The following is a 57,671-nucleotide window of genomic DNA, read 5'->3' as shown; positions in this document are numbered from 1 at the left end:
CGCGCGGGGTCAGCTCGGGCCACCAGGCGTTCAGGAAGTCGATGAACGCGTCCTCGGTGGAGATGTCCTCGTCGAACGCGGAGCGCAGCTCGGCCGCCAGCTCCGGATCGCTGTGCCGGCCGGCCCCGCCGGATCTCGAGTACAGGGCGTCGAGGAGCAGCTTGCGGGCGCGCGGGCGCAGCAGGTTCACGGGCGCGGTGCCGCTGAGCACGTTCTGCCGGATCCGGTTCAGCTCGTCGGCCTCCAGCTCCTGGCGCCGCCCGAAGGCCACGACCCGCAGCCGCTCGGGGGCGTCGCCGAGTTCCAGTGCGCCCCGTACGGCCTTGTGGAGCACCTTGCGCATGCGCGAGGAGCCCTTGACGCGGGCCACGGCCGGTTCGTCGTACGTGGTCGCCTCGGCTCCGTCGACCAGTGAGCCGAGCGCCCGGATGGCGACCTGGCCCTCCTCGCCGAGGGAGGGCAGCACGCCCTCGGTGTACGCGACGAGCAGCGGGGTGGGCGAGACGATCAGGATGCCGCCGGAGTAGCGGCGCCGGTCCTGGTAGAGCAGGTAGGCGGCGCGGTGCAGGGCGACGGCGGTCTTGCCGGTGCCCGGCCCGCCCGCGACCTCGGCGACCGAGGCGGCGGGGGCCCGGATGACCATGTCCTGTTCGGCCTGGATGGAGGAGACGATGTCCCGCATCGAGTGCGTACGGGCCCTCCCGAGCGCGGCCATGAGGGCGCCGTCGCCGATGGCGGGCAGCTCCCGGCCGTCGAGCGAGGCGGTGATCTCGGGGCGCATCAGGTCGTCCTCGACGCCGAGCACCTTGCGGCCCTTGGAGCGGATGACGCGGCGCCGGATGACGCGGCCCGGGTCCTTGGGCGTGGAGCGGTAGAACGGCGCGGCGGCCGGTGCGCGCCAGTCGATGACCAGCGGCGCGTAGTCGGCGTCGAGCACGCCGATGCGCCCGATGTGGAGCGTTTCGGCGATGTCGGCGGTGAGGTCCGCGCGGATCGCGTCGTCCGCCGGCTCGACGGAGGTGTACGCGCCGTCGGGGCCGCGCTCCCCGTCCTTGCCGAGGACCAGGTCGATCCGGCCGAAGAGGAAGTCCTCGAACTCGTTGTTCAGCCGGTTCAGGTGGATTCCCGCCCGGAAGACCTGCGCGTCGCGTTCGGCGAGCGCGCCGGGCGTGCCGACCTGACCGCGTTTGGCCGCGTCGTTCATCAGGAACTCGGCCTCGTCGATCTTCTCTTCGAGGCGGCGGTACACCTGGTCCAGATGCGTCTGCTCGACCGCGATCTCCCGATCGCGGACGGAATCCGCCGTGCTGTCGACAGCGGCATTCTGCGCGGCCACCAAGGCCCCCTTCTGACGTGCATGGGCGACCGTCAACCGTACGCGAACCGGAGCCCTGTCCGCACGCCCGTTCCGGTGACCGGGCGAAGATCACTGCCCGTCCGCCGTCCGGCGGCCCCCCGATCGCTACCCGGGGCGGGCCGCGAGAACCCTGCGGCGGTGCCGGGCGACCCGTTCGCGGTTGCCGCACAGCTCGCTGGAGCACCAGCGCCGCCGGTGCCCGCGCGAAGTGTCCAGGTAGACCCGGGTGCAGCCGTCCCCCTCGCAGGAGCGCAGCAGGTCCCGCTCGCCGGGGTCGGTGAGCAGTTCGACGGCGTCGCGGGCCACGGCGGCGAGCAGCGCGGGGCATTCCACGCCGCCGCACAACTCCCTCACGAGGTGCCCTTCTTGGTCCTGTACGGCACACAGTCCCGGAGGTGAACCGGCGGCCAGCGCGTTGACCCGGGCCAGCGCGCCCTCGTCGGGACCGGCCCCGGCGAGCTCGGCCCGTACGAGGCTCCCCACGTCGCGGCGCAGCGCCCGGAAGGCCTCCACCCAGTCGGGGCCGACCCGGGCGATCGGCGTCCGGTCGGGCACGAGCCCGGCTCCGGTGAGCCACAGGCGCAGCTCGTCGCCGTCTCGGATCTCCTCGGCACCCGCGGGGGCGGCGAAGGTGGCCACCAGGTCCAGGGACACCCGCCCGGATTCGAACCACATGCCCGTCACCGCCTTTGCGTAGGGGGTGTCGCCGGACACCCCCGAGGGGTGCGCGTGCCTCTCAGAGTGCCGCGCCCCGCTGCGATGCGGAACCCCCCGTACGGGGGCCGGATCCGCTCAGAGGGGCGCGTCGTCGTGGAGGATGCGCTGGAAGAGGACGTGGTCGCGCCAGGCGCCGTTGATGTGCAGGTAGCGCGGCGCGAGCCCGTACCGCTCGAACCCGGCCTTGGCCAGGACCCGCTGCGAGGCGAGGTTGTCGACGAGGGTCCCGGCCTCGACGCGGTGCAGCCCGAGCTCGTCGCGGGCGACCCGGCAGACCTCTCCGACGGCGGCGGTGGCCAGGCCGCGGCCGTGCCAGGCGCGGTCGACCCAGTAGCCGACGCCGCCGCTGCGCAAGGGCCCGAGGGCGATGCTGCCCAGGTTGATCATGCCGACGGGAGTGCCGGAGCCGGCCTCGACGAACACGTACGAGGCCTGGCGCCCCGCGGCGCATTCGGCGAGCAGCGCCTCGATGCGGGCGGCCTGTCCCGCCTCGGTGTAGAACACCTCGGACCGCCACGGCTCGACGTGCGCCATGAAGGCCCGGTTCCGTGCCAGCGTGTCGGCCAGCCCGGCGGCGTCCCCGACCTCGACGCCCCTCATCTCCACCCCGTCAATGATCACCAGGGCACGCTAGCCAACCCAGGCCGCCACAGCCAGCCCCGGGCGGCGTCCGGCCGATCGGACCGGGCCGGACCGGGCTCCGCGAGAGGCCGTTCAGTCCGCCTGCGCGCACTCACCGGCGTCCAGGGCCAGCCGGTATCCCCTCTTCACCACCGTCTGGATCACGTTCGGCGCCCCCAGCGCCCCCCGCAGCCGCGCCATCGCCGTCTCCACGGCGTGCTCGTCGCGCCCCGCGCCCGGCAGCGCCCGCAGCAGCTCCGCCCGCCCCACCACCCACCCCGGCCGGCGCGCCAGCGCCCGCAGCAGTGCCATCCCCGCCGGCGGCACCGGCCGCAGCTCCGCGTCGACCAGCACCGCGTGCCCCCGGATCTCCAGCCGGCGCCCCGCCACCGGCAGCACCCGCGCCCGCCCCGGCAGCTCCTGGCACAGCAGCTGCACCAGCGGCCCGAGCCGGAACCGCTCCGGCTGCACGGTGTCCACCCCGCGCGCCTGCAACGGCAGCGCCGTCACCGGCCCCACGCACGCCGACAGCACGTCCCCGCGCAGCCCCGCGAGCACCGCCTCCGTCATCCCCCGCTCCTCGGCCCGCGAGAGCAGCGACGCCGCCGCCGGGGCCGAGGTGAAGCTGACCGCGTCGATCGCCCCGACGCCGGCCGCCACAGCGTCCAGCAGCCGGTCCATCGGCGCGAGGTCCTCCGGGGCCATCCACCGGTACACGGGGACCACGACCACGTCGGCCCCGCCGGCCCGCAGCGCCTCGACGAACCCGGGCAGCGGCTCACCGTGCAGCTGGAGGGCGATGCGCCGTCCGGCGACACCGCCGGCCAGCATCCGGTCGAGGACCTCGGCCAGCGACTCCGACTGCGGGGACCAGGTCTCCACCAGCCCCGCGGCCCGTACGGCCCCCTTCACCTTCGGTCCGCGCGCCAGCAGTTCGGTGGCCCGCAGCCGCGTCAGCAGCTCCTCGCCGATCCCCCATCCGTCGGCGGCCTCGATCCACCCGCGGAAGCCGATCGCGGTGGTGGCGACCACCGTGTCGGGCGCGCAGCCGATCAATTCCTTCGTGGCGGCGAGCAGTTCGCTGTCGTCGGCCAGCGGCACGATCCGCAGGGCCGGGGCGTGGACGACGGTGGCCCCGCGCCGGCGCAGCAGGGCGATCAGCTCGTCGGCCCGCCGGGCCGCGGTGACCCCCACGGTGAATCCCGCGAGGGGGCCCGCCGTCGCGGCTGCGGCGACGGTGCGCGTGTCGTCCATGGTGACCTGCCTTGCCCAGTGGGTCGGTATCACATCGCGCGACACGTGTCGCGAGAACGGGACCGAGCCTGTCAAGTCGCCGTGTCAGGCTCGGTTCCGCCGTATTTCGTGCCCGTAAACCGCCGTTACACCGACGTGAGCTGCGGCTTCGTCTCGGCCCCGGCCGCAGGGAGCACCGCGGGGGCCGGCCGGCGAAGGTATACCGCCCAGGTCACCGCGCAGCAGGCCGCGTAGAAGCCGAGGAAGGTGACGAAGGCCGCCGTCCCGGACCCGGAGGTCGAGAACGCCTCCCTGAAGGCCAGGTTGATGCCGAGTCCGCCGAGGGCGCCGACCGCCCCGATGAGCCCCATGGCGGCGCCGGACAGCCTGCGCCCGTACGCGGCCGCCGCCTCCCCGTCCATGCCCCGCGCCAGCGCCTTGGCCTGGAAGATGCCGGGGATCATCTTGTACGTGGAGCCGTTGCCGAGCCCGCTGAGCACGAACAGCGCCACGAATCCGACGAGGAAGACGGGCAGTGACGCGCGGCCCGAGGCGTAGACGACGACCCCGGTGGCCGCCGCCATCGCCACGAAGGTCGCGAGGGTGATCCGGGCGCCGCCGAACCGGTCCGCGAGGGCGCCGCCGACGGGCCGGATCAGCGATCCGAGCAGCGGCCCGACGAAGGTGAGCGAGGCGGCCTGGAGCGGGGTGCGGCCGAACTGCGTCTGGAGGACGAGCCCGAAGGCGAAGCTGTAGCCGATGAAGGACCCGAAGGTGCCGGTGTAGAGGAACGCCATGATCCAGGTGTGGGCGTCGCGGACCGCCTCGCGCACCGCGCCCGTGTCGTTGCGTACGGGCGCCAGGTTGTCCATCCGCAGCAGGGCCAGCGCGGCCGCGGCCACGATCAGCGGCAGGTAGGAGGCGAGCAGCAGCCGGGGGTGCCCGGCCCCGGCGGTCCCGATGACCAGCAGCGCCACGAGCTGCACCACGGGCACGCCGATGTTGCCGCCGCCGGCGTTCAGGCCGAGCGCCCAGCCCTTCTTGCGCAGCGGGAAGAAGGCGTTGATGTTGGTCATGGAGGAGGCGAAGTTCCCGCCGCCCACGCCCGTCAGCGCGGCCACGGCCAGGAAGGTCCCGTACGAGGTCCCCGGCTCCATGACGACGAGCGCGGCGACGGTGGGCGCGAGCAGGAGCAGGGCGCTGAACACGGTCCAGTTGCGGCCGCCGAAGCGGGCGACGGCGAAGGTGTAGGGCACGCGGACGAAGGCTCCCACGAAGGTGGCCGTGCCGATGAGGAAGAACTTCCCGGCCGGGTCGATCCCGTACGCGGGGCCCATGAAGAGCACCATCACCGACCACAGGGTCCAGATGGAGAACCCGATGTGCTCGGAGAGCACGGAGTAGAGCAGGTTCCGGCGGGCGATGCGCTCCCCGGACTCCTTCCAGAAGGCCTCGTCCTCGGGTTCCCACCGCTCGATCCAGCGGCCCCCCTTGCGTGCCCCGCGCGGTGCGGTCGTACCGGTCATCACACGCCTCCACAGCTGTCGCGTCCGTGGTGACGACCGTAGGAACGGCGCGTTTCGGCCCCGGTCCCCGCCGGATGACCGGTGGGAAACCTTGCACTCACCCGTCGCCGGTGCCGCCTGTGAGCGCCGCGGGCCGCCAGCTCTCCGGGGGCACGTCCAGCCAGCCGTGTTCGGCGCCGAGGGCGGTCGCGGCCCGGTGCAGCGCGTCGAGCCCGGGGTGGTGGAAACCCTTGCGCCACACCATCGACAGCGGGGACAGCGGCACCGGGGCGACGAGCGGCCGCTTCACGCTGCCGGGCAGATCGACGAAGTCCACCGTCACCAGGACCGGATTGCGGGTCTTGGCCATGACCCGGCGGAACTCGTCCTTGCCCACGGCCACGGGTGCGGGCGGCGCCAGCGCGATCCCGCGGCCCGCCAGCAGCTCGCGGGCGAGTCCGGTCCACTCCAGGGTCCGCGGGTTTCCGGCCCCGGCGTACACGGCCTCCCCGGCCAGCGCGTCCAGCGGTACGTCGGCCCGCGCGGCCAGCGGGTGCCCCTCGGGCAGCAGCACCGCGAGCGGCTCGTACCGGACGGGCCGGTGCGCGAGGCGGGCCCGCAGCGCCCGGTCCAGCCCGTCGGCGTACCCGAAGGACACGTCGAGGCGCCCTGCGGCGACCTCGGCGGCGGCGTACGTCAGCCCGCTCTCGAAGCGGGCCATCAGCTCGCAGTCCGGGGCGAGTTCGCGGGCCCGCTCCAGGACGGTGCGGGCGGTGCTCGGCCCGTCGGTGTTCAGGTCGACGAGCAGCGGGCGGGGGCCGGCGAAGGCCGCGGCCAGCTCCTCGTGCGCGGCCAGCACCCGCCGGGCGAGGGGCAGCAGCCGTTCCCCGTCGCCGGTCAGCTCGACGGCCCGGGTGGTCCGTACGAACAGCGCGGCGCCCAGGGCGGTTTCCAGCCGCCGCACGTCGCGGCTCAGCGCCTGCTGGGCGACGTACAGGCGGGCGGCGGCGCGGGTGAAGTGCAGCTCCTCGGCCACGGCGACGAACCCGCGCAGCAGCCGGGGTTCCACATCACGGGATATCACCCGGGGAGACTAACAACGGAAACGGGTCAATGGCGCCGGAACAGGTGTTGGACGCCCGGGGCCCCCGCGCCGGAGCCTTGGATCATGCCGCAGCTGATGACCGTGACGGGCTCGACGCTCGTGATAGCCCCCGCCCCGCACCCCCGCCGGCCCCGCGTCCGGGGCCCGTACGCCCGCCTCTTCTCACTTCCCGGGGCCCGCGCCTTCACGGCCGGAAACCTGCTGGCCCGCCTCCCGATGGGCATGTTCGGCATCAGCGCGGTCATGATGATCGCCGGCCAGCGCGGCTCGTACGCCCTCGCCGGCGCGGTCACGGCCACCGGGCTGGCCGCCACGGCGCTGGTCGCGCCGTGGACCGCCCGCCTGGTCGACCGGTACGGCCAGGCCCGGATCGCCGTCCCCGCGACGCTGATCGCGGTGCTGGGATCGGTGGGGCTCGTCCTGTGCGTCCGCGCGCACGCCCCCGCCTGGACCCTGTTCGCCTCGTACGCCGCCACCGCGACCACCCCCAACATCGGCGGCATGTCCCGGGCCCGCTGGACCCACCTGCTGCACGACTCCCCCGCCGCGCACCACACGGCGATGTCGTTCGAGCAGGCCGCCGACGAGCTGTGCTTCATGCTGGGCCCGGTGGCGGCGGCGCTCCTCTGCTCGGCCGCCTTCCCGGAGGCGGGCACGCTCACGGCGGCCGCCCTCCTCCTGACGGGCATGCTCGTGTTCACCTCCCAGCGCCGGACGGAGCCCCCGGCGTCGGCACACCGCGCCGGAAGGTCCCCCGCGCGGACGCTGCTGCCGGTCCTGGCCCTCTTCGTTCCCCTGGGCGTGCTGTTCGGCTCGATGGAGGTGACCTCGATCGCGCACCTCGAAGCCCGGGGCCTCGGCGCCGCCACGGGTCTGGTCCTGGCCCTCCAGGCGGCGGGCTCCTGCGTGGCCGGCCTCCTCTACGGCGCACTGCCCCCGCGCACCCTGCGGACCTGCCTGATCGCCCTGGCGGCGGCCCTGGCCCTCCCGTGGGCGGCGGCCGCCACCGGCTCCCTCCCCCTGCTGGCCGCGGCCCTCCTCCTGGCCGGCATGGCCACGGCCCCGACGATGGTCACGGCGATGTCCCGCGTCCACGTCCTCGCCCCCGAGGGGCGCCTCAACGAGTCGATGACCCTGGCGGTGACGGCCATCCTGACGGGCATAGCCCTGGGCGCGGCCGCGGCGGGCACCCTGGTGGACCACCTGGGCCCCACCACCCCGTACGCCCTCCCGGCGGCGGCGGCCGTCACGGCTCTCGCCGCGGGCACGATGGCCACTCCCGCCAAGTGACGGATACGCAGGCTCGGGTCATGTACATCCAGTACATTGATTACATGAGCGAGCCCGTGATCGAATCGATGGCCGAGGTACGTGCGCACCTCGCCGATGTGCTCGACCGTGCCCGGCGGGAAGACACGCCCACCATCGTGACCCGGCGGGGCAAGGAGGAGGGCATCGTCCTCGACATCGACGAATACAGACGCCTCAAGGCGATCGAGGAATCGGCCGAGGAGGCGTGGCTGTCCAAGCTGGTCGACGCCGCCCGCGACGAGGACGACGGCACTTCCCTCGGCCTGGAAGAGATGACGGCCGAGATCCTGCGGGGTGGTGCGTGACCGAGCGTCGGCACCTGACCCGGTTCAGGGCCGCCGCCCGCCGAGAGCTCGGCAAGATCCCCCAGTCGGATGCGATCCGGATCCTGCGTCGACTGGCCGAACTGCAGCAGGCCCTGGACGCCGGCGACACGGACGCCTTCGACATCAAGGCGCTCCAAGGCCACACCGCGCATTGGCGGCTCAGGATCGGCGACTACCGCGCCGTGTACACCCTTGAGGAGGGACCGGAAGGCGAGCTCGTCGTCACGGTATGGGTCGTGGCGGTCGGCCACCGTCGCGAGATATACCGTTCGCTGTAGCCCCTCGGACATGACGAAGGCCCCGCAGCCTGGCGGCCGCGGGGCCTTCGCCCACATGGGGTGCTCCCCCGGTGCGACACGTCCGCCGGCACCAGCCGCCCGCCGGCGCCCGGAGGGCCCGACTGCCGAGCGACTGCGTTGACTGCAAAGTGACTGCATCGACGATAAAATGCAGTCATGACTGCATTCACGATCCGGGAAGTCCCCGACGACATCGCCCGCCGCATAAAGGTCCGGGCCGCCGAGGCCGGACAGTCCCTCCAGAGCTATCTGCTCGGCCTCGTCACCCGAGACGCCACCCAGCCCACGCTCGCCGAAATGGCCGACCGGGCCGAGCGCTACGCCACGGAGGACATCGACATCCAGGACGTCCTCGACGCCATCGACGCGGGCAGGGCGGGCCGTTGATCGTCGTGGACTCCTCCGCCCTGGTCCTGTTCCTCACGGACAGGGGCTCCCGGGGCGTCGCTGCCCGCCGGCGCATCGGCGAGGAAGATCTTCTCGGCGCTCCCCACCTGCTGGACACGGAGATCGCCTCCGCCCTTCTGGGCATGGCACGCGGCTCCAAAATCACCCCCGCGAGCCTCGACGAGCACTTCAAGACCTACCAGGGGCTGCGCGTACAGCGGCACGAGACGGGCCCCCTGCTCCCCCGGATCCGAAAGCTGTACGCCAACCTCTCCGCCTACGACGCCACGTACGTCGCCCTCGCCGAGGCACTGGGCGTCCCCCTGCTGACGGCGGACGTGCGCATCAAACGAGGCGTTCAGAAGCCGCGTTGCCAAATCGAGGTCATCACGGCCAACAGCGATCAGCCTCCGCACCCAGGCACCTGACACACCACCGCATCCGCCACGCTCCCTGAAGGGTGGTGCTCCCGCCGTGCTCCCACATGACGAAGGCCCCGCCCCCCGGAAACCGGGTGGCGGGGCCTTCGCCCACATGGGATGAGTGGAGATGGCGGGAATCGAACCCGCGTCCAACGGTGCAGAAGCAGGGCTTCTCCGAGCGCAGTCCGCTGCGCTTTTCTCGGCCCCGGAGATCACACGGACAAGTCTCCGACGGGCTCAGTCACTGTTTGGTTTCCCTCCAACCCCCGTGACCGGGGCTAGAGGTTTAGATCCCTAATTGACGCCAGGATCCGGACCGGGACCACTTCCGGGCTGACGCTCCTCACAGAGGCTTCAGCTCACTGTTATTAGGCAGCGAGGGTGAAGCGGGAGTTATCGCTCTTGGAGTTGGCGATTATTTTTTGCGACATGTGGTTAGCGAGATCATTGCCGCTTCCTCGGCTCGCTTCCCCTGCATCGACATCCGCTGTCGAAACCGATCATCCCCATGTTGATTTTTCAAGATGCTCCACCCCGGGGGGCGGTGCTGACGCCATGGTACGCGAAGTGGACCACGGCATGCCAGGAGATTACAGCTGACCGCGCTCCTTGCGCTTCACGGCCGAGATCACCCGGTTCGTCTCGCGCGTGTCCTGCTTCTCGCGCAGGGCCTGGCGCTTGTCGTACTCCTTCTTGCCCTTCGCCAGCGCGATCTCGACCTTCGCCCGGCCGTCCTTGAAGTACAGCGAGAGCGGCACGATCGTGTTGCCCGTCTCGCCGGTCTTCGAGTCCAGCTTGTCGATCTCCTCGCGGTGCAGGAGGAGCTTGCGCTTGCGGCGGGCGCTGTGGTTGGTCCAGGTGCCCTGGCTGTACTCCGGCACGTGCACGTTGTAGAGCCAGGCCTCGCCGCTCTCCACCGACACGAAGCCGTCCACCAGCGAGGCACGGCCCTGGCGCAGGGACTTGACCTCGGTACCCGTGAGCACGAGGCCGCACTCGTAGGTGTCGATGATCGTGTAGTCGTGCCGCGCCTTCTTGTTCTGGGCGATCAGCTTGCGCCCTTGTTCCTTAGCCATAGTGCGGTCATTTTCGCACTACGGACCCACCCCGAGGCCACCCAATACCGTGCGGGCCCGTTCCTCGACCCCGTCGCCCGCCGCCAGGTCCGGGGTGATGCCGCTGCCGTCGAGGCTGCGGCCCCCCGGGGTGCGGTACGTGCCCACCGTCAGCTCGGCCACCGAGCCGTCCGGCAGCGGCGTCGGCATCTGGACCGAGCCCTTGCCGAATGTCCTCGTGCCCACCGCCACCGCCCGGCCGCGGTCCTGGAGGGCGCCCGTGACCAGCTCCGCCGCGCTCATCGTGCCGCCGTCGACCAGCGCCACCAGGGGCCTGTCGGTGTCCCCGCCCGGGCGCGCGTACAGGGCGCGCTGGTCGCCCCGTACGTCGTACGTGGCCACCAGCCCGCCGTCCAGGAAGGCCGAGGCGGCCGTCACGGCCTCGGTGACCAGGCCGCCGGGGTTGCCGCGCAGGTCGAGCATGAAGCCGGAGCCGGCCGGGGCCGCGCGGACGGCGGCGCGGACCTGTTCGCCGGATCCGCGGCTGAAGGAGGCGACCTTGATGACGGTGATCGGGCCCGGGAGCTCCCGTACGGTCACGGGCTCGGTGTGCAGCTGCTCGCGGCGCAGGGTCTCGGTGAGGTCGGCGCCGTCCCGGGTGAGGCGCAGGACGACCGGGGTGCCGGCGCCGCCGCGCAGCAGGGCGACCACGTCGCAGACGCGCAGTCCGGTGACGGAGTGGCCGTCGACGCTGAGGAGCCGGTCCCCGGCGCGCAGGCCGGCGCGGGCGGCGGGGCTGCCGGGCTGGACCTTCTCGACGGCGATGCGGTCGCCCTGGCGGCTCTCGATCCAGAGCCCGACGCCGGTCCAGCGGCCGTCCAGGTCGTCGGTGAAGGCGGCGTACTCGCCCTGGTCGTAGACCATGCCCCAGCGGTCGCCGCTTCGGCTGACCACCTCCTGGGCGGCCTTCTTGCCGGACTTCCCCTCGGCGACGGCCTCGGCCGCGGCCCGGGCGACGGCCTCGCGGTCGGCCGTCGCGGCTTCGTCCTCCGCGGGGGCCCCGGAGCCGGCGGTCGCGGGGGGACGCGTACCGGCGGCGGCGGTTAACCCGCCTCCCGCGGCGCCGGCGGCGTCCGCGCGGTCCCAGCAGCCGGTGCCCGCCGCGGTGCCCACGGCGGCGATGAAGGCCAACGTCAAAGCGGCCCCGCGACGCAGGTCGCGGGGCCGGAGACAGAAGGCGGGCAGTCCCGGCATGGCGCCGAGTCTAGGACAAGCCCCGTGGAGGCACGGCGGGTTGGACGGACCTCACACGGGGCGCTTGTCACACCTTCAGGTACTTGCGCAATGCGATGAAGGCGGCCAGCGAGGGCATCAGCACCCCGATGACCAGCACCAACGGCAGCTTCGTCAACACGGAGTCCCAGCCGATGAAGTTGATCAGCTCCATCTTCGCGCGCAGCGAGGCTCCGTGGTCGATGACGAAGTACTGGCCGGCGCCGAGCATCACGCAGGCGAACACGCCGCCGACGAGGCCCGCGAAGGCGGCCTCCATGATGAACGGGACCTGGATGTAGAAGCTGGAGGCGCCCACGAGCCGCATGATCCCCGTCTCACGCCTGCGGCTGAAGGCCGAGACGCGCACGGTGTTGACGATCAGCAGCAGGGCCACGATCAGCATGATGAGCATGATGCCGAGGGCCGCCAGGTTGAGGTAGCCGAGCATCGTGAACAGATTGTCCAGCTCCTGGTGCTGGTCCTCCACCGACTGGACGCCGTCGCGGCCGGCGAAGGCGGTCGTGATGACCTGGTACTTCTCGGGCTGCTTGAGCTTCACCCGGAAGGATTCGGGCATCTGGTCCGGGGTGACCACGGAGGCGAGCGCGGTGTGCCCGAAGCGCTCCTTGTAGTGCTTGTAGGCCTCGTCGGAGGACTCGTAGTGGACGGTCTCGACGAGCTCCATCTTCTTCAGGTCGGTCTCGATCTGCTGCTTCTGATCGGGAGTGACCGCGCCCTTGGCGCAGGCCTTGCTCCCGCTCTCGCCGGTGTCCTCCGCGTCGCTCTTGTTGCAGAGGTAGATCGAGACGTTGACCTTGTCGTACCAGTAGCCCTTCATCTTGCTCACCTGGTCGCGCATGAGCAGGGAGCCGCCGAACAGGGCCAGCGACAGGGCCACGGAGATGATGACCGCGAAGGTCATGGTGAGATTGCGGCGGAGGCCGACGCCGATCTCCGACATGACGAACTGGGCGCGCATGACGTCTCAAGGGCCTTTCAGTGCTGGTAGCCGTAGACGCCGCGCGACTGGTCGCGCACGAGTCGGCCCTGTTCGAGTTCGATGACGCGCTTGCGCATCTGGTCCACGATCTGCTGGTCGTGCGTGGCCATGATCACGGTGGTGCCGGTCCGGTTGATCCGGTCCAGCAGCTTCATGATGCCGACCGAGGTCTGCGGGTCGAGGTTGCCGGTGGGCTCGTCCGCGATGAGGAGGGCCGGCCGGTTGACGAAGGCGCGGGCGATGGCCACGCGCTGCTGCTCACCGCCGGAGAGCTCGCCGGGCATGCGGTCCTCTTTGCCGCCGAGACCCACGAGCTCCAGGACCTGCGGGACGGCCTTGCGGATCTCGCCCCTGGGCTTGCCGATGACCTCCTGGGCGAAGGCGACGTTCTCGGCCACCGTCTTGTTGGGGAGCAGGCGGAAGTCCTGGAACACGGTCCCCAGCTGGCGCCGCATCTGCGGGACCTTCCAGTTGGAGAGCTTGGCGAGGTCCTTGCCCAGGACGTGGACCTGGCCGTGGCTCGCCCGCTCCTCGCGCAGCACCAGCCGCAGGAAGGTGGACTTGCCGGAGCCGGAGGAGCCGACCAGGAAGACGAACTCGCCCTTCGCGATCTCCAGGGAGACATCTCTGAGTGCGGGGCGGTTCTGCTTCGGGTAGGACTTGGAGACGTTGTCGAATCGGATCACGGGTGCACCACGGTCGCCGGGAGTAGGTGTGCGGAGTCGGTGTGCGTGACCATACGCGAACGGGCGGGGGGTGGGGGCCCGGCGTCCGGAGTTGCCCGATATATCCCCTGGTCCGGTAGGGGATCGTCCCGGGATGGTCCGTGATTGCCCGGACGGGCCGCGCCGAATGTCGCCGGAGCTGGCACAGTGGTAGGGGAACGCAGTCGTTCCTTCGCGCGTTGTTCAAGGTGTTCGTTGTTCAAAGGGGACGAGAGGAGGAGAGCGCATGACCTATGACCGGCTCGTGTGCGCGAACTGTGCCGCGCCCGTCAGCCAGGGCCGCTGCCCGGTGTGCCGGGCGAACCGGGAGCGCCTCCAGCAGCAGGAAGGCCCCTTCGGCGGCCTGAACCCCCTGGCGCTCATCGTGCTCATGGTGGTCCTCGTGGCGGCTCTGGCCCTCTTGGCCCAGCAGACGGCGTAGCCCCCTCACCGCGTCCCGATCATCGACGCCGGCAGACATCAGAGATGGCGAAGGGCCCGGACACCCAAGGTGTCCGGGCCCTTCGCCGTGCGCGGTGCGCGTCGCCGTGCGCGGTGCCTACCAGCGCTTACGCGGTCTGCTCCTGCTGCTTGCGCCAGCGGATGCCGGCCTCCAGGAAGCCGTCGATCTCGCCGTCGAGCACAGCCTGCGGGTTGCCGACCTCGAACTCCGTCCGCAGGTCCTTGACCATCTGGTACGGGTGCAGGACGTAGGACCGCATCTGGTTGCCCCAGGAGCTGCCGCCGTCCTTGAGGGCGTCCATCTTGTCCTTCTCCTCCTGGCGGCGCCGCTCCAGCAGCTTGGCCTGGAGGACGTTCATGGCGCTGGCCTTGTTCTGGATCTGCGAGCGCTCGTTCTGGCAGGAGACGACGATGCCGGTCGGGATGTGCGTGATGCGCACCGCCGAGTCGGTCGTGTTGACGCCCTGGCCGCCGGGGCCGGAGGCGCGGTACACGTCGACGCGCAGCTCGGCCTCGTCGATCTCGACGTGGTCGCTGGTCTCGACGACCGGCAGCACCTCGACGCCCGCGAAGGACGTCTGGCGGCGGCCCTGGTTGTCGAAGGGCGAGATGCGCACGAGGCGGTGGGTGCCCTGCTCGACCGAGAGGGTGCCGTAGGCGTACGGGGCCTTGACGACGAAGGTGGTCGACTTGATGCCGGCCTCTTCCGCGTACGAGGTCTCGTAGATCTCGGTGGGGTAGCCGTGGCGCTCGGCCCAGCGCAGGTACATGCGCTGCAGGCGCTCGGCGAAGTCGGAGGCGTCGACGCCGCCGGCCTCGGCGCGGATGTTGACCAGCGCCTCGCGCTCGGCGTACTCGCCGGAGAGCAGGGTGCGGACCTCCATCTCGTCCAGCGCCTTGCGTACGGACACCAGCTCGGTCTCCGCCTCCGCGAGGGTGTCCGCGTCGTCCATCTCCTGGGCGAGGTCGAACAGCACCGCGAGGTCGTCGATGCGACCGCGCAGGGTCTCGGTCTTGCGGACCTCGGCCTGGAGGTGCGACAGCTTGCTCGTGATCTTCTGAGCGGCCTCCGGGTCGTCCCACAGGGACGGCGCGGCGGCCTGCTCCTCAAGCACGGCGATTTCTGCCCTCAGCTTGTCGAGGTCCAGGACGGCCTCGATCGACCCCATGGTCGAGGAGAGGGACTTCAGCTCTTCGGAAACATCGACGACTGCCACGGGTCCAGCGTAGCCGGTCCGCGGGCGGCCCCGTCCGGGCAGGCCGGTTCACCCGTTCTGATGAACGCGGGAACGGGCGTACGCTCACGGTATGAATCTGCTCCTCGTCAAGCGCCGCCATGTGGACCACATGCGTGTCACGACGACGAGCTGTCTGCCGCCGGACCATCCCCAAGCCTGATCCACCCCGATCCGACTTGGTCCTGTACGCGGCCCAAGCGGCTCCGGCGCCATCCCTGCCGGCGGCCCTCCCCATCCGCTGCCCCGACACCTCTGGGGAACAGGACCCCGTGACATCCGAAACGGAGCCGTCATGCCGTCCGCGCACACCGATCTTTCCGCCGATTCCGCAGTTCCGGCGCTTCCCGTCATCGACCTTTCCCAGGCCGACGACCCGGCCCAGCGGGCCGAGTTCCTGAAGAAGCTGCACGCCGTGGCCCGGGACACCGGCTTCCTGTACCTCACCGGGCACGGGATCACCGAGGCCGAGACCACCCGCATCCTGGAGCTGACCAGGGCTTTCTTCGCCCTGCCGGAGGCCGACCGGCTCGCGGTGAGCAATCTGAACTCGCCGCACTTCCGCGGGTACACCCGCATCGGCCACGAGCTGACCGGCGGCGCCTCCGACTGGCGCGACCAGCTGGACGTCGGCGCCGAGCGGCCGGCGCCGGCCCTGGGGCCGGAAGACCCGGCGTTCCTGTGGCTGGAGGGCCCGAACCAGTGGCCGCAGGCCCTGCCGGAGCTGCGGCCCGTGGTGCTGGAGTGGCAGGCGCGGCTGGCGGCGGTGGCGCACCGGCTGCTGCGGGAGCTGCTGATCTCGATCGGGGCTCCGTCCGACTTCTTCGACGCGGCGTTCGCCGACCGGCCGCACCTGCACACGAAGCTGATCCGCTACCCCGGATCCGCCCCGTCCGGGGCCGGCCAGGGGGTCGGGGCGCACAAGGACTACGGGTTCCTGACGCTGCTGCTGCAGGACGGGGTGGGCGGGCTGCAGGTCGTGCGGGACGGCGGCTTCGTGGACATCCCGCCGATGCCGGGGGCGTTCGTGGTCAACCTGGGCGAACTGCTGGAGATCGCGACGGAGGGGTACCTGGTGGCCACGGACCACCGGGTGGTCAGCCCGCCGGGGGCGGTGGAGCGGTACTCCGTTCCCTTCTTCTACAACCCGCGGCTGGACGCCGTGATCGAAACGGTGCCCGGCGAGTACCTGCGGTCGGCGCCGGGTGTCGCGCACGACTCCTCGAACCCGCTGCACGCGGAGTACGGCCGCAACGAGCTCAAGGGCTGGACCCGGGCCCACCCGGCGGTGGCCCGCCGCTGGCACCCGGAGCTCGTGGAGGCGTAGCCCGGCCGGGACACGGGGTGCGGGGGCCCGCCCCCGCGCCCGGCCACGGCCCCGGGCGCGGGGAGCGCTACGGCCTGGCCGGGGTGGAGTGCTTGGTGTCCTGCGGCGGGGACTCGTCGCCCGAGGCGGCCAGCCACGTGCCCACGCCGAGCGCCGCGGCCAGCGCCACGGCCCCCGCCGTCAGCGCGAGGCGCCGCTTGCGGGCCGTCTCCGCGCGGTGGCGGGCCGAGCCCGGACGGTGGCCGCCCGCGGGGCGCGGGACCCGGGCCGTGCCCAGCGCGCCCCCGGCCAGCTCGTCCGGCCCCGGCACCCGCATCGAGGTGTGGGTGTCCCGGTTCGAGTCCGTCGCGGAGCCGGGCACCAGCGGGACCACCCCCCGCCGACGGGGGGACTCGGCCTCCGGGGCGGGCTCCGCCGACGACTGCTCCGGCTCCGGTTCGTCCGGCTCGTCCACGTCCAGCGGCGGCATCCCGGCCAGGAGCGGCAGCAGGTCCCGCAGGCGGAGCGAGAGTTCCGAGGCCCGCAGCCGGGAGGCCGGCGCCTTCGCCAGGCACTGCACGATCAGCTGCCACAGCTCGTCGGGGATGCCGGGGAGCGGAACCACCGTCTCCGTCACATGCCGGCGCAGGACCGCTCCCGGGTGCCCCCCGCCGAAGGGGGTGAACCCCGCCAGCAGCTCGTACAGCACCGTCGCCAGCGCGTATATGTCCACCGCGGCCCGCGGTGGCAGTCCCTCCACGATCTCCGGAGCCAGATAGTCCGGCGTGCCGATGATCCGCGTCGTCGTCGCCGAGGCCCGCGCGCCCGGCACCCCGGACGGCGCCCGCCGCGGCGAATCGATCAGCTTGGCCACGCCGAAGTCGGTCAGCAGCGCCGGGTGCGAGCCGCCGGGCCCCAGCGGCCCCTGCATGTCCAGCAGGACGTTCTCGGGCTTCACGTCCCGGTGCACCACCCCCGCCGCGTGCGCCGCCGCCAGCGCGTCCGCGACGTCCGCCACGATCGCCACGGCCGCCTCGGGGGCCAGCCGGCGCTCCCGGTCGAGGCGCGTGCGCAGGTCCGTACCGCGTACGAGGTCCATGACCAGGGCCAGGTCGTTGCCGTCCACGACGAGATCGCGGACGGACACGACGTGCGGATGGTCCAGGCCGAGCAGCGCGCTGCGCTCCTGGACGAAGCGTCCGACGAGCTCCTGGTCGGACGCGAGGTCCTCGCGCAGCAGTTTGACGGCGACGGGCCCGTCCGGCCCCTCGCCCAGCCACACCGTGCCCGCGCTGCCGCGCCCCAGGATCTGGTGCGCGGTGTACCGGCTGCCGATCTTCCGTGCCACGACTGCTCCCTCAGCGGCTGGCGTACGCACCAAAGCTACGCGGCCGGATGGGGGTTGAACGCCCCGGAACACGGCGACCTTCACTTCTGGGGGCGAAATCACGTCCCAGAAGTCGACAAATCAACAACCCAGCGCCACGGGCGCCCGGTTCAGGGCGTGCCGCCGCCGGAGCCGCCGCCCGTGGAGTCGCCGATGGCGGTGACCCAGTCGACGATGTCGGAGCCCCAGGTCCACAGCTGGTCGAACCAGCCCTTGCCGGTGCCGACCCACTCCTGGAGCGGGGTGAGCTCCCAGACCAGCCAGCCCGCGACCACGAACAGCAGGATCATGACCAGGCAGCCCTTGAGGCAGCCCAGGCCCGGGATCTTGATCGGGTTGGCGCTGCGCGGGCGCGGCTCGCGCGGCTCCCGGCGCTGCGGCGGCGGGGCCTGCGGGGGCTGCTGCTGCGGGGGCTGCTGCCGCTGGGGGGCCTGCCGCTGCGGGGCCTGCCGCTGCGGCGGCTGCTGGTACGGAGGCTGCTGCGGCTGCTGGTACTGCTGAGGCGGCGGCTGCTGCTGGTAGTACGGCTGCTGCGGAGGCTGCTGATACTGCGGCTGCTGCTGGTACTGCTGGGGCGGCGGGCCCTGGCGGTACTGCGGAGGCTGCAGGGGCTGCTGGGGTCGCTGCTGCGGCGGCGGGGGCGCCTGCCGCTGCGGGCGCCGGCGCAGCGGGTCCTCGCTCGGGTCGAGGTACTGCATCTGCGTCTGCTCGTTGCGGTCGCGCACGGCCCGCATCTGCGACTGCCACGGGTGCGGCGCGTCCGGCTGCTGCACCGGGGGCATGACCGAGGTCGGGTCCGCGCCCGGGCCGCCGGGGCCGCCCGTGGCGGGCAGCACCGAGGTGGCGTCGGCCGCACCGACCGGCGGGAGCACGCTGGTCATGCCGTTCGGGTCGTACGCGCCCATCGGCGAAGCGGCGGCGGCGCGGCTCGGCAGCACCTGGGTCGGGTCGGCGGCGCCGCCGGCACCCGGGGTCTCGGGGACCGGAGCCGGCGAGGGGTCGGGCGCGAGCAGCGCGCCGACGCCGAGGGCGGCCTCCACCTCGGCGGGGGCGCTGTGGACGCCGATGCCGGAGGCGACCACGCGCAGGCCGCGGGCCAGGTTCTCGGCGCTGGGGCGCTCGGTCGGCTCCTTGCGCAGGCAGCGCTCGATGACGATCCAGAGCGGCTCGGGCACGTTCGGCGGCCGCTGCGGGTCCTCGCTGAGGTGGCGGTGGAGGACTTCGAGGGCGGTGCCGCCGGCGAACGGCGGGCGTCCGGTGACCAGTTCGTAGAGCAGGATGCCGGCGCCGTAGATGTCGACGGCGGAGGTCTGCGGACGGCCCTCGGCGGACTCGGGGGCGACGTACGCGGGCGTGCCGACGAACTCGTGGGTGCGCGTCAGGCCCGGGGAGTCGGCGAGGCGGGCGATGCCGAAGTCGGTCAGCATCGGCTTCATCTGGCCGCCGCGCTCGTCGAGCAGGACGTTGGCGGGCTTCAGGTCGCGGTGGACCACGCCGTCGGCGTGGCTGGCGGCGAGCGCGTCCGCGATCTGGGCGGTCAGCAGGCTCGCGGCGACCGGCGTGAAGGGGCCGTTCTGCCGGATGTACCTGTGCAGGTCCGGACCGTCGATCAGGTCCATGACCAGGGCGAGCAGGTCGCCCTCGACGACGAGGTCGCGGGTGCGCACGATGTTGGGGTGCGTCAGGCGCAGCAGGACCGAGCGCTCGCGCAGGAAGCGCATGACGATGTCCGCGTCCTGGGCCAGCTCCTCCTTGAGGACCTTGATGGCCACGGTCTCGCCGGGCTGCCCGGCGACGGCGGCCTCCGCGCCGGCCGTCTCCCGCTGGCTGGCACGCCAGACGGTGCCCGTGGCGCCGCGTCCGAGCGGCTCTACGAGCAGGTACTTGCTGCCGACTGGCCGCACGTCTCGCGCTCCCTGCTGTCGTCCTGCTGTGGTTCGTTTCGTGGTTCGTTTTGTGGTTCGTTTTTCCGGCCCACTCTAGGGGGTGTCGCCGGGGAAGACGCGGGGTGCCGGAGGTTGGTTGCCGCACATTTGTACGAAGGGTGAGGTTTGAGGGGTATGCCAGGGGCGATTTTCCCCGGCCGGTCTCCGCTTTTCGGCCAGGCCCCACGCGCGGGCGTGTACGCGACACGCGCAGAGGTGTGATCATTCAAGATCATTTATTGCCGGGCGCCGGGCGTGTTGTCGGCGACAGGTGCGAGGATGCACCCGTACGGAACGGCCGGGACGGGAGCCCGCGTTCCGGGCAGACCTGACCGGACGACGCGCCGTGCCGGGTGGGGGGTTGATCGGGGCGGCCATGCCCCGTCGTACCCCTGCCGGGCGCACGCACCGCGCACCGCGCAGAAGGGACCGCTGACGGCGATGCAGATCCGGCTGACCGTCCTTGGGTCGCGCAGCGGCCACCAGACCGCGCCCGCCGGCTGTGACGTGCTCGTCACCGCGCCCGTGGGCACCCCGCTCGCCGCCGTGGCCTCCGGGCTCGCGGCGACCGTCGGTGGGCCCGACACCGGCGGCACGGTCGTGCTGTACGCCGGTACGGAGCGGCTCGACCTCCAGCGGCGGGTGCTCGGGGAGCCGCCGCTCGTGGACGGGGCGGTGCTGGGGCTGCACGCGCCGGTGCCGGGCGTCCTGCCGGACGGGGACGTCCTGCCCGCCGGGGCGGACGGCGCGCAGCTGCACGTGGTGGCGGGGCCGGACGCGGGCGGGGTGCACCTGCTGCATCCCGGGGCGATCCGGATCGGGCGCTCGGCGGACGCCGACGTCCCACTGGACGATCCGGACGTGTCACGGCTGCACTGCGCGGTGACGGTGATGCCGGACGGCCGGGTGGCCGTGGCCGACCTGAACTCCACGAACGGTACGACGGTGGACGGCGCCCCGGTGGGCCCGCAGCCGGTGGCGCTGGCCCCGGGGGCGCTGCTGCGCATCGGCGAATCGACGCTCCGCCTGGCCCCCGACACCCCGGCCCCCCTCCCCCTGGTCCCGGACCTGGAAGGCCACCTGTCCCTCCCCGCGGGCCGGGGCGCCCCGGCGGCGGGAACGTCCGGCTCCGCCGGCGGCCGTCACGGCGAGCCCGGCGCGGCCGCCGACCCGCAGGGCCCCTCCCCCCGCCCCGCCCCTTCCCGGAACGGGGGCCCCGTCCACGGCCCCGACGAGCAGCGCCCCGACTCCGACACCAACGGGTCCGGGTGGCACGGCGCGGCCTCCGGGGTCGGGTCGGGCGCCAGCCTGCACATCGGCGCGCCCGGTACGGGCCGGGCCGCAGCGGAGTACGGCGCCCCCGGCTCCCGCGAGGGCGTCGACGGCGCCGGGCAGCGGCCGCGGAAGCGCGGGCTCGGGGCCTGGGCCCGCAAGTGGGTCCGGGGGGAAGAGGACCCGGGGTACCAGGGCTCCGCCGCCGAAGCCGTCACGGCCGCCGCGCCCGATGCCGACGATCCCGCCGCGCTGCTGCTCGCCGCGCTGGGGCCCACCCGGCGGCTGTGGTCCCGGGGCCGGGGACGGCTCGACGTGGGGCTCGGCGCCGGGAGCCGCATCGCCTTCCAGGAGGTCGGCGCACTAGGCATCGCCGGGCCCCGCGCCCGGCTGACCGGCGTGGCCCGCTCCGTGATCGCCCAGCTCGCCGCCCTGCACGGGCCCGGCGAGCTGGAGATCGTGCTCCTCGCCGCCGACCGCGCCCGCGCCCTGCCCGAGCGGCGCGCCGACTGGGGCTGGCTCGGCTGGCTGCCGCACGTACGGCCCGCGCACGGCCAGGACTGCCGCCTGCTCCTCGCGTACGACCGCGACCAGGCCGGCGCCCGCACCGCCGAGCTGACCCGCCGCCTCGACGAGAGTCCCCTCGGCGGGAGCCCCCTCGGCGGGAGTTCCCCCGGCGAGGCCCACCACGGCCCGTACACGCTCCTCGTCGTCGACGGCGATCCCGGAGCCGCCGCGCTGCGCGACATCACCGGCCGGCTCGCCGCGCACGGCCCGGCCGCCGGGATCCATCTCCTCGTGCTCGCCGAGACCCCGGCCGCCACGCCCGCCTCCCCGCTCGCCGAGACGTACGAGGCCGCCTGCGCGAGCGGCCCCGCCTTCCGGACCTGTGGCGCGGCCGCCCTGCTCAGCGGCGATGTGGCCACCACCGTGAGGACGTTCGCGGTGACCGGCGGCAAGCCGTCCCCGCCCGGGACCACCGCCACCGCCGACGCCGTCTCCGCCGCCTGGGCCGAGCGCTTCGCCCGGTCCCTGGCCCCGCTGCGCGCCGAGCCCTCCCCCTCGGGGCCCCGCCAGGCCGTGGCCGCCGCGCTCCCGAACACCGCCCGCCTGCTGGACGAGCTGGGGCTGGCGCGGGCCACCCCGGCCTCCCTGATGGCCCGTTGGGCCGCCGCGACCGACCAGGGACAGGGCGTCGGCGGCCGTGCCGAGCTCGTGCTCGGCAGCGGGCGGCGCGGCCCGGTCGGCGCCGAGCTGGTCCAGGACGGCCCGCACCTGCTCATCGAGGGGCCCGCCGGCAGCGGCCGTACGGAGCTCCTGCGTTCGGTGGCCGCCTCCCTCTCCGCTGCAGCCCGCCCCGACCGGCTCGGGCTGCTGCTCCTCGACGGGGCGGGCGGCGAGCGCGGCGACGGGCTCCAGCCCTGCACCGAGCTCCCGCACGTCTGCGCACACCTCGTGGCCTCCGACCCCCTCCGCATGCGGGAGTTCGCCCAGGCCCTCGGGGCCGAGCTGAAACGGCGGGCCGAGCTCCTGGACGGTGTCCCGTTCGCCGAGTGGCACGCCCGGAGGGAGGTGTCCGACCGGATGGTCGCGCCCCGCCAGCCCAGCCCCGGCGAGCTGCTCGGCGACCTGGAACCCCAGCGCACCGGCACGCTCCGGCTGCGCGCCTCCGCCGTGCGCAGCGACCCGGCCGGCCCGAGCCCCCTGCCCAGGCTGGTGGTGCTGGTGGACGACTTCGACGCGCTGGTCGCGCCGGGGCTCGGCAGCACGGGCCGCCCCGCCGCCGGGTCCGTCGTACGGGCGCTGGACGCGGTGGCCCGCGACGGCGCCCGGCTCGGGGTGCACCTGGTGGCCACCAGTGCCCGCCCCGACCGTACGGCCGACACCGAGCTGGCCCGTACGAACCCGCTGCGGATCGATCTGGACGCCCCCGACCAGCCGGGCCCCGGCCGCGGCCGGCTGCGCTGCCCCGACGGGCGGACGGTCCCGTTCCAGGGCGGCCGGGTGACCGGCCGGATCCCGCGGACGGCGACGCAGCGGCCGACGGTGGTCCCGGTGGAGTGGGAGCGGATGGGTGATCCCCCGGCCCGCCGGCCCGTGCGCGAGCTGGGCAACGGCCCCACCGACCTGGCACTGCTGGCGAGCGCCCTGGACCGGGCCTCGCACCTGGTCTCGGCGATACCCGTGCTGTTCCCGCCCGCGCCCTGAGCCCGCCCGCGGGCCCGCGGCGCGGTTCGACGCGGTATTGCGGGGGTACGCGGCTCGGCGTAGACCTTGTGGGACGAGTCACACGACGGGCCACACCACGGGCACACCACGGGCATCGGGGGCAGAGCCATGCGCAGGCAGGGAACGAGCCGGACGAAGGACCGTAGCCGCAGCCGCAGCGGCGGCCGGAGAAGGAGCCGCACGGTCGCCTGGACGGCCCTCGCGGCCGTGGGCGCGCTCGCGCTCGGCGCGTGCGGGGACGGGGACGGGAAGTCCGACCCGCCGCAGGGCGCGGAGTCGTCCCCGCAGGCGAGGCCGCCGGTCGCGTTACCGAGGCTGGACGGGGAGAAGCTGGAGGTCGCGGCGGTCTGGACGGGTCCGGAGCAGGCGAACTTCACGAAGGTCCTCAAGGAGTTCGAGAAGCGGACCGGTGCCACGGTCACCTTCGTCCCGGCCCAGGACCCCATCGTCACCTTCCTCGGTACGAAGATCGCGGGCGGCCAGCCGCCGGACGTGGCGCTGCTCCCGCAGGTCGGCGCCCTGACGGCGGCGGTGAAGAACAAGTGGGTCCAGCCGGTCGGCCCGGAGGCCAAGGCGCAGCTCGACGCGAACTACGCGGACGGGTGGAAGAAACTGGGCGCGGTCGACGGCACCCAGTACGGCGTGTACTACAAGGCCGCCAACAAGTCGCTGATCTGGTACAACGCGAAGGCCTTCAAGGCGGCGGGCGTGGAGCCCCCCAAGACGTGGAAGGAACTGGTGCAGGCGGCCGACACGCTCTCCGCCTCCGGCACCCCGGCCGTCTCGGTGGCCGGCGCGGACGGCTGGACGCTCACCGACTGGTTCGAGAACGTCTACCTCTCCCAGGCGGGTCCGCAGAAGTACGACCAGCTGGCCAAGCACGAGATCAAGTGGACGGACGACAGCGTCAAGCAGGCGCTGACCACGCTCGGCGAGCTGTTCGGGCGCAAGGACTTCCTGGCGGGCGGGGCGAGCGGGGCACTGGCCACCGAGTTCCCGAAGTCGGTGACGCAGACCTTCACCGGGGGCGACCGTCCGGCCGGCGCGATGGTGTTCGAGGGCGACTTCGTGGCGGTGAACATCGCGCAGACGGAGGCGAAGGTCGGCCAGGACGCCCTCGTCTTCGACTTCCCGGCGGTCGGCGCCAAGCCGCCCGTGATCTCGGGCGGTGACGTGGCGGTCGCGCTGAAGCCGTCGAAGGGCGCACAGGCGCTGCTGACCTTCCTGGCCTCCCCTGACGCGGCGGAGATCCAGGCACGCGAGGGCGGCTTCGTCTCCCCGAACAAGTCGGTGGACCCGAAGGCCTATCCGAACGACATCCAGCGGAACATCGCCAAGGCCCTCCTCGCGGCGGGCGACGACTTCCGCTTCGACATGTCGGACCAGGCCCCGGCGGCGTTCGGCGGGACCCCGGGGGCCGGCGAGTGGAAGGCGCTCCAGGACTTCCTGGCGAACCCGTCGGACGTGGCGGGCACGCAGGCCAGACTGGAGGCGGACGCGGCCAAGGCCTACGGGAACTGATCCGGTGCCCGCCAAGTCCTCCAAGGCCGGCAAGGCCGCCACGCCCACCGGGGCCATACCGGCAACGCCCGCGCGGTCCGCGGAGACCCGGCGCCGCCGCCTCGTCGCGGCGGCGTTCCTCCTGCCCGCCCTGGTGCTGCTCGGCGCGCTCGTCGTGCACCCGATCGGCTACTCCCTCTACCGCAGCTTCTTCGACCGCTCCGGCGACACCTTCGTGGGCGGCGCCAACTACGGCGAGATCCTGCACGACGACACGATCCGCACGGCCCTGAAGAACACGGCGCTGTGGGTGGTGCTGGCCCCGACCACCGCGACCGCCCTCGGCCTGATCTTCGCGGTGCTGACCGAACGCGTGCGCTGGGGAACGGCCTTCAAGCTGCTCGTGTTCATGCCGATGGCCATCTCGATGCTGGCGGCCGGCATCATCTTCCGGCTCGTGTACGACCACGACCCCGACCGGGGCGTCGCCAACGCGGTCTGGGTCGGGGTGCACGACACCTTCGCGCAGTCCTCGGCCTTCCCGAAGGCCCGCCCGGGCCGCGACTCCCCGCTGGTCCCGGCGGCGGGGGCCGACGCGGGCGGGTTCACGACCCGTGATCCCGTACGGGCGGGGGTGCCGGTGCTGCTCCCGCTGGTCGGCGTGGCCCCCGAGGACCTGCCCGGGGGCACCCGTACGGCCGCGGCCGCGCCCGCCGAGCCCGGCAAGGTCACCGGGACGGTCTGGCAGGACTTCACCCGGGGCGGGGGCGGCCGTACGAACGCGGTCGACCCCACCGAATCGGGGCTGGCCGGGATCCGGGTCGAGGCGGTCAGGGACGGCCGGGTGGTCGACTCGGCGACGGCCCGCGCCGACGGCACGTTCACCCTGTCCGCGAAGGCGGACGGGGCGGTGCTGCGGCTGCCCGCGTCGAACTTCCGCGAGGCGTACGCGGGGGTGGAGTGGCTCGGCCCGACGCTGGTGACCCCGGCGGTGATCGGGGCGTACGTGTGGATGTGGGCCGGGTTCGCGATGGTGCTGATCGGGGCCGGGCTGGCCGCCGTACCGCGGGAGCTGCTGGAGGCGGCGCGGGTGGACGGGGCGAACGAGTGGCAGGTGTTCCGCCGGGTCACCGTGCCGATGCTGGCGCCGCTGCTGGTGGTGGTCCTCGTCACCCTCGTCATCAACGTGATGAAGATCTTCGACCTGGTCTTCGTGATCGCGCCGGGCTCGGTGCAGGACGACGCGAACGTCCTGGCCCTCCAGCTGTACCGGACCTCCTTCGGCACCGACGCCGATCCGGGGCTGGGCAGCGCCATCGCGGTGCTGCTGCTGGTGCTGGTCCTGCCGGTCATGCTCTACAACATCCGCAGGCTGCGGAAGGAGGGGGCCCGATGAGCGCCGCCGCGCAGGCCCGCCGCCCGGAGGCACGTGCCGGAGCCCGTCGCGCTCCGCGTGCCGGGGCCCGGGCCGGCAAGCTGGCCGCGGGGGCGGCGGCCGGGGCCGTCCGCGTGTTCCTGGTCCTGGCCGCGCTGTTCTGGCTGATGCCCACGCTCGGGCTGCTGATCTCCTCGTTCCTCTCCCCCACCGATCTGAACAAGGGCGGCTGGTGGCAGGCGCTGAGCGCCCCGGCCCGGCTGACGGCCGACAACTACGAGCGGCTGCTGGCCAACGACACCATCACCCATGCGCTGCTCAGCACCGCGGCCATCGCGGTGCCGGCGACCCTGCTCGTGGTCGCGCTGGGCTCGCTCGCCGGATACGCCTTCGCCTGGCTGGAGTTCCCCGGACGGGACTGGCTGTTCCTGGTCGTGGTCGGGCTGCTCGTCGTCCCCGTGCAGGTGGCGCTGATCCCGGTCTCCGAACTCTTCGGCGCCATCGGGTTGTTCGAGACCACGGCGGGGGTGGTCCTGTTCCACACCGCGTTCGGCCTGCCGTTCGCCGTCTTCCTGCTGCGCAACTTCTTCGCGGAGATCCCGCGCGAGCTGCTGGAGGCGGCCCGCCTCGACGGGGCGGGCGAACTGCGGCTGTTCACCCGGGTGGTGCTGCCGCTGGGCGGGCCGGCGATCGCCTCGCTCGGCATCTTCCAGTTCCTGTGGGTGTGGAACGACATGCTGGTCGCGCTGGTGTTCGCGGACTCGGCGAACCCGCCGATCACGGTCGCGCTCCAGCAGCAGGTACGGCAGTTCGGCAACAACATCGACGTGCTGGCACCCGGCGCGTTCCTGTCGATGATCGTCCCGCTCGTCGTCTTCTTCGCCTTCCAGCGGCAGTTCGTCACGGGGGTGATGGCGGGAGCGGTCAAGTAGCGCACAGCGACCGGCTCAAGGCGGTTGACGTGCGGCGTTGACGCCGGGTAACCCGAATGCCACACGCTGCGTAACCCGATCGCCAGGCGGGGGTTGCTCGGGGAGCCATATGCCCGCGCCGACCCCTGGATGTGCCGTGCCCCGGTTCAGCGTCATCGTGCCCGCGTACAAGGTTCAGGCGTACCTCCGGGAAAGTCTGGACTCGGTCCTGTCCCAGTCGTTCCCTGATCTGGAACTGATCGCGGTCGACGACGCCTCCCCGGACTCCTGCGGTTCGATCATCGACGAGTACGCGGCCCGGGACCCCCGGGTGACCGCCGTGCACCTGGCGGACAACCTCGGTCTGGGCCCGGCCCGCAACGCGGGTCTGGCCCGGGCCACCGGCGACTACCTGGTCTTCCTCGACGGCGACGACACCCTCGCCCCCGGCGCCCTCCAGGCCGTCACCGACCGGCTCAAGGACACCGGCTCCCCCGACGTCCTCGTCTACGACTACGCGCGCACCTTCTGGACCGGGGAGCTCGTGCGCAACCGCCTCGCGCACCGGCTGTCCGAGGAGGGCCCCGCCAGCTTCCGGCTCGCCGACCGCCCGGCCCTGCTCGGCATGCTGATGGTCGTCTGGAACAAGGCGTACCGCCGCGAGTACGTGGAGCGCGAGGGCCTGCAGTTCCCGCCCGGCTTCTACGAGGACACCCCCTGGACCTACCCGGCACTGCTGGCCGCCGAGTCCATCGCCGTCCTCGACCGGGTCTGCGTCCACTACCGCCAGCGCCGCACCGGTTCGATCCTGACCACCACCACCCGCCGCCACCTGGAGATCTTCGACCAGTACGACCGGGTCTTCGGCTACCTCGGCACCCGCCCCGAGCTGGAGCGCTGGCGCCCCACCGTGCACCGGCGGATGGCCGAGCACTTCTGCGCCCTGTACGCCGACCCGCGCCGCCTCCCGCGCGCCTGCCGTGCCGAGTTCTTCCGGCGGGCCGCCGCGCTGCTGCGCCGCCACCGGAGCGCCGGCTCGCCCCCGCCGTCCCTGTCGCGCACCGACCGGATCCGCCACCTGCTGATGCGGCTCGGCGCGCGCCGTGCGTACCGCACGCTGTCGGTGCTGCGCTCGGGCGCGCTGGCGGCGGGGCGGGCGGGGGCCTCGCTGGGGCGGGGCCTGCGCGAGAGCGCGCTGCGGCTGCACTACCGGGGCCAGCGGCTGCTGCCGCTCCGCCCCGAGCTGGCGGTCTTCTCCGCGTACTGGCACGGCGGCTACGCCTGCAACCCGGCGGCCATCGAGGCCAAGCTGCGCGAGCTCGCGCCCCGGATGCGGACGGCGTGGATCTGCGATCCGCGGCACGCGGCGACGCTCCCGGCGCAGACGGCCGCGCTCCGCCCGGGCTCGGCGGCCTACTGGACGGCGCTGGCCCGGGCCACGTACCTCACCACGAACGTCAACTTCGAGCGCGCCCTGGTCAAGCGGCCGGGCCAGGTCCTGCTCCAGACCCAGCACGGCACCCCGCTCAAGCGGGTCGGCCTGGACCTCCAGGACCGGCCGGCCGCCACCCCGACGACGGACTTCGCGGGGCTGCTGCGGGGCGCGGACCAGTGGGACTACCTGCTGTCCGCGAACCGCCACTCCACCCTGGTGTGGGAGAAGGCGGTCCCGTCCTCGTACACCACGCTGGAGTACGGCTACCCGCGCAACGACGCCTTCCACCGGGCCACCCTGGACGACGTGGTGTCGCTGCGCGAACGCCTCGGCATCCCGCTCGGGTCGACGGCGATCCTGTACGCGCCGACCCACCGCGACTACCGGCGCAGCCGGCCCGAACACCTGGACTTCGAGCGGGTGCTGCGGGACCTGGGCCCGCGCTTCACGATCCTGACCCGTACGCACCTGACGTACGCGGACGCGCCCGCCGAGCCGGTGCGCCACGCGCGCCTGGTCGACGTCTCCGGGTACCCGTCGGTGGAGGAGCTCTGCCTGGCCTCGGACGCGCTGGTGACGGACTACTCGTCGCTGATGTTCGACTACGCGGCGCTCGACCGGCCGATCGTGATCCACGCGGACGACTGGGAGGCGTACGAGGCCGCCCGCGGCACGTACTTCGACCTGCGGACCTGCCCGCCGGGGGCGATCGCCCGCACGGAGGACGAGCTGGTGGACATCTTCACGACGGGCCACTGGCAGGGCTCGCGCTCGGCGCAGCTGCGCGCGGCGTTCCGCTCCCGCTTCTGCTCGTACGACGACGGCCACGCGGCGGAGCGGGTGGTGCGCCGGGTCTTCCTGAACGACCCGGCGCCCACTCCGCCGATCACCCCCCTGGACGAGCGCACGCCCGCCCCCGCGGCCCCGCCCCTGACCCGGGAACCCACCCTGACCGCCGGCCTCTGGCCGTAGCGGCGGCGCGACCCGGTCAGCCGGAGGCGGTGGTCAGCCCCGCGACGACGGACCTGGCCAGGTCGTCCAGGTACTCCGCCGGCACGGCGTCCCGCACCACCACCTGCCGCCAATAGAGCGGGCCGATCGCCAGGTCGAGCGCCCGCCCCGGATCCGTACCCTCCGCCAGCTCTCCGCGCGCCACCGCCTCGGAGACGATCCCCTCCGCCATCCGCCGCTCGCCCTCCAGCAGGGCGCCGCGCACCGCGTCCGCGATCTCCGGGTTCCGCGCGGCCTCCACCAGCAGGTCCGGGATCACCGCCGAGGCCACAGGGTGCCGCAGCACATGTGACATCACCTCCAGCAGCGCCCGTACGTCCCCGTACAGCGAACCCGTGGCCGGCACCGGCAGGCCGTCCACCGCGAAGGCCCCCACCAGGTCCAGCACCAGGTGCAGCTTCGACTTCCAGCGCCGGTACACGGCCGTCTTCCCGACTCCGGCCCGCCGCGCGATCCCCTCGATCGACATCCGCGAGAACCCGACCGCGGCCAGCTCCTCCAGCACCGCGGCCCGGATCGCCTCCGTCACGTCCTCGCGCAGGACGGCGGCCCCGGCAGGGGCCCGGCGGGCGGCGGCGGGAGCGGGAGCGGGGCCTGGGGCGGTGGTGGCGGGGTCCGTGGAGTCCATGCACCGAGCATAGCCGCGCACGCCGCCACTCATGCGTCACGACGATACGGTTGCGTTCCGTCGCACCGAGCCCTAACCTCGCCGTAGCGACGATACGGACCCGTCCCATCGCCAGCCGACGCCCGAACCCCGTCGAAAGCGACCCCCGTGACAGTGACCACCCACCCCGCCGCACCGGCGGTGACATCGGCCGCGCTCGCCGACCTGGCGGCCGCCCACGGCCTGACCGTCAGCGGCGCCCGCCCCTCACTGCCGAGCTACGTGCGCCAGCTCTGGGGCCGGCGCCACTTCGTGACCGCGTACGCCACCGCCCGGATGCACGCCACGTACAGCACGGCCAAGCTGGGCCAGGTCTGGCACCTGGTCACCCCGCTGCTCAACGCCGCCGTCTACTACTTCATCTTCGGGATCGTCCTCAACGCCAGCCACGGCGTGGCCGACTACATCCCGTTCCTGATCACCGGCGTCTTCGTCTGGGACTTCATCGGCAGCTCCATCAACGCCTCCACCCGCGCCGTCCACAGCAACCTCGGCCTGGTCCGCGCCCTGCACTTCCCGCGCGCCAGCCTCCCCCTGTCCACCGTCGCGCAGCTGTTCCAGCAGCTGCTGGTGACCATGGGCGCGCTCGTCCTGCTCCTGCTCGCCCTCGGCCAGACCCCCGGCCCCAGGTGGCTGCTGGCCGCGCCCACCCTGGCCCTGATGGCCGTCTTCTGCGCCGGCGTCGCCATGGTCATGGCCCGCATCGGCAGCAAGAACCCGGACGTCAGCCAGCTGATGCCCTTCATCCTGCGCACCTGGATGTACTCGTCCGGGGTCATGTGGTCCATCGACTCGATGCTCAAGAAGGACCACCTCGCGCACTGGGTCACCGTCCTGCTCAAGACCAACCCCGCGGCCGTCTACATCGACCTGATGCGCTACGCGCTGATCGACGGATTCGACGCGCACGCGCTCCCGCACCACGTATGGGCGATCGCCGTCGGCTGGGCCCTGCTCGCGGGCGTCGGCGGATTCATCTACTTCTGGAAGGCTGAGGAGGAGTACGGCCGTGGCTGACACCAAAACCGCACCCGCACCCGCGACCACACCCACCGCGGCGCTCCCCGACCCCCGCGACACCCGGATCCCCACCGTCATCGCCGACGGCGTCCACGTCATCTACAAGGTGAACGGCGCGGGCGCCCGCAAGGGCGGCGCCACCGCCGCGCTGAGCCGGCTCTTCTCCCGGGGGCCCGCACCCGGCATGCGCGAGGTCCACGCCGTCAAGGGCGTCACCTTCGTCGCGTACAAGGGCGAGGCCATCGGCCTGATCGGCACCAACGGCTCCGGCAAGTCCACCCTGCTCTCCGCGATCGCCGGCCTCCAGCCCGTGGCCCGAGGCAGGATCTACTCCCACGGCCAGCCGTCCCTCCTCGGCGTGAACGCGGCCCTCATGAACGACCTGACCGGCGAGCGCAACGTCGTCCTCGGCGGCCTCGCGATGGGCATGTCCAAGCAGCAGATCCGCGAGCGCTACCAGGACATCGTCGACTTCTCCGGCATCAACGAGAAGGGCGACTTCATCTCCCTGCCCATGCGGACGTACTCCTCCGGCATGGGAGCCCGGCTGCGCTTCTCCATCGCCGCCGCCAAGGACCACGACGTCCTCATGATCGACGAGGCCCTCGCCACCGGCGACGCCGCCTTCCAGCGCCGCAGCCAGGCCCGCATCGAGGAGCTCCGCGAGCAGGCCGGCACCGTCTTCCTGGTCAGCCACGGCATCGGCACGGTCCGCGAGACCTGCGACCGGGCGATCTGGCTGGAGGCCGGCGTACTGCGCATGGACGGCCCCGCCGACGAGGTCTGCGACGCGTACGAGAGGTTCACCTCGGGCCGCTGAGGCGCAGGCCCTCCCACGCGAAAGGGCGGCCCCGGGACCATCGGGTCCCGGGGCCGCCCTGTCGTCACCGCACCGCGGGGACTAGGCGTGCGTCCTCAGCAGCGAACGCATCGTCCGCATCGCGACCGACAGGTTCGCCAGGTCGAAGTCGTCCGAACCCCGGATCTCGTCCAGGGTCGTCCGCGCCCGGCTGATGATCGCCGCGTTCTTGTCCTCCCAGGCCTTGAAGCGGTCCTCGGGAGTCGAGTCGCCGTTGCCCACCGCCAGCACGTCGGCGGTCAGCGCCGCGTGCGCCGCGAACAGGTCCTCGCGGATGGAGGCGCGGGCCATCGACTGCCAGCGGTCGGACCGCGGCAGCTCGATGATCCGGTCCATCAGCTGGGTGATCTGCAGGCGGTCGGCGAGGTCGTAGTACACCTCGGCGACGTCCAGCGGGTTGACCCCGGTGCGGTCCGCGATCGCGACGATGTCGAGCGTCGGGAAGGCCGAGGAGAACCCGGCGACCTTGGCCGCCAGCTCCTCCGGAACGCCCTCGCCGATCAGCTCGTCCATGATCGACTGGTACCACTCCAGGTCCGCGCCGCGCACCAGCTTGGGCAGCTCGGCCCAGACCTGGGCGACCCGGTCGGAGAACAGCTCGATCGTCTCGGTGATCTGGAGCGGCTGCGGGCGGTTGTTGAGCAGCCAGCGGGTGCCGCGCTCGACCAGGCGGCGCGAGTGCAGCCGCACCCGGGTCTGGACGTCCGCCGCGACCTTGTTGTCCAGCGACTCGACCGCGTCCCACACCCCGGCCAGGCCGAAGATCTCGCGGGCCGCGAGCTGCGCCCGCACGATCTCCTCCGTGGAGGCTCCGGACTCCTCGCGCAGACGGTGCAGGAACGTCGAACCACCGGTGTTGACGGTGTCGTTGACCAGCAGCGTCGTGATGATCTCGCGGCGCAGCGCGTGCGCGTCGATCTGCTCCGGGAACTTCGCGCGCAGGGCGCCCGGGAAGTACGCGTGCAGCAGGCGGCGCAGGTACGGGTCGTCCGGCAGCTCGGTGGCGATGAGCTCGTCCGCCACCGTGATCTTGGTGTAGGCGAAGAGCACGGCCAGCTCCGGCTGGGTCAGCCCCTTGCCCGAGCCCAGCAGCTCGCGGATCTGCCGGTCGGTGGGCAGGAACTCGATGCCCCGGTCCAGCCGGCCGGCCGCCTCCAGGCGGCGCATGAAGCGCTGCTGCGCGTGGAGCAGGCTGGGGGCCTGGGAGGTGCCGTTGGCCAGGGCCGTGTTCTGCGCGTAGTTGTTGCGCAGCACCAGGTGGCCGACCTCGTCGGTCATCTCGGCCAGCAGCTTGTTGCGCTGCTTGACGGTCATGTCCCCGTCCGCGACGACCGCGTTCAGCAGGATCTTGATGTTCACCTCGTGGTCGGAGGTGTCCACGCCCGCGCTGTTGTCGATGGCATCGGTGTTGACCTTGCCGCCCTCGCCGCCGGCGCCGATCCGGGCGAACTCGATGCGGCCGAGCTGGGTCAGGCCCAGGTTGCCGCCCTCGCCGATCACCTTGGCCCGGACGTCCGCGCCGTTGACGCGGATGGCGTCGTTGGCCTTGTCGCCGACGTCGGTGTGCGTCTCGGTCGACGCCTTGACGTACGTGCCGATGCCGCCGTTCCACACCAGGTCCACGGGGGCCTGGAGGATGGTCTGCATCAGGTCGGCGGGGGTCATCTTGGTGACGCCCGCCTCGATGCCGAGGGCCGCGCGCATCTGCGCGTTGACCGGGATGGCCTTCGCGCTGCGCGGGTGCACGCCGCCGCCCGCGGAGAGCAGCTCCGCGTTGTAGTCGGCCCACGAGGAGCGCGGCAGGTCGAACAGGCGCCGGCGCTCGGCGTACGAGGTCGCCGCGTCCGGGTTCGGGTCGATGAAGATGTGGCGGTGGTCGAAGGCTGCGACCAGGCGGATGTGCTCGGAGAGCAGCATGCCGTTGCCGAACACGTCGCCGGACATGTCGCCGACGCCGACGACCGTGAAGTCCTCGGTCTGCGTGTCGTGGCCCAGCTCGCGGAAGTGCCGCTTGACGGACTCCCAGGCGCCGCGGGCGGTGATGCCCATGCCCTTGTGGTCGTAGCCGGCCGAGCCGCCCGAGGCGAACGCGTCGCCCAGCCAGAAGCCGTACGCCTCGGCGACGCCGTTGGCGATGTCGGAGAAGGTCGCGGTGCCCTTGTCGGCGGCGACGACGAGGTAGGTGTCGTCCTCGTCGTGGCGGACCACGCCGTTCGGCGGCACGACCTCGCCGCCGACCATGTTGTCGGTGATGTCGAGCAGCGCCGAGATGAAGATCTTGTACGAGGCGATGCCCTCGGCGAGCCAGGCGTCGCGGTCCACCGACGGGTCCGGCAGGTTCTTGGCGACGAAGCCGCCCTTGGCGCCGACCGGCACGATGACGGTGTTCTTGACCATCTGCGCCTTGACCAGGCCGAGGATCTCCGTACGGAAGTCCTCGCGGCGGTCGGACCAGCGCAGGCCGCCTCGGGCCACCTTGCCGAAGCGCAGGTGGACGCCCTCCACGCGCGGGGAGTACACCCAGATCTCGTACGCCGGGCGAGGCGCCGGGAGCTCCGGGATGGCCTGCGGGTCGAACTTCATCGACACGTAGGAGTGCTGCTCGCCCGCGTCGTTCAGCTGGAAGAAGTTCGTGCGCAGGGTCGCCTTGATGAGGGTGAGGAAGGACCGCAGGATCCGGTCCTCGTCGAGCGAGGCGACCTGGTCCAGGGCCCCGTCCAGCTCCTCCAGCATGGCGTCGATGAGCTCGGTGCCGGCGGACTGGCGGCCGGGCGACATCCGGGCCTCGAAGAGCGAGACCAGCAGCCGGGTGGTGTGGACGTTGTTGCGGAGGGTGTCCTCCATGTAGTCCTGGCTGAAGTTCACGCCGGCCTGGCGCAGGTACTTCGCGTACGCGCGCAGCACCACGGCCTGGCGCCAGGTGAGCCCGGCGGACAGCACCAGGGTGTTGAAGTTGTCGTTCTCGGCGTCGCCCTGCCAGACCGCGGCGAAGGCGTCCTGGAAGCGCTCGCGGGCGTCGTCGCCGAGGTAGCTCAGCGTGGCGTCGCCGTTGCCCGCGGGCAGCGGCATCCGCAGGCCGAAGTCGTAGATCCACGCGTTGGTGCGGTCGCTGCAGCGCAGCTCGTACGGGCGCTCGTCGGTGACCTCGACGCCCAGGCGCTGGAGCACGGGCAGGACCGCGGACAGCGAGACCTGCTCACCGGTGCGGTAGATCTTGAAGCGGCGCTCGCCGGGGCCCGCGCCGACCGGCTCGTACAGCGAGAGCGCGAACTCGCGGTCGCTGGCGGAGAGCCGCTCCAGGTGGCACAGGTCGGCCACGGCCGCGCGCGGCTTGTGGTCGGCCTTGTAGCCCTCGGGGAAGGAGGTGCCGTACTTGCGCAGCAGCTCGGCGGCGCGCTCCTCGCCCACCTCGGAGACCAGGGCGTCACTGAAGCCGTCGGCCCAGGAGCGGGCGGCCTCGACGAGGCGGGCCTCGATGCGCTCGACGTCGCCGTCGGTCAGGACCGGCAGGTCCTTGCCCTGCGGGACGCGAATGACGAAGTGGATGCGGGCCAGGATCGACTCGGTGTTCCACGCGGTGAAGTCGACGCTGCTGCCGTCGAGCTCCTCCTGGAGGATCGCGATCAGGCGCAGCCGCACGCCGGTGGTGTAGCGGTCGCGCGGCAGGTAGACGAGCGCCGAGTAGTAGCGCCCGTACTCGTCCTGGCGCAGGTACAGGCGCAGCCGGCGGCGCTCCTGCAGGTACAGGACGGAGGTGGCGATCTCGCGGAGCTTGTCGACCGGGGTCTGGAACAGCTCGTCGCGCGGGTAGGTCTCCAGGATCTGGAGCAGGTCGCGGCCGTCGTGGCTGTTCGGCGAGAAGCCGGCCCCGTCGAGGACCTCGGCGACCTTGCGGCGGATGACCGGGACGCGGCGCACCGACTCGGTGTACGCGGCGGAGGAGAACAGGCCGAGGAAGCGGCGCTCGCCGACGACGTTGCCCTCGGCGTCGAACTTCTTGACGCCGACGTAGTCGAGGTAGGAGGGGCGGTGCACGGTGGCGCGGCTGTTGGCCTTGGTCAGCACCAGCAGGCGGTGCTCGCGGGCCTTGGCGCGGGCGTCGTCCGGCAGCCGGTTGAAGGACGGCGAGACGGGGTGGGCGTCCTCCTGGCCGCTGTGGTGCGGGTCGGAGCGCAGGATGCCGAGGCCGGTGCCGGGCACCGCGGACAGGGCGTCGCCGTCGACGAGGTCGTACTCGCGGTAGCCGAGGAAGGTGAAGTGGTCGTCGGCGAGCCAGCGCAGCAGCTCGCGGGCCTCTTCCTGCTCGTACTCGCGCAGGTCGGGGGCGGTCGGCTCGTTCGGGAGCTCGTCGGCGATGCGCAGCGCGGCGTCGCGCATCTTCTCCCAGTCCTCGACGGACTCGCGGACGTCGGACAGGACGCGGCGCAGGTCGTCGGTGATCTGCTTGAGGTCGGCGCGGTCGGTCTCGCGGTCGGTCTCGACGTGGATCCAGGACTCGACGAGGGAGTCGTGGGGGCGCGCGGTCTTGGGGCCGTGCGCGTCGCAGTCGGGACCGAGGATCTCGATCAGCTTGCCGGTGACGTCACGGCGGACGACGACCTGGGGGTGGATCACGACGTGGATGCCGCGGTTCTGGCGGGACAGCTCGTTCGTGACGGAGTCCACGAGGAACGGCATGTCGTCGGTGACGACCTCGACGACGGAGTGGCTGGAGGTCCACCCGTTCTCCTCGACCGTCGGGGTGTGCACGCGCACGTTCGCGGTGCCCTGCGGCCGGGTCTCGGCGAGCCGGTAGTGGGAGAGGGCTGCCCCGAACACGTCGACCGGGTCCCGGTCCAGGAGGTCCTCTGGGGCGGTGTGCAGGTAGTAGCGCTGGAGGTAGGCGAGAGTGGTGTCCCGGTCGGGACGCTCCCCCTGCTCGGACCCAGTCGGAAGTAGCCCCCCGGCCGGGCTGTGCTCAGCTACCCGTGCCGCCCGCGCGAGCAGCTCGGCCTTTGCTTCGTCCAGCTTGGTCTGCATGTCCTCTGGCTCCTGTCGCGCGCCATTGCGTGACGTAGGTGAAGGAAGGAATGGCGTGGCGCCGTGATGCGGGGTGACCGCTGGGGACCGGCGCTGCGCCGTGGAGAGAGCCGGCCGGGAGGGAACTGGCCATGATCGGCTGGGGCTCCCGGCGGCAGGGATCAGCGAAGGCCCGGGCACGGTCGTGCGCCGGGCGCAGGCCGGAGGCTGCGACGCCTCCGATGACTATCGCGCTGATCACGGGTACCAGGCTATCTCGACGGACCCCCTGTCCGTCACGCGCTGGATCTGTACAAAAGCAGGTCTCGAACTTTGACGATGTGCGCAGTGACGGGGTCATATTCAGGGCGTATTTATTCGGCCAGTCGGCGAGCAGCGGATACGGCCTCTGCCAGGGTGTCGACGACCTCGACCCCTGCCGATTCCAGACTGCGCCGGCTGTGCGAACCGCCGGTGTAGAGGACGGCCTTCGCACCGATGTGCCGGGCCGCCAGGGCGTCGTCGACCGCGTCGCCCACCAGGACCGTACGGGTGGCACTCACACCCGTCTGCTCCAGTGCCGCCATATGGCGTACGAGATGTCCTGCCTTGCTGGTGTGCGAGGGGCCGATCCGGCCGTCGACGCGCAGGAAGTGGCGGTCGATGCCGTGGGCCTGCACGAGGGGTACGAGCTTCTCGTGGGGCGCGAGGGAGAGCAAGGACTGCGTGCGCCCGTCCGCCTGCCAGTCGCGCAGGAGCTCGCGGGCCCCCTCGGTGAGCCCGGCGCTGTCGGCCGCGGCCCAGTAGTGGCGGTGGAAGGTCTCGTCCATGACCTCCCACTCGGCTTCGGTGGGCAGCCGGCCCATCAGCCGCTCGTAGAACTTCGGCACCGGTACGACGTACAGCTCGCGGTAGCGCTCCAGCGTGATCGGCGCGAAGCCGAACTCGGCGAAGGAGGCGTTGGTGGCGGCGATGACGGCGTCGATGTCGTGCAGGAGGGTGCCGTTCCAGTCCCAGACTATGTGGACGGAGGCGACTGCGGCGACGCCGGGGGTGAGGGGAGCGTTCACTTCAGCAGCCCCGGGATCTCCTGGACGCCGAACCACAGCAGTTCGTGGTCCTCGGCGCCGTCCACGGTGAACCGCGCGTCGTCGTCCCCGGCGTCCGCCGCCTCCAGAGCGGCGGCGGCGGCCGTCACGTCGTCCAGGGCGTCGTCGGCGTCCACGTGCACGGCGGCGGCCACGGAGAGCCGTACGGCCGCCGCCAGGGTCACCTGGCCCAGGGTGGCCTCGTCCACTCCGGGCGTCGCGGCGGCGGCCTTGTCGTCCACGTCGACGGCGACGACGACGCGCTTGCGCGGAGCCCCGTCGTCCCCGGCGAGCAGGCGCAGGGAAGCGGCGGCGGCGCGCCCGAGGGCCGCGTACTCCAGCTCCTCGATGTCGTCCGACACGTACCACTCGCGCAGCCCGGGGGTGACGGCGTACGCCCGCAGCGGGGCGGGGCCCAGCTCACCCGCCTTGTGCGCCTCGGCGAGCCCGGGGAGGGTCAGGGGGACGTACACGCGCATGGCCGGCTGCTTTCGGTAGTCGGAAACGCCCCCAGGATACGACCGACCCCGAGCGTCGCGGCGGCCTCCCCGCGGTACCGGCCCCCTCCCGGCTCCGCAAGGCGTACCGGACTCCGGTGGGTGACGGGCGGCGTCCCCCTTCGGGGTGCCGGGCCGCGGCCGGACTCCGTCCACCGCACGCTCCCGCCGGCGCCCGGACCGGCCCGGGGCCGCACGGCACCCACCCGGATAGGTGAACCGGCCCGGCCCGTCCGGGCCCCGCGGGCGTCGTTGCGAAGGGTGGTCACGGACCGTAGAAGTCCCCTACCAAGTTACCGCCCGGTACCGCCTCGCGCTCCGGGCCCGGACTTCTCGGGGACGACCGCCATGACCAGGACCAGGAACACCACCCGGCCCCCCGGCCGCCACGACCAGCGCCACCCCCACGGCCCCCGCACCCCGCGCGGCCCGCACGACTGGTTCGCCGAGCGGCTGCTCGCGGTGGTCAGCGGCCAGCGCCCCGTCCACTCGCTGCTGGGCCACACCATCGGCCCGGCCTACGACCAGCTGGTCACCCTGGCCCCGGCGGGCCCCCTGCGAGAGCGCCTGCGCCCCGTCCTGCGCCGGTGCGGCCGCTTCCACCCCGGCCCCGGCGTCATCGAGGCCTTCGCCCGCATCACGACGGGCGACCGCGTCTCGGCGATGGCCTTCCGCCTGGAACAGGGCCCGGACCTCCGCTGGCGCTGCGCGGCCATCGAAATGGCCCCCCTCGCATGACGATCTGGCGCAACCGCGGCGTCCGGGGGCCGGTCCGCCGGGCACTCACCCGGGGCCGGTCCACCGGGCACTCACCCGGCTCGCCCCTGCCCCCGCACAACGGCGCCGGGGCCGGACACCGTGATGGTGTCCGGCCCCGGCGGGGGTGCCCGTACGGGCGTGGGTCACTTCTTGCGGCGGCGGCCGCCCGCGGCCTTCTGCGCCTTGCGGCGCTCGGCGCGCGTCATGCCGTCACCCGCCTCGTCGGCGTCGAAGTCGCCCTCGACGACCCCGCCCTCCCCGTCCACCGACGGGGCCGAGAAGTGCAGCCGGTCCGGCCGCTGCGGGGCGTCCAGGCCCTTGGCGCGGATCTCCGGACGCGCGCCCGCCGGCTCCTTGGTCAGCGAAGGCGCGTCCTGCACCGGAACCTCCTCGACCTGCTGCTCGACCTGGACCTCCAGGTTGAACAGGTAGCCGACGGACTCCTCCTTGATGCCCTCCATCATGGCGTTGAACATGTCGAAGCCCTCGCGCTGGTACTCGACCAGCGGGTCCTTCTGGGCCATCGCCCGCAGGCCGATGCCCTCCTGCAGGTAGTCCATCTCGTACAGGTGCTCGCGCCACTTGCGGTCCAGCACCGACAGGACCACGCGCCGCTCCAGCTCGCGCATGATGTCGGAGCCGAGCGCCTTCTCGCGCGCCTCGTACTGCTCGTGGATGTCGTCCTTGACGGACTCCGCGATGAACTCGGCGGTGATGCCCGCGCGGTCGCCCGCCGCGTCCTCCAGCTCGGCGACCGTGACCTTGATCGGGTAGAGCTGCTTGAAGGCGCCCCACAGCCGGTCCAGGTCCCACTCCTCGGCGAAGCCCTCGACCGTCTCGGCCGCGATGTACGCGTCGATCGTGTCGTCCATGAAGAAGCGCACCTGCTCGTGCAGGTCCTCGCCCTCAAGGACCCGGCGGCGCTCGCCGTAGATGACCTCGCGCTGGCTGTTGAGGACCTCGTCGTACTTCAGGACGTTCTTGCGCGTCTCGAAGTTCTGGGTCTCGACCTGCGACTGGGCGGACGCGATCGCGCGCGTCACCATCTTGTTCTCGATCGGCACGTCGTCCGGCACGTTCGCCATCGACATGACGCGCTCGACCATCTGCGCCTTGAACAGGCGCATCAGGTCATCGCCCAGCGACAGGTAGAACCGGGACTCGCCCGGGTCGCCCTGACGGCCGGAGCGGCCGCGCAGCTGGTTGTCGATACGGCGCGACTCGTGGCGCTCGGTGCCCAGCACGTACAGCCCGCCGAGCGACTTGACCTCTTCGAACTCGGCCTTCACGGCCGCCTCGGCGCGCTCCAGCGCGGCGGGCAGCGCGTGCGCCCACTGCTCGATGTGCTCTTCCGGGTCCAGGCCCTGCTGGCGCAGCTCGGCCTCGGCGAGGTCGTCCGGGTTGCCGCCGAGCTTGATGTCGGTACCGCGGCCGGCCATGTTCGTGGCGACCGTGACGGCGCCGCGGCGGCCGGCCTGGGCGACGATCGAGGCCTCGCGCTCGTGCTGCTTCGCGTTGAGCACCTCGTGCGGGATGCCCCGCTTGGAGAGCTGCTGCGAGAGGTACTCGGACTTCTCGACCGAGGTGGTGCCGACGAGGATCGGCTGGCCCTTTTCGTGCTTCTCCGCGATGTCGTCGACGACGGCGGCGAACTTCGCGACCTCGGTCCGGTAGATCAGGTCCGGCTGGTCCTTGCGGACCATGTCGCGGTTGGTCGGGATCGGGACGACGCCGAGCTTGTAGATCTGGTGGAACTCGGCGGCCTCGGTCATGGCCGTACCGGTCATGCCCGACAGCTTGGAGTAGAGGCGGAAGAAGTTCTGAAGGGTGATCGTGGCGAGGGTCTGGTTCTCGTCCTTGATGTCCACCCCTTCCTTCGCCTCGATCGCCTGGTGCATGCCCTCGTTGTAGCGGCGGCCGGCGAGGATACGGCCGGTGTGCTCGTCGACGATCATGACTTCGCCGTCGATGACGACGTAGTCCTTGTCCTTCTTGAACAGTTCCTTCGCCTTGATGGCGTTGTTCAGGTAGCCGACGAGCGGGGTGTTCACCGACTCGTAGAGGTTCTCGATGCCGAGCCAGTCCTCGACCTTGGCGACACCGGCCTCGTGGATGGCGACGGTGCGCTTCTTCTCGTCGACCTCGTAGTCGCCGGTCTCCTCGATGCCCTTGAGGGGCTCGCCGGGCTCGCCCTTCTTCAGGCGGGTGACCAGCTTCGCGAAGTCGGCGTACCACTTCGTGGCCTGGTCGGCCGGGCCGGAGATGATCAGCGGGGTGCGGGCCTCGTCGACCAGGATCGAGTCGACCTCGTCGACCACGGCGAAGTTGTGGCCGCGCTGGACGAGCTCGTCCTGCGACCACGCCATGTTGTCGCGCAGGTAGTCGAAGCCGAACTCGTTGTTCGTGCCGTACGTGATGTCGCTGCCGTACTGCTCCCGGCGCTGGGCCGGGGACATGTTCGCCAGGATGCAGCCGACCTCGAGACCGAGGAACTTGTGCACCCGGCCCATCATCTCGGAGTCGCGCTCGGCGAGGTAGTCGTTCACCGTGATCAGGTGGACGCCCTTGCCGGACAGTGCGTTCAGGTATGCGGGGAGCGTGCCGACGAGGGTCTTGCCCTCACCGGTCTTCATCTCGGCGACATAACCGAGGTGCAGCGCGGCACCGCCCATGATCTGGACGTCGTAGTGCCGCTGGCCGAGGACGCGCTTGGCGGCCTCGCGGACGGTCGCGAACGCCTCGGGCAGCAGGTCGTCCAGGCTCTCGCCGTCCTGGTAGCGCTGCTTGTACTCGTCCGTGAGCGCCCGCAACTCGGCGTCGGAGAGGTTGACGAAGTCCTCTTCGATGGAGTTGACCTGGTCCGCGATGCGGTGCAGTTTGCGCAGGATCTTGCCTTCGCCTGCACGCATGAGCTTGTTGAAGACGGACACCGAGGTTTGTCTCCTTGCCGGTCGGGCCTGGGCACTGGTTCGTACACGGGCACGGAGGGTGGGCCCCACCGCAACGGCCATCGTAAGCGAGGACGCGGCCGCGCCGGGAGGCCCGCCGTATCCCGCAGGGCACGGGTGCCCTGAAGGAGAACGTACGAGGTACCCGGAAGGTGCCGGTGTCCCCGACACGTCTTGCCCGAAAACTGCTCGCCCGACCCGCCCCGGCCCCGCAGAATCCGTACATGGAGCCCACGACACTGCACACGGCCCGACTGCGTTTGCGCCCCTTCGTCCCCTCCGACGAGGAGGAGGTGTACACCGCGGTGCAGGACCCGGAGATCCAGCGCTGGACGATGGTCCCCTCCCCCTACTCGCGCGAGCACGCCCGCGGATTCGTCCTGGAGACCGTCCCCGCCGGCTGGCGCGAGGACACGGCGTACAGCTTCGCGGTGCGCCTCGGGGAGGACGGCCCGCTGGTGGCGGCCGTCGGCGTGCACGGGCGCGGGCAGGGTTCGTACGAGATCGGGTACTGGGCGGCCAAGGAGCACCGGGGCCGCGGCTACATGGCCGAGGCCGTCGCCGCCGTCTCCCGCTGGGCCTTCACCGAGGTGGGCGCGGTACGGCTGGAATGGCGTGCGGAGGTCGGCAACACGGGCTCCCGGGCCGTGGCGGAGAAGGCCGGCTTCCGCTTCGAGGGCGTCCTGCGGGCCGCGGTGCTGCGGGGCGGCACCGCCCGGGACTCCTGGATCGGCGCCCTGCTCCCCGCGGACCTGGGCCTGTCCCCCTCACTGCCGTACCTGCCCGGTGTCGGTGGCCACCCCTAGGCTGCAGACATGACGCCCGCTGCCTCCGTGTCCCTGTCCGCCGACGACGCGCGCCGGATCGCCCTGCGCGCGCAGGGCTTCCTCGGGGCGCCCGACCGCCGGGGCGGTGTGCGGGGCGTGCTGCGGCACCTGGGCGCCGTCCAGCTGGACACCATCTCCGTACTGGCCCGCTCGCACGAGCTGATCCCGTACGCGCGCCTGGGCGCGGTGGGCCGGCCCGCGGTGGAGTCGGCGTACTGGTCGGGCGGCCACGCCTTCGAGTACTGGTCGCACGCGGCCTGCATCCTGCCGATCGAGGAGTGGCCGCACTTCGCGTTCCGGCGCCGCTCCCGCCGGGCCCGCGGCCACCGCTGGCACATCCTCCAGGACAAGGAGCGCTCGACGCGCGCGGTCCTGGACCGCCTCAAGGCCGACGGACCGCTGACCTCGACGGAGCTGGGCGGCGCCAAGAACGGCGGCGAGTGGTTCGAATGGTCCGAGACCAAGATCGCGGTGGAGTGGCTGCTGGACACCGGCGAGGTGGTCTGCACCGAGCGCCGCGGCTGGAAGAGGGTCTACGACCTGCCCGAGCGGGCGGTGCCGGACGCGCTGCTCCACGACGACCTGGACGACCGCGAGTGCCTGCGCCGCCTGGTGGCGCTGGCCGGACAGAGCCTGGGCGTGGGCACCCGCGCCGACATCGCGGACTACCACCGCCTCAAGGGCGAGCAGGTCGACGCGGTGATCGCCGATTCGGGGCTGGTCCCCGTCGAGGTCGAGGGCTGGGCGAAGCCGGCCTGGGCCGACCCCGCCGCGCTGGCGACGGCGCCGCGCGGCCGCCACCGCACCACCCTGCTCTCCCCGTTCGACTCCCTGGTCTGGGACCGGCCGCGCACGGAGCGGATCTTCGGTTTCACTCACCGGCTGGAGGCGTACGTCCCCAAGCCCAAGCGGATACACGGGTACTTCGCGATGCCGCTGCTGGCGGGCGGGCGGCTGCAGGGCCGGGTCGACCCGGCCCGCGAGGGCCGCACGCTGGTGGCCCGCCAGCTGTCCCTGACCACACCCAAGGCGGCCCGCCCCATGGCCGAGGCGCTGCGCGAGGCGGCCGGGTGGGTCGGCTGCGAGGCCGTCCGCGTCGAGCGCGCGGGCTCCGCGCAGGAGGCCGCCGCCGTCACGGCGGAGCTGGCGGACCTCTGACCTCGGCAGACCTCTGACTTCAGCAGGCCTCTGACCTCAGCGGATCTCCGGCCTCAGCGGATCTCCAGGATCTTCTCCCGCATCGCGTAGACCACGGCCTCCATCCTGGAGTGCAGCTGGAGCTTCTCCAGGATGTTGCGGACGTGGTTCTTCACGGTGTTCTCGGAGATGAACAACTCCTTCGCGATGTCGCGGTTGTTCATCCCGGTCGCCACGAGCTTGAGCACCTCCAGCTCGCGGTCCGTCAGCCGCGGCGCCGGCACGAGCCGCCGCTCGTCCGTCCGCTGGATCATCGACTTGAACTCGGTCAGGAGCTTCGAGGCCATCGACGGGCTGATCTGCGACTGCCCGTCGGCCACCGCGCGGATCGCCGTCGCCACCTCGTCGGTGGAGATCTCCTTCAGGAGGTACCCGGTGGCCCCCGCCTTGATCGCGTCGTAGAGGTCCGCCTCCTCGTCGCTGATCGTCAACATGATGATCTTCGCGGAGGGGGCCACCTCCTTGATCGAGGTGCACGCCTCGATCCCACCGCGCCGGGGCATCCGCACGTCCATGAGCACGATGTCCGGCAGCAGGTCCGCCGCCTTGTCCACCGCCTCCGCGCCGTCCCCCGCCTCGCCGACGACCTGGATGTCCTCCTCCTGCGCGAGGACGATCTCCAGCCCGCGCCGGAACAAGGCGTGATCGTCGACGACGAGCACCCGGATCGGCTCGCCGCCGTCATCACCGCGCACCGGCCCGAAGCTGTCCGCCATCGTTCCTCCCCCTGCATGTACCGAGCTGCCGGGTCAACCGCACGGGAACCCCGGCCGGTTGACTGCCCGCCATGATTCCATGCCCGCGCCACCCGGAGGGGAGCACTCGACGGCCACCTGGCGTATACGGGTCATACAGAGGCCCCCGGGGACGCCGCGGCATCCCCGGGGGCTTTCACCGAAAATCAGGACGCGGCATCAGCCGCCGAGCGCTCCACCCGCGCCGGCACCCGGCTCGGCCGAGCTGGAAGCCTCGTCGGCATTGAGGTGGATCACGCCGTAGTCATAGCCGTGGCGCCGGTAGACGACGCTCGGCATCTTGGTGTCGGAGTCGACGAACAGATAGAAGTCGTGGCCGACCAGTTCCATTTCGTACAGCGCCTGGTCGAGCGGCATGGGCGCCGCCGAGTGCGTCTTCTCGCGGACGATGAGCGGGCCTTCGCCCTGCACTTCCAGCGATCCGATCCGAGTGGTCGGGATCGCGTCCCCCGGCTCTTCCGTGACCGGCTGGCCGCTGCCGTTGAGCCGGGCCACGCCCGGAACGACGTCGGCGACCTCGGCCGCCGAGAGCCGGCCGTTGCCACGGCGGGTGTAGCGCTTGTCGTGCTGCTTGCGCAGCTGCGCTTCCAGCTTCTCCTGTGCCAGGTCGAGCGCCGCGTACGGGTCGGTGGCGGCGGCTTCGGCACGGACCACGGGGCCCCGCGAACGCAGGGTGATCTCCACGCGGTCGGAACGGTCGGCCTGGCGCGGGTTGTGCTCCTTGGACACCTCGACGTCCAAGCTGATCACCTTGGCGTCGAGCTTCTGGATCCGCTCGGGATTCAGCTTCTCGGCCACGTGCTTGCGGAACCGCTCGGGCACCTCGGTCTTGCGGCCCTTGACGACGATGTCCACGCAGAACTCCGTTCCCGGATAGCTCCGCCTCATGGGGCGAAGCGTCTCCCTTTCGCACCAGGCCCCGGTGAACACCGGAGCCACGGACTTGGCGACATTCACCTCCCGATCCGGTGCGTGTGGCCAGGACTCGCCAGTTCCTTACAACCGAACATATCCCTCCATGCCGGTTGTCGGCACCCGCTACCGGACCGTACCTCCGTTCAGGTGGCTGTTCTCTCTTACTACCTGCAACGATGCGCCTTCCCCAACAGTTCCAAATCTATTCACAAGAGCGTTGCTCTGTACGGGTTGTCGACCGATTTCGTACGAAGGATCCTGTCGGAGCGGCGACCACCGCGGCCCCCGCCACCGGTCCCGCCGACGCCGCCCGCAGCGCCCGGGCCGCCTCCGCGAGCGTGGCTCCGGTGGTGATCAAGTCGTCCACCAGCACGATCCGGGCGGCGGCCGGAAACCGCACCGCGCCCCCGCCGAGGACCCCCAGCGCACCCGCCAGGTTCTCCCGGCGCTCCCGGGCCCCCAGGCCCGCCTGATCGGCCACCGGCCGGACCTGGCGCAGTACGCACACCACCCGCGCGCGAACACCGGCCCCCCGCAGCCGTCCCGCGGCCGCCAGGGCGATCCTGCGCGCCGGATCGTGCCCGCGCGCCCGCACCTGCCTGCGCGCCGAGGGCACGGGTACGAGGAGCAGCTCCTGCCCCGCCCCCACCCCGGCCGCTCCCGCGCCGGCGGCCCCGCCCACAGCAGCGGCCAGCGCGGCACCGAGCGGCCCGGCCAGTGGCAGCGCCCCGCGCTCCTTGTGCGCGAGTACGACCTCCCGCACCGCCCCCTCGTACGCGGCGGCCGCATACACCGCGGGCAGCCCCGCGGGCCGCGGAGAGGGGTTCACACGGCCCGCCGCGGCCCCGCTCAGCGCCTGCGCGCAGCCGGCGCACAACAGCACCCGGGCGGCCCCGCAGCCGCCGCAGGCGGGCGGCAGGACCAGCCCGGCGAGCTCCTGCCACCACCCCCGCATCCGCCCACTGTGCCGGGCCGCCCACCCGCCCCGCCACCCCTGTGGACAACGTGGGACGACCTCGGGAAGCCGGCTCGGCCAGGGCACAGGCGCCGGGCCGGACCGGGCAGAGGAGCCGGATCGGCCAGGGCAGAGGAGAGCCGGGTCAGCCCGGGTAGACCGGAGCCCGGCCGCCGGGCGCCACCGTGCGCCACTGCGCCCCCGGCGGCAGCCACACGATCCCGTCCTCGTCCGAGTGCGCGACCACCGGCTTCTTCTCGTCCTCCGTCGCCGCGACCGCGTCCAGCCCCGTCGCCCCGGGCAGGCTCGCCGCGACCATCGACCCGTCGGCCAGCATGTACCGGGCCTGCACGACCCCGCCGTTCTCCCGGCCCACCACCAGCAGCCGGCCGCGCGGCGCCCAGCTCAGCGCCGTCACGCTCGCCATCTGCGGGGCCGCCGGACGCAGCTCGCGCACCGACACCGGCGCCGCGTCCCCCTTGCCCTCGGACCGCTCGATCCGCCCGATGTACAGCTTCTTGCTGTTCCCCGACTGCACCAGCAGCGCGATCCGCACCCCGTCCGGCGACGCCTTCAGCGCGGTGATCCGCCCGCCGTCGAGACCGGCCACGTCGATCTTCTGCGGGGCCCCGGTCCCGCCCGGCACCCGGTACAGCGCCGGATTCTGCGGATCCTGGTCCGCGACCCACAGATCGCCCGCCGCGTCCCAGCTCGGCGCGCCCAGCCCGTTCGGCTTGGCGCCCTTGCCGCTGAGCACCGGCGCGGGCATGGGCCCGGCCGTCGTCAGGTTCACCAGGTACAGCCCCTGCCCGTCCTCGGACACCACCGCCGCGCGCTTCTCGTCGTACGAGACGGCCGCGGAGCCGACCTTGAACCCGGGGTTCCCTGCGCTCGGGGACAGCGGCCCCGGCACCTGCTCGGGCCGGTACTGCTGGTCCTCACCCGTGACGTCGAGCTTCATCCGGACGAACCGGTTCTCGCTGTCGATGTAGTACTGGTACTCCGGCGGGCCCGGCCGGTGGGCGATCGTCGCCGCGGTCGCGTCGGTCACCGAGCACAGCGAGGACCGGTCCGAGCGCAGCAGATCGACCCGCGACATCCGGGAGGACGTCAGGTCCTGCACCGTGTACATGAGTTGCGCGGCCATCTTCTCGCACTGCGGCTGCGCGACGTTGTCGACCTTGTCGTTGAGCGGCACCTTCAGCACGTTCTGCCCGTCGAACGCGAGGGACTTGGTGCCCTCGCGCAGTTCGGTGCCGGTCGGGAAGCTCGAAGTGACCACGGGACCCAGCCACTTGGACGGGCCGGCCAGCAGCGACTGCACGGTCTGCGTGGTCGGGTCCATCCGCGAGTCGGGATCGCTGCGCTGGCGCACGTACACGGGGTCGGCGACGAGGCCGCCGCCCGCGAAGTAGTACTTGTTGACCGGCATGTAGATGCGCTGGAAGTCCGACTCGCTGAGCACGAGGCCGCTCGGCGGCGTCGCGATCCGCCACTGCTTGTTCTCCTGGACCAGCTGGAGGTACTCCTCGTACCGCCCGCCCGCGGGCTCCGGCTGGTACGCGCTGCGCTCGTCCACCGTCGCCAGCTTCTTGCCGGTCATCTTCCAGCGGGGACCCGGGGCGTCCTTCTCGTTGCCCACGGAGAACCGGTCGATGCCCGCGGAGAGCACCGTGACGGCCGAACCGGGCTTCCAGTTCTTCGCCGCCTCCTCCGTGAGGTACTTGCGCGCCGTCTGGAGCTGCGGGTCGTCGCTGGTCATGGCCTCCAGGAAGCCGTCGACGATGTCGGCGGGACCGGCTTTGTCGGCCGGCGGCACCCCGAACACCCGGACCTGCGAGTCCACGCCCTGCGAGGCCTTCACCTCGCGGATCTCACCGTGGTCGGGCATGGAGGCGCAGCCCGCCAGCAGCAGCCCGGCCGCCCCGAAGGCGTACGCCCGCACCGTCCGCCACCTGCGGCGGCCGTCCCTGCGCACCCGTGCGGGCTCAGCGTCCACCTGCGCCATCCTCCTGTGCTGCTGCTGACTGCTCGGCGGCGGAGCGCTCGGCCGCCGCCTGGTCCGCCCCCTGGTCGGGGTCGGCCGGGCGCGCCACGACGCGCGCCCCGCTGCCCGGCAGGGCCGTCGGGTCCGCGGGCACCGGCAGCGCGCCGGCCATCGCCGACCTCGGCGGTATCGGCGACCGGTCGACCCGGCCCGGGCTCTCGGAAGCCTTCCGGGACGCCTTCGAGCCCGCGGCCTCGGCCGCGGCCCTGGCCCGGTTGGACCGGGAATCCTCCGGCTCCAGCGGGATCGGCGACCCGCGCAGCGGCTCGTCGGCGGTCCGCGGCAGGGTCAGCCGGAACTGCGAGCCGCCGCCCGGCTCCCCCCACGCCTGGAGCCAGCCGCCGTGCAGCCGCGCGTCCTCGACGGCGATGGACAGGCCCAGACCCGTACCGCCCGTCGTCCGCGCCCGGGCCGGGTCGGCCCGCCAGAAGCGGTTGAAGACGCGGGTGGCCTCGCCGGGCTTGAGCCCGACCCCGTAGTCCCGTACGGCCACGGCCACGGCCCCGCCCGCCGAAGCGAGCCGGACCACCACGTCGCGGCCCTCGCCGTGCTCCACCGCGTTGACGACGAGGTTGCGCAGCACCCGCTCCACACGCCGGGAGTCCGCCTCGGCTATGACGGGCTGGGTGTCGCCCAGCACCCGGATCCGGGTGCCCTTGTGCTCGGCGAGCGGCTCGGCGCCGTCGATGACCCGGCGTACGACCTCCCGCAGGTCGATCGGCTCCGCCTCCAGGGCCGCGGCCCCCGCGTCGAACCGGCTGATCTCCAGCAGGTCCGCGAGCAGCGACTCGAAGCGGTCGAGCTGGCCCGCGAGCAGCTCGGCGGAGCGGGCGGTGATCGGGTCGAAGTCGACCCGGGCGTCGTGGATGACATCGGCTGCCATCCGTACGGTCGTCAGCGGCGTGCGCAGCTCGTGCGAGACGTCGGAGACGAACCGGCGCTGCATCCGCGACAGGTCCTCCAGCTGCTGGATCTTGAGCTGGAGGTTCTGCGCCATCTTGTTGAAGGCCTCGCCCAGACGGGCGATGTCGTCCTCGCCGGTGACCTTCATCCGCTCCTGGAGCCGCCCGGCCGAGAGCCGCTCGGCGATCCCGGCGGCCATCCGCACGGGCGTCACGACCTGCCGTACGACGAGCCAGGCGATCGCGCCGAGCAGCACGACCACGAACACGCCCGCGGTGGCGATGGTGACCTTGATGAGGTTGAGGGACTCCTCCTCCTGCGTGAGCGGGAAGAGGTAGTACAGGTCGTACGGGTCCCCGTTGATGTCGGTGAGCCGCTTGCCCACGACCAGCGCGGGCTCGGGCGCCTTGTCCCCGGACCCGGCGGTGTACCGGATCTGCGAGAAGGTCTTGAAAGTGCCGGTCGCGTGGTTGACGTCCCGGCGCAGCGCCGCGGGGACGCTCGCGGTCGGGTCCACGTTCCCGGAGGCGCGGGCACCCTTGACGCCCGAGACGAACGGCCCGCTCGGCTGCCCGCCCGCGTCGGGGCCGGCACCGAGGGCGACCACCTCGAAGGCGGTCTGGCCGCCGCTGGCGAGCTGCTTGACCAGCGAGTTCATCCAGGTACTGGCGTCCCGCCCGACCTTGTTGTCGGTCGCGTCGGGCCCGTCCACCGTCGAGGGCGTGTTGGCCTTCTCCTGCGCGACGGCGAACCCGCCCGCGGCCTGGCTCTGCGCGGCCTCCTCCTTGGCGTCGAGGAGCCCCTTGCTGACCTGGGCGATCACCACGAAACCGAGCGCGAGGACCACGGCCAGCGACATCAGCAGCGTCGCGGCCACCACGCGCAGCTGGATGTTGCGCCGCCACAGCCGGACAGCCGGAAGCAGCGGTCGTCGTACGAGGCGTACGAACAACCGCAGCACCGGGCCGCCGGGCGCTCCGTCGGCCATCTGACGGAGCTGCCGGCCTCCCCTCAGGACTCCTCGGCGGGAGCCGCTGCGGGGCTTGCCGGGCGGCACGTCAGCTCGGTCCGGCCTTGTAGCCGACACCGCGCACCGTCACGACGATCTCGGGGCGCTCCGGGTCCTTCTCGACCTTGGAGCGCAGCCGCTGCACATGCACGTTGACCAGGCGGGTGTCCGCCGCGTGCCGGTAGCCCCAGACCTGCTCCAGCAGCACCTCGCGGGTGAACACCTGCCAGGGCTTGCGCGCGAGGGCGACCAGCAGGTCGAACTCGAGCGGGGTCAGGGCGATCGAGGCGCCGTCGCGCTTGACCGAGTGCCCGGCCACGTCGATGACCAGGTCACCGATGGCCAGCTGCTCGGGCGCGGGCTCCTCCGACCGGCGCAGGCGGGCCCGGATGCGGGCGACCAGCTCCTTCGGCTTGAACGGCTTGACGATGTAGTCGTCGGCCCCGGACTCCAGGCCCACGACCACGTCCACCGTGTCACTCTTCGCGGTGAGCATGACGATCGGCACGCCTGATTCGGCCCGGATCAGTCTGCAGACCTCTATGCCGTCCCGTCCGGGCAGCATGAGGTCGAGCAGCACGAGATCCGGCTTCGCCTCGCGGAAGGCAGCCAGTGCCTTGTCACCGTCAGCTACGAACGACGGCTCAAAACCTTCTCCACGCAGCACAATGCCGAGCATCTCGGCCAGCGCGGTGTCGTCGTCGACGACAAGGACTCGTCCCTTCATGCTTGACATCATCCCATTAGCCAATCGTTACCTGGCGGTGAGCTGTCCCACAGCCAAAAGGGCTGGAATTCGCCCCTCGGACCTGCGTGGAGATCAGAGCGACCAGTCTGCCCCGGATCCGGGCGACAATTGAAGGCGCGGGCTGCCGGGGATCCGGGGGGACGGCCGGTCCGCTCCACGTTCCCGCGTGGCACGATGGGCAGCCGAACGGCCCCCGCAGTGCACGTGAAGGAGCGACGATGAACGACTCCCCGGGCTGGGCCGCGCCCGGACCCTCCCCGTCCGACGGCGAGCAGCCGGGCACCCCCGAAGGCCAGGGCGCCGCCGGGGGCGCGCAGCCGCCCCCCGCCGGCGGGCCGAAGTGGTCCGCCGAGCAGCCGCCGCCCGGCGAGTGGTCCAGCCCCGGCAGCCCCCAGGCACCCCCGACCCCGCCCCAGCAGCCCCAGCAGCAGCCGGGCACGGGCTGGGGATCGTACGCGGGCCCCCAGGGCGGCCAGGGCCGTCCCGGCCCGTACGGATCCGCCGGCGCCCCCGGCCAGTGGGGCAAGCCCCCGGCCGCAAAGCCCGGCGTGATCCCGCTGCGTCCCCTGGACCTCGGCGAGATCCTCGACGGCGCCGTCGCCACCATGCGCAGCCACTGGCGCTCGGTCCTGCCGATCACCCTCGTCGTGGCCACCGTCGTGCAGGTCATCAGCGTGCTCGTGCAGAAGTACACGCTCTCCGACCTCCCCGTCACCTCCGACGCGGAACCGAGCGTGCGCGAGCTCGTCGACACCCTCGGCGGCAGCATGCTCGCCCTCGTCGCGAACGGGTTCATCCAGCTCATCGGCACCATCGTGGCCACCGCCATGCTCACGATGATCTTCAGCCGCGCCGTGCTCGGCCACGGCTCCACCATCGGCACCGCCTGGCGCGAGGCCCGCCCCCAGCTGCTCCGCCTGCTCGGGCTGACCCTCTTGCTGGGCATCGGCGGCGCCCTCCTCGTCGGCATCCTGATCGCGCCCGGCATCGCCATGGGCAACATCGCCGTCGGCCTCCTCGGCGGCTTCGTCGCCCTCCCGCTCCTGCTCTGGCTCGGCATCAAGTTCAGCCTGGCCTCGCCCGCGCTGATGCTGGAGAAGAGCAGCGTCGCCACCTCGCTGCGCCGCTCCTCCCGGCTCGTCCAGGGATCCTGGTGGCGCATCTTCGGCATCACCGCCCTGACCGGCCTCATCACCACCTTCGTCTCGGCCGTCATCGTCTGGCCGCTGACCGCCGTCGGACTCGCGATCGGCCTCGCCGACGCCGGACCGACCGCCCTGGAGAACGGCACCGCCGCGAGCGGCTGGGCCGCCCTCATCCTCTCGGCGATCGGCGCGGTCATCGCGCAGACCATCACCATGCCGATCCAGTCGGGCGTCACCGTCCTCCTCTACGTCGACCAGCGCATCCGCCGCGAAGCCCTCGACCTGGAGCTCGCCCGGGCGGCCGGCCTGGAGAACTACGGCTCGGACCCGGCCGCACCACCGACCGGGGGCTGACGCGCCGATGATGAGTACGGGGGGCCTCATCACGCGCTCCGCGGCGCTCCTGCCGGCCGCGGAGCAACCGCCGGTGACCACACCGCGCGATCCCGCCCGCGAGGCGGCAGAACGCGAACTGTCGAAGCCGATGTACCACCAGGACGACCCGGGGCTGCTCCAGCGCGCCCTGGACCGGTTCTGGGAGTGGGTCGGCAACCTCTTCGACCACGCCTCGGGCGCCGCCCCCGGCGGCACCCTGGGCCTGATCGCCATCGCCGTCCTCATCGCCCTGGCCGTCGCCGCCCTGTGGTGGCGGCTCGGCTCCCCCCGCCGGACCGCCACCGGCGCGGCCGCCCTGTTCGGCGACGGCCTGCGCAGCGCCGCCGACCACCGCGCCGCCGCCGAGGCCCACGCCGCCGCCGGCCGCTGGACCGAAGCCGTCCAGGAGCGCATGCGCGCCGTCGTCCGCTCCCTGGAGGAGCGCACCGTGCTCGACCCGCGCCCCGGCCGCACCGCCGACGAGGCCGCCGCCGAAGCCGCCGCCTCCCTCCCCGGCCACGCCGAAGCCCTCCGCACGGCGGCCCGCGCCTTCGACGACGTCACCTACGGCGGCCGCCCCGCCCACGCCGAGACGTACGCCCACCTGCGGACCCTGGACCTCGCCCTGACCCACGCGAAGCCCCTCCTGACGGGCACCCCCTCATGACGCCCCCGGACCCGGCCACCCCCGTACGCGCCACCCCCGTACGCGCCACCCCCGTACGCGCCGCCCGCGAAGACGCCCGCACGGCAGCCCCCGCCGCCACCCCCCGCACCGTGTGGCGACGGACCCGGGGCCTCCTGATCTGCCTCGGCATCCTGACCGTCGCCGCCGTCACCCTCGCAGCCCTCGCCTCCGGCAGCCGCCACGGCCGGCTCGACCCGCGCTCGGCCGACCCCGACGGCAGCCGGGCCGTCGCCGAGCTGCTCCAGGCACGCGGCGTCACCACCCGCGTCGTCACCACCGCCCGCGAGGCCGCCGCCGCGGCCGGCCCCGGCACCACCCTGCTGGTCACCGACCCCGACCGGCTCGGCGAGAGCCGGCTCCGCGCCATCCGCTCCGCCATCGACCTCTCCGGCGGCCGCACCGTCCTCCTCGCCCCCGGCAGCCTCAGCCTCCCCGACCTGGCTCCGGCCGCCCGCACCAAGGGCACCGCCTTCGACCAGGACCTCGACCCCGGCTGCACCCTGCCCGCCGCCGTCTCCGCCGGCCGCGCCGCCACGGGCGGCGACCACCGCTACACCACCGACGGAGCCACCGGCACCGCCTGCTACCCCAGCGGCGGCCACCCCACCCTCCTCGTCCTCCCCACCGGCACCACCGGCGGCGACACCGTCATCCTCGGCTCCGAGACGATCCTCCTCAACAAGAAGCTGGCCTCCGAGGGCAACGCCTCCCTGGCCCTCCAACTCCTCGGCTCCCGCCCCGACCTCGTCTGGTACCTGCCCTCCCTCGCCGACGTCCAGGACGAGGACCCCGCCCAGGAGCAGAGCTTCCTCGACCTCCTCCCCCACGGCTGGAGCTGGGCCCTCCTCCAGCTGTTCGCCGCCGCCGTCCTCGCCGCCCTGTGGCGCGCCCGCCGGCTCGGCCCCCTCGTCACCGAGAAGCTCCCCGTCGCCATCCGCGCCTCCGAGACCACCGAGGGCCGCGCCCGCCTCTACCGCAAGGCCGGAGCCCGGGACCGCGCCGCCACCGTGCTGCGCGCCGCCACCCGCGAACGCCTGGCCGCCCTGCTCGGCGTACCGCCCGCCCAGGCCCACGACCCGGCGGCCCTGCTCCCGGCCGTGTCCGCCCGCCTGACGGAGCGGCAGCCGGACCTGCCCGGCCTCCTCTTCGGCACCACACCCGCCACCGACGCGGCGCTCGTCGCGCTCGCCGACCACCTCGACGCCCTCGAAAGAGAGGTCCGCACCTCATGACGGCCACCACGGACAGCGCCCGCTCCTCCCTGGAAGCGATCCGCACCGAGATCGGGAAGGCCGTCGTAGGCCAGGACTCGGCCGTCACCGGCCTCGTCGTCGCCCTCCTGTGCCGCGGCCACGTCCTCCTCGAAGGCGTACCCGGCGTCGCCAAGACCCTCCTCGTACGGGCCCTCGCCGCCTCCCTCGAACTCGACACCAAGCGCGTCCAGTTCACCCCCGACCTGATGCCCAGCGACGTCACCGGCTCGCTCGTCTACGACGCCCGCACCGCCGAGTTCTCCTTCCAGAACGGCCCGGTCTTCACCAACCTCCTGCTCGCCGACGAGATCAACCGGACCCCGCCCAAGACCCAGTCCTCCCTCCTGGAGGCCATGGAGGAGCGCCAGGTCACCGTCGACGGCACCCCGCGACGGCTGCCGGAGCCGTTCCTCGTCGCCGCCACCATGAACCCCGTCGAGTACGAGGGCACCTACCCCCTCCCCGAGGCCCAGCTCGACCGCTTCCTCCTCAAGCTCACCGTGCCCCTCCCCTCCCGCGAGGACGAGATCGGCGTCCTGACCCGGCACGCCGCCGGCTTCAACCCCCGCGACCTGGCGGCCGCGGGCGTGCGCCCCGTCGCCGGCGCAGCCGAACTCGAAGCCGCCCGCGAGGCCGTCGCCAAGGTCTCCGTCTCCCCGGAGATCACCGGCTACGTCGTCGACGTCTGCCGCGCCACCCGCGAATCGCCGTCCCTCACCCTCGGCGTCTCCCCGCGCGGCGCGACCGCCCTGCTGGCCACCGCCCGGGCCTGGGCCTGGCTCACCGGCCGCGACTACGTCACCCCCGACGACGTCAAGGCCCTCGCCCTGCCGACGCTGCGCCACCGCGTCCAACTGCGTCCGGAGGCCGAGATGGAGGGCGTCACGGCCGACGCCGTCATCACCGCGATCCTGTCCCACGTCCCCGTCCCGCGCTGATGGCCCTCACCGGACGCGCCGCCCTGCTGGCGGCCCTCGGCAGCCTTCCCGTCGGCATCCTCGAACCGAGCTGGACGGGGATGGCCGCCGTCAACGGCGCCCTGGCCCTGGCCTGCGCCGCCGACTACGCCCTCGCCGCCCCGGTCCGCCGGCTCACCCTCACCCGCTCGGGCGACACCTCCGTCCGCCTCGGGGAACCCGCCGAGGTCCACCTCACCGTCACCAACCCGGGCAGCCGCCCGCTGCGCGCCCGGATCCGCGACGCCTGGCCGCCCAGCAGCTGGCTCCCGGGCACCGAGACCGGCGCCTCCCGCCACACCCTGGTGATCCCGGCCGGCGAACGCCGCCGCATCACCACCCGGCTGCTCCCCACCCGCCGCGGGGACCGCAAGGCCGACCGCGTCACGATCCGCTCGTACGGGCCGCTCGGCCTGCTCGCCCGCCAGGGTACCCACACCGTCCCCTGGACGGTCCGCGTCCTGCCGCCCTTCACCAGCCGCAAGCACCTCCCCTCGCGCCTGGCCCGCCTGCGCGAACTGGACGGCCGTACCAGCGTCCTGACCCGCGGCGAGGGCACCGAGTTCGACAGCCTCCGCGACTACGTCCCCGGCGACGACACCCGCTCCATCGACTGGCGGGCCACCGCCCGCCGCCACACGGTCGCCGTCCGCACCTGGCGCCCGGAGCGCGACCGGCACATCCTGATCTGCCTCGACACCGGCCGCACCTCGGCGGGCCGCGTCGGCGACGCCCCCCGCCTGGACTCGGCCATGGACGCCGCCCTGCTGCTGGCCGCCCTCGCCTCCCGCGCGGGCGACCGCGTCGACCTGCTGGCCCACGACCGCCGCACCCGTGCCCAGGTCCAGGGCCGCTCGGCCGGTGACATCCTCCCGGCCTTCGTCGGAGCCATGGCCACGCTGGAGCCGGAGCTCGTCGAAACCGACGCCCGCACGCTGGTCTCCACGATCCTCCGCAACGCCCCGCGCCGGTCCCTGGTGGTCCTTCTGACGAGCCTCGACGCGGCCCCGATCGAGGAGGGCCTGCTGCCGCTCCTCCCCCGCCTCACGCAGCGCCACACGGTCCTGCTGGCCTCGGTGGCGGACCCCCGGGTCGAGGAGATGACACGCTCCCGCGGCACGCTCGACGCGGTCTACGAAGCCGCGGCCGGCACCCAGTCCCGGACCGCCCGCCGCCGCACGGCGGACCAGCTGTCCCGCCACGGAGTCCACGTCGTCGACGCCACCCCGGACACCCTGGCCCCGGCCCTGGCGGACGCCTACCTGGCACTGAAGTCCGCAGGCCGCCTCTAGACTCCGGATTTACCATGACCGGCCTCACCCCCGAGCGGCTGCGCCGCATGCACGCCTTCGCGGAGCAGCTCGCGGAGCTGGCCGAGCGCCAGGAAGACCGCTGGAAGGTGGAGACGACCAGCGGCGGGATCGTACTCACGATGACGAGCCCAACAGCTGCGCACGGGCTCAACGTGATGCGGCTGCGCCGCCAGATCGAGGCCCGGACACCCGAGGTCATGGCCCTCAACAACGAGGAAAGGCTGAGCCGGTCTGCTTCCGCCTCGAACGGGCCCGTAAACGCAAAAAGCCCCGTACCGGATACCCGGTACGGGGCTTTTCACAATGATTGTTCGGCGGCGTCCTACTCTCCCACAGGGTCCCCCCTGCAGTACCATCGGCGCTGAAAGGCTTAGCTTCCGGGTT

The 57,671-nt window shown here is 72.7% G+C and carries 46 protein-coding genes, 1 rRNA gene and 1 other RNA gene (1 of these 48 running past the window's edge); 22 read left to right on the top strand and 26 right to left on the bottom strand.

Features of this window, described 5'->3' with window-relative positions; genetic code table 11:
- The 6 genes from ACFYXV_RS12660 to ACFYXV_RS12635 form a co-directional block, all read right to left on the bottom strand.
- A protein-coding gene (locus tag ACFYXV_RS12660) for a HelD family protein (RefSeq protein WP_385475185.1) crosses the window boundary here: on the bottom strand, positions 1–1,336 show its 5' portion. It extends 971 nt beyond the left edge of the window; 1,336 of the gene's 2,307 nt are visible here — the first part of the coding sequence; the start codon lies at positions 1,334–1,336; its stop codon lies beyond the left edge, outside the window.
- Positions 1,337–1,462: 126 nt separating this feature from the next.
- Positions 1,463–2,032, bottom strand: a complete 570-nt coding sequence (locus ACFYXV_RS12655; RefSeq protein ID WP_389382865.1) for a CGNR zinc finger domain-containing protein — start codon at positions 2,030–2,032, stop codon at positions 1,463–1,465.
- A 117-nt stretch (positions 2,033–2,149) separates the two neighbouring features.
- Complete coding sequence (locus ACFYXV_RS12650) at positions 2,150–2,674, bottom strand: GNAT family N-acetyltransferase (protein WP_389383060.1); 525 nt, start codon at positions 2,672–2,674, stop codon at positions 2,150–2,152.
- 114 nt (positions 2,675–2,788) lie between these two features.
- On the bottom strand, positions 2,789–3,949 hold the full coding sequence (locus ACFYXV_RS12645) for a uroporphyrinogen-III synthase (protein ID WP_385475187.1): 1,161 nt from the start codon (positions 3,947–3,949) through the stop codon (positions 2,789–2,791).
- Between the two features lie 125 nt (positions 3,950–4,074).
- Positions 4,075–5,454, bottom strand: coding sequence for a nitrate/nitrite transporter (locus ACFYXV_RS12640; RefSeq protein WP_385475189.1), 1,380 nt, complete (start codon positions 5,452–5,454; stop codon positions 4,075–4,077).
- Between the two features lie 97 nt (positions 5,455–5,551).
- Entirely contained in the window at positions 5,552–6,517 is a 966-nt protein-coding gene (locus tag ACFYXV_RS12635) for a LysR family transcriptional regulator (protein ID WP_385475191.1), read from the bottom strand.
- 84 nt (positions 6,518–6,601) lie between these two features.
- Between ACFYXV_RS12635 and ACFYXV_RS12630 the strand changes: the two genes are divergently transcribed.
- The 5 genes from ACFYXV_RS12630 to ACFYXV_RS12610 all read left to right on the top strand — a co-directional run bounded on the left by ACFYXV_RS12630 (position 6,602) and on the right by ACFYXV_RS12610 (position 9,289).
- Complete coding sequence (locus tag ACFYXV_RS12630) at positions 6,602–7,828, top strand: MFS transporter (protein WP_389382864.1); 1,227 nt, start codon at positions 6,602–6,604, stop codon at positions 7,826–7,828.
- A gap of 44 nt (positions 7,829–7,872) precedes the next feature.
- A complete protein-coding gene (locus ACFYXV_RS12625) occupies positions 7,873–8,154 on the top strand; it encodes a type II toxin-antitoxin system Phd/YefM family antitoxin (RefSeq protein WP_389382863.1) in 282 nt (93 codons plus the stop codon).
- On the top strand, positions 8,151–8,453 hold the full coding sequence (locus ACFYXV_RS12620) for a type II toxin-antitoxin system RelE/ParE family toxin (RefSeq protein WP_383502413.1): 303 nt from the start codon (positions 8,151–8,153) through the stop codon (positions 8,451–8,453). Before ACFYXV_RS12625 ends, ACFYXV_RS12620 begins: the two co-directional genes overlap by 4 nt.
- A gap of 177 nt (positions 8,454–8,630) precedes the next feature.
- Positions 8,631–8,861, top strand: coding sequence for an antitoxin (locus ACFYXV_RS12615; protein WP_389382862.1), 231 nt, complete (start codon positions 8,631–8,633; stop codon positions 8,859–8,861).
- Between the two features lie 5 nt (positions 8,862–8,866).
- The gene (locus ACFYXV_RS12610; protein ID WP_385475198.1) at positions 8,867–9,289 is read left to right on the top strand and encodes a type II toxin-antitoxin system VapC family toxin; all 423 of its coding nucleotides are present in this window, start codon (positions 8,867–8,869) and stop codon (positions 9,287–9,289) included.
- Positions 9,290–9,402: 113 nt separating this feature from the next.
- Here ACFYXV_RS12610 and ssrA read toward each other — a convergent pair.
- The 5 genes from ssrA to ftsE all read right to left on the bottom strand — a co-directional run bounded on the left by ssrA (position 9,403) and on the right by ftsE (position 13,299).
- Positions 9,403–9,791: a transfer-messenger RNA gene (gene ssrA / locus ACFYXV_RS12605) on the bottom strand.
- 82 nt (positions 9,792–9,873) lie between these two features.
- The gene (gene smpB / locus ACFYXV_RS12600; protein ID WP_048476197.1) at positions 9,874–10,359 is read right to left on the bottom strand and encodes an SsrA-binding protein SmpB; all 486 of its coding nucleotides are present in this window, start codon (positions 10,357–10,359) and stop codon (positions 9,874–9,876) included.
- A gap of 18 nt (positions 10,360–10,377) precedes the next feature.
- Positions 10,378–11,592, bottom strand: a complete 1,215-nt coding sequence (locus ACFYXV_RS12595; protein WP_389382861.1) for a S41 family peptidase — start codon at positions 11,590–11,592, stop codon at positions 10,378–10,380.
- A gap of 67 nt (positions 11,593–11,659) precedes the next feature.
- Positions 11,660–12,592, bottom strand: coding sequence for a permease-like cell division protein FtsX (gene ftsX / locus ACFYXV_RS12590; RefSeq protein ID WP_383341847.1), 933 nt, complete (start codon positions 12,590–12,592; stop codon positions 11,660–11,662).
- 17 nt (positions 12,593–12,609) lie between these two features.
- Positions 12,610–13,299, bottom strand: a complete 690-nt coding sequence (gene ftsE / locus ACFYXV_RS12585) for a cell division ATP-binding protein FtsE (protein WP_048476194.1) — start codon at positions 13,297–13,299, stop codon at positions 12,610–12,612.
- Between the two features lie 265 nt (positions 13,300–13,564).
- On the opposite strand from ftsE, the gene ACFYXV_RS12580 reads away from it, so the two are divergent.
- Entirely contained in the window at positions 13,565–13,759 is a 195-nt protein-coding gene (locus ACFYXV_RS12580; protein WP_048476193.1) for a hypothetical protein, read from the top strand.
- Between the two features lie 127 nt (positions 13,760–13,886).
- On the opposite strand, the gene prfB is transcribed toward ACFYXV_RS12580, so the two are convergent.
- Positions 13,887–14,996, bottom strand: coding sequence for a peptide chain release factor 2 (gene prfB, locus ACFYXV_RS12575; protein WP_030866654.1), 1,110 nt, complete (start codon positions 14,994–14,996; stop codon positions 13,887–13,889).
- Positions 14,997–15,309: 313 nt separating this feature from the next.
- Here prfB and ACFYXV_RS12570 point away from each other — a divergent pair, with 313 nt between their 5' ends.
- Entirely contained in the window at positions 15,310–16,341 is a 1,032-nt protein-coding gene (locus ACFYXV_RS12570; protein WP_389382860.1) for an isopenicillin N synthase family dioxygenase, read from the top strand.
- A 67-nt stretch (positions 16,342–16,408) separates the two neighbouring features.
- Here the strand turns inward: ACFYXV_RS12570 and ACFYXV_RS12565 are convergent, their stop codons facing one another.
- Positions 16,409–17,668: a serine/threonine-protein kinase gene (locus ACFYXV_RS12565; protein WP_383341839.1), complete on the bottom strand. Its 1,260-nt coding sequence runs from the start codon at positions 17,666–17,668 to the stop codon at positions 16,409–16,411.
- Between the two features lie 149 nt (positions 17,669–17,817).
- Positions 17,818–19,611 (bottom strand): serine/threonine-protein kinase, encoded by a 1,794-nt coding sequence (locus tag ACFYXV_RS12560; protein WP_389382859.1) that lies wholly within the window; start codon positions 19,609–19,611, stop codon positions 17,818–17,820.
- Positions 19,612–20,073: 462 nt separating this feature from the next.
- On the opposite strand from ACFYXV_RS12560, the gene ACFYXV_RS12555 reads away from it, so the two are divergent.
- The 5 genes from ACFYXV_RS12555 (at position 20,074) to ACFYXV_RS12535 (ending at position 29,326) form a co-directional block, all read left to right on the top strand.
- Positions 20,074–23,112: an FHA domain-containing protein gene (locus tag ACFYXV_RS12555; RefSeq protein ID WP_389382858.1), complete on the top strand. Its 3,039-nt coding sequence runs from the start codon at positions 20,074–20,076 to the stop codon at positions 23,110–23,112.
- Positions 23,113–23,241: 129 nt separating this feature from the next.
- Positions 23,242–24,654, top strand: a complete 1,413-nt coding sequence (locus ACFYXV_RS12550) for an ABC transporter substrate-binding protein (protein ID WP_389382857.1) — start codon at positions 23,242–23,244, stop codon at positions 24,652–24,654.
- 4 nt (positions 24,655–24,658) lie between these two features.
- Complete coding sequence (locus ACFYXV_RS12545; protein WP_385475212.1) at positions 24,659–26,029, top strand: carbohydrate ABC transporter permease; 1,371 nt, start codon at positions 24,659–24,661, stop codon at positions 26,027–26,029.
- Entirely contained in the window at positions 26,026–26,940 is a 915-nt protein-coding gene (locus ACFYXV_RS12540) for a carbohydrate ABC transporter permease (protein ID WP_389382856.1), read from the top strand. Before ACFYXV_RS12545 ends, ACFYXV_RS12540 begins: the two co-directional genes overlap by 4 nt.
- A 109-nt stretch (positions 26,941–27,049) precedes the next feature.
- Positions 27,050–29,326 (top strand): CDP-glycerol glycerophosphotransferase family protein, encoded by a 2,277-nt coding sequence (locus ACFYXV_RS12535; RefSeq protein ID WP_389382855.1) that lies wholly within the window; start codon positions 27,050–27,052, stop codon positions 29,324–29,326.
- A 16-nt stretch (positions 29,327–29,342) separates the two neighbouring features.
- Here the strand turns inward: ACFYXV_RS12535 and ACFYXV_RS12530 are convergent, their stop codons facing one another.
- Positions 29,343–29,993 carry a TetR/AcrR family transcriptional regulator gene (locus tag ACFYXV_RS12530; protein WP_389382854.1) on the bottom strand — a complete coding sequence of 217 codons (651 nt, stop codon included), beginning with the start codon at positions 29,991–29,993 and terminating at the stop codon, positions 29,343–29,345.
- Positions 29,994–30,140: 147 nt separating this feature from the next.
- Here ACFYXV_RS12530 and ACFYXV_RS12525 point away from each other — a divergent pair, with 147 nt between their 5' ends.
- The gene (locus ACFYXV_RS12525) at positions 30,141–31,049 is read left to right on the top strand and encodes an ABC transporter permease (RefSeq protein WP_385475220.1); all 909 of its coding nucleotides are present in this window, start codon (positions 30,141–30,143) and stop codon (positions 31,047–31,049) included.
- Positions 31,050–31,116: 67 nt separating this feature from the next.
- A complete protein-coding gene (locus ACFYXV_RS12520) occupies positions 31,117–31,872 on the top strand; it encodes an ABC transporter ATP-binding protein (RefSeq protein ID WP_389383059.1) in 756 nt (251 codons plus the stop codon).
- Positions 31,873–31,953: 81 nt separating this feature from the next.
- Here ACFYXV_RS12520 and ACFYXV_RS12515 read toward each other — a convergent pair whose 3' ends face one another.
- The 3 genes from ACFYXV_RS12515 to ACFYXV_RS12505 all read right to left on the bottom strand — a co-directional run bounded on the left by ACFYXV_RS12515 (position 31,954) and on the right by ACFYXV_RS12505 (position 38,476).
- Positions 31,954–36,930, bottom strand: a complete 4,977-nt coding sequence (locus tag ACFYXV_RS12515; RefSeq protein WP_385477208.1) for an NAD-glutamate dehydrogenase — start codon at positions 36,928–36,930, stop codon at positions 31,954–31,956.
- A 353-nt stretch (positions 36,931–37,283) separates the two neighbouring features.
- Positions 37,284–37,979, bottom strand: a complete 696-nt coding sequence (locus ACFYXV_RS12510; RefSeq protein WP_383341813.1) for an HAD family hydrolase — start codon at positions 37,977–37,979, stop codon at positions 37,284–37,286.
- The gene (locus tag ACFYXV_RS12505) at positions 37,976–38,476 is read right to left on the bottom strand and encodes a DUF6912 family protein (RefSeq protein WP_385477204.1); all 501 of its coding nucleotides are present in this window, start codon (positions 38,474–38,476) and stop codon (positions 37,976–37,978) included. Before ACFYXV_RS12505 ends, ACFYXV_RS12510 begins: the two co-directional genes overlap by 4 nt.
- A 366-nt stretch (positions 38,477–38,842) precedes the next feature.
- Here ACFYXV_RS12505 and ACFYXV_RS12500 point away from each other — a divergent pair, with 366 nt between their 5' ends.
- Complete coding sequence (locus tag ACFYXV_RS12500; protein WP_389382853.1) at positions 38,843–39,232, top strand: Rv3235 family protein; 390 nt, start codon at positions 38,843–38,845, stop codon at positions 39,230–39,232.
- A gap of 164 nt (positions 39,233–39,396) precedes the next feature.
- On the opposite strand, the gene secA is transcribed toward ACFYXV_RS12500, so the two are convergent.
- Entirely contained in the window at positions 39,397–42,183 is a 2,787-nt protein-coding gene (gene secA, locus ACFYXV_RS12495; RefSeq protein WP_385476366.1) for a preprotein translocase subunit SecA, read from the bottom strand.
- 242 nt (positions 42,184–42,425) lie between these two features.
- On the opposite strand from secA, the gene ACFYXV_RS12490 reads away from it, so the two are divergent.
- Both ACFYXV_RS12490 and ACFYXV_RS12485 read left to right on the top strand, forming a co-directional pair.
- Positions 42,426–43,007, top strand: coding sequence for a GNAT family N-acetyltransferase (locus tag ACFYXV_RS12490; RefSeq protein WP_389382852.1), 582 nt, complete (start codon positions 42,426–42,428; stop codon positions 43,005–43,007).
- Between the two features lie 9 nt (positions 43,008–43,016).
- The gene (locus tag ACFYXV_RS12485) at positions 43,017–44,186 is read left to right on the top strand and encodes a winged helix-turn-helix domain-containing protein (RefSeq protein ID WP_385476360.1); all 1,170 of its coding nucleotides are present in this window, start codon (positions 43,017–43,019) and stop codon (positions 44,184–44,186) included.
- A gap of 53 nt (positions 44,187–44,239) precedes the next feature.
- On the opposite strand, the gene ACFYXV_RS12480 is transcribed toward ACFYXV_RS12485, so the two are convergent.
- From ACFYXV_RS12480 to mtrA, 6 genes are all read right to left on the bottom strand, one after another.
- Positions 44,240–44,941 (bottom strand): response regulator transcription factor, encoded by a 702-nt coding sequence (locus ACFYXV_RS12480; protein WP_030161389.1) that lies wholly within the window; start codon positions 44,939–44,941, stop codon positions 44,240–44,242.
- A gap of 198 nt (positions 44,942–45,139) precedes the next feature.
- Positions 45,140–45,835 carry a ribosome hibernation-promoting factor, HPF/YfiA family gene (hpf, locus tag ACFYXV_RS12475; RefSeq protein WP_383351806.1) on the bottom strand — a complete coding sequence of 232 codons (696 nt, stop codon included), beginning with the start codon at positions 45,833–45,835 and terminating at the stop codon, positions 45,140–45,142.
- Positions 45,836–46,097: 262 nt separating this feature from the next.
- Positions 46,098–46,850 carry a ComF family protein gene (locus ACFYXV_RS12470; RefSeq protein ID WP_389382851.1) on the bottom strand — a complete coding sequence of 251 codons (753 nt, stop codon included), beginning with the start codon at positions 46,848–46,850 and terminating at the stop codon, positions 46,098–46,100.
- A gap of 145 nt (positions 46,851–46,995) precedes the next feature.
- Entirely contained in the window at positions 46,996–48,849 is a 1,854-nt protein-coding gene (locus ACFYXV_RS12465; protein WP_389382850.1) for an LpqB family beta-propeller domain-containing protein, read from the bottom strand.
- Positions 48,839–50,788 (bottom strand): MtrAB system histidine kinase MtrB, encoded by a 1,950-nt coding sequence (gene mtrB, locus ACFYXV_RS12460; protein ID WP_389382849.1) that lies wholly within the window; start codon positions 50,786–50,788, stop codon positions 48,839–48,841. Before mtrB ends, ACFYXV_RS12465 begins: the two co-directional genes overlap by 11 nt.
- Before the next feature lie 70 nt (positions 50,789–50,858).
- Complete coding sequence (gene mtrA, locus ACFYXV_RS12455; protein ID WP_189973359.1) at positions 50,859–51,548, bottom strand: two-component system response regulator MtrA; 690 nt, start codon at positions 51,546–51,548, stop codon at positions 50,859–50,861.
- Positions 51,549–51,775: 227 nt separating this feature from the next.
- Between mtrA and ACFYXV_RS12450 the strand changes: the two genes are divergently transcribed.
- The 5 genes from ACFYXV_RS12450 to ACFYXV_RS12430 are packed head-to-tail and all read left to right on the top strand — an operon-like array spanning position 51,776 to position 57,266.
- Positions 51,776–53,056, top strand: a complete 1,281-nt coding sequence (locus tag ACFYXV_RS12450; RefSeq protein ID WP_385476347.1) for a hypothetical protein — start codon at positions 51,776–51,778, stop codon at positions 53,054–53,056.
- Between the two features lie 7 nt (positions 53,057–53,063).
- Complete coding sequence (locus ACFYXV_RS12445) at positions 53,064–53,744, top strand: DUF4129 domain-containing protein (RefSeq protein ID WP_389382848.1); 681 nt, start codon at positions 53,064–53,066, stop codon at positions 53,742–53,744.
- Positions 53,741–54,997 carry a DUF4350 domain-containing protein gene (locus ACFYXV_RS12440; RefSeq protein ID WP_389382847.1) on the top strand — a complete coding sequence of 419 codons (1,257 nt, stop codon included), beginning with the start codon at positions 53,741–53,743 and terminating at the stop codon, positions 54,995–54,997. Before ACFYXV_RS12445 ends, ACFYXV_RS12440 begins: the two co-directional genes overlap by 4 nt.
- On the top strand, positions 54,994–55,956 hold the full coding sequence (locus ACFYXV_RS12435) for an AAA family ATPase (RefSeq protein WP_383351801.1): 963 nt from the start codon (positions 54,994–54,996) through the stop codon (positions 55,954–55,956). Before ACFYXV_RS12440 ends, ACFYXV_RS12435 begins: the two co-directional genes overlap by 4 nt.
- On the top strand, positions 55,956–57,266 hold the full coding sequence (locus ACFYXV_RS12430; protein ID WP_389382846.1) for a DUF58 domain-containing protein: 1,311 nt from the start codon (positions 55,956–55,958) through the stop codon (positions 57,264–57,266). Before ACFYXV_RS12435 ends, ACFYXV_RS12430 begins: the two co-directional genes overlap by 1 nt.
- A gap of 330 nt (positions 57,267–57,596) precedes the next feature.
- Here the strand turns inward: ACFYXV_RS12430 and rrf are convergent.
- A 5S ribosomal RNA gene (gene rrf / locus ACFYXV_RS12425) occupies positions 57,597–57,671 on the bottom strand; the annotation flags it as partial.

Origin of the sequence: Streptomyces sp. NPDC002181, assembly GCF_042890485.1 — a bacterium.
Lineage (GTDB): Bacteria > Actinomycetota > Actinomycetes > Streptomycetales > Streptomycetaceae > Streptomyces.
Note: the sequence above shows the minus strand (reverse complement) of the source record. Positions and strands in the feature narration are given on the sequence as shown.

Bases quoted from the DNA above. Each gene is read 5' to 3' on its own strand.
- ACFYXV_RS12655 (WP_389382865.1), bottom strand. From the start codon at position 2,032: ATGTGGTTCGAATCCGGGCGGGTGTCCCTGGACCTGGTGGCCACCTTC.
- ACFYXV_RS12650 (WP_389383060.1), bottom strand. From the start codon at position 2,674: ATGAGGGGCGTCGAGGTCGGGGACGCCGCCGGGCTGGCCGACACGCTG.
- ACFYXV_RS12645 (WP_385475187.1), bottom strand. From the start codon at position 3,949: ATGGACGACACGCGCACCGTCGCCGCAGCCGCGACGGCGGGCCCCCTC.
- ACFYXV_RS12640 (WP_385475189.1), bottom strand. From the start codon at position 5,454: ATGACCGGTACGACCGCACCGCGCGGGGCACGCAAGGGGGGCCGCTGG.
- ACFYXV_RS12630 (WP_389382864.1), top strand. From the start codon at position 6,602: ATGCCGCAGCTGATGACCGTGACGGGCTCGACGCTCGTGATAGCCCCC.
- ACFYXV_RS12625 (WP_389382863.1), top strand. From the start codon at position 7,873: ATGAGCGAGCCCGTGATCGAATCGATGGCCGAGGTACGTGCGCACCTC.
- ACFYXV_RS12615 (WP_389382862.1), top strand. From the start codon at position 8,631: ATGACTGCATTCACGATCCGGGAAGTCCCCGACGACATCGCCCGCCGC.
- smpB (WP_048476197.1), bottom strand. From the start codon at position 10,359: ATGGCTAAGGAACAAGGGCGCAAGCTGATCGCCCAGAACAAGAAGGCG.
- ACFYXV_RS12595 (WP_389382861.1), bottom strand. From the start codon at position 11,592: ATGCCGGGACTGCCCGCCTTCTGTCTCCGGCCCCGCGACCTGCGTCGC.
- ftsX (WP_383341847.1), bottom strand. From the start codon at position 12,592: ATGCGCGCCCAGTTCGTCATGTCGGAGATCGGCGTCGGCCTCCGCCGC.
- ACFYXV_RS12580 (WP_048476193.1), top strand. From the start codon at position 13,565: ATGACCTATGACCGGCTCGTGTGCGCGAACTGTGCCGCGCCCGTCAGC.
- ACFYXV_RS12570 (WP_389382860.1), top strand. From the start codon at position 15,310: ATGCCGTCCGCGCACACCGATCTTTCCGCCGATTCCGCAGTTCCGGCG.
- ACFYXV_RS12555 (WP_389382858.1), top strand. From the start codon at position 20,074: ATGCAGATCCGGCTGACCGTCCTTGGGTCGCGCAGCGGCCACCAGACC.
- ACFYXV_RS12550 (WP_389382857.1), top strand. From the start codon at position 23,242: ATGCGCAGGCAGGGAACGAGCCGGACGAAGGACCGTAGCCGCAGCCGC.
- ACFYXV_RS12540 (WP_389382856.1), top strand. From the start codon at position 26,026: ATGAGCGCCGCCGCGCAGGCCCGCCGCCCGGAGGCACGTGCCGGAGCC.
- ACFYXV_RS12535 (WP_389382855.1), top strand. From the start codon at position 27,050: ATGCCCGCGCCGACCCCTGGATGTGCCGTGCCCCGGTTCAGCGTCATC.
- ACFYXV_RS12530 (WP_389382854.1), bottom strand. From the start codon at position 29,993: ATGGACTCCACGGACCCCGCCACCACCGCCCCAGGCCCCGCTCCCGCT.
- ACFYXV_RS12515 (WP_385477208.1), bottom strand. From the start codon at position 36,930: ATGCAGACCAAGCTGGACGAAGCAAAGGCCGAGCTGCTCGCGCGGGCG.
- ACFYXV_RS12505 (WP_385477204.1), bottom strand. From the start codon at position 38,476: ATGCGCGTGTACGTCCCCCTGACCCTCCCCGGGCTCGCCGAGGCGCAC.
- ACFYXV_RS12500 (WP_389382853.1), top strand. From the start codon at position 38,843: ATGACCAGGACCAGGAACACCACCCGGCCCCCCGGCCGCCACGACCAG.
- ACFYXV_RS12490 (WP_389382852.1), top strand. From the start codon at position 42,426: ATGGAGCCCACGACACTGCACACGGCCCGACTGCGTTTGCGCCCCTTC.
- ACFYXV_RS12485 (WP_385476360.1), top strand. From the start codon at position 43,017: ATGACGCCCGCTGCCTCCGTGTCCCTGTCCGCCGACGACGCGCGCCGG.
- ACFYXV_RS12480 (WP_030161389.1), bottom strand. From the start codon at position 44,941: ATGGCGGACAGCTTCGGGCCGGTGCGCGGTGATGACGGCGGCGAGCCG.
- ACFYXV_RS12470 (WP_389382851.1), bottom strand. From the start codon at position 46,850: ATGCGGGGGTGGTGGCAGGAGCTCGCCGGGCTGGTCCTGCCGCCCGCC.
- mtrB (WP_389382849.1), bottom strand. From the start codon at position 50,788: ATGGCCGACGGAGCGCCCGGCGGCCCGGTGCTGCGGTTGTTCGTACGC.
- mtrA (WP_189973359.1), bottom strand. From the start codon at position 51,548: ATGATGTCAAGCATGAAGGGACGAGTCCTTGTCGTCGACGACGACACC.
- ACFYXV_RS12450 (WP_385476347.1), top strand. From the start codon at position 51,776: ATGAACGACTCCCCGGGCTGGGCCGCGCCCGGACCCTCCCCGTCCGAC.
- ACFYXV_RS12445 (WP_389382848.1), top strand. From the start codon at position 53,064: ATGATGAGTACGGGGGGCCTCATCACGCGCTCCGCGGCGCTCCTGCCG.
- ACFYXV_RS12440 (WP_389382847.1), top strand. From the start codon at position 53,741: ATGACGCCCCCGGACCCGGCCACCCCCGTACGCGCCACCCCCGTACGC.
- ACFYXV_RS12435 (WP_383351801.1), top strand. From the start codon at position 54,994: ATGACGGCCACCACGGACAGCGCCCGCTCCTCCCTGGAAGCGATCCGC.
- ACFYXV_RS12430 (WP_389382846.1), top strand. From the start codon at position 55,956: ATGGCCCTCACCGGACGCGCCGCCCTGCTGGCGGCCCTCGGCAGCCTT.